Origin of the sequence: Cyanobium sp. Candia 9D4, assembly GCF_024346155.1 — a bacterium.
Lineage (GTDB): Bacteria > Cyanobacteriota > Cyanobacteriia > PCC-6307 > Cyanobiaceae > Cyanobium > Cyanobium minutissimum.
In genome coordinates, this window is sequence record NZ_JAGQCK010000015.1 from 1 (window position 1) to 49942 (window position 49942).

The window sequence follows — 49942 nt, forward strand, 5'->3', positions numbered from 1 at the left end:
CTCGCGGCGCGTCGCCTCCCGGCGACTCAGAAAACTTACAACACCGTCGGCTCGCGCCTCTCGATCCCGTAAGCCTGCTCCCCGCTCGAGCTCTCGCTCTCTGGGGCGCAGTCCAAAATCATATCACGTGCTTCGTGGGCTCCTGGCTCTCCAGGGCCTCCGCCCACGGCATGAACCGTTCCAGCGTCTCCTGCCGGTTGGCCACCAGCACCGGGAAGTCCGTCAGGGCCAGGTCCTGGCCCGGCTGCAGCCCCAGGGGGCTCGCCCCCAGCCAACGCAGGGGACAGCCCAGCTCTTCGAGCACCAGCCAGGCGGCCGCCAGGTCCCAGATCTTCGGGGTGGCCTCCAGGGCGGCCATCGTCTGGCCCATGGCCACCGACACCAGATTGAGGCTGGCGACGCCCAGCAGCCGGATCTTGCCGGGGAACGGGCGGTGGGGCAGCTTCTGGAGCACCCGGATCGAGCGGCTGCAGAGCGACGCGCAACCGGCGTTGTGGAGCTGCAGGGCAGGCGGCGGAATGGGCTTGCCATTGCGCCAGGCCCCTTGCCCCCGGATGGCGACGATCCGCTGACGCAGGGGCGGCACATCGAGGATCGCCAGAACCGGCACACCGGCCTCGAAGCGGGCCATGGAAATCGCCCAGTAGGGGATGCCGGCGGCGAAGTTGGTGGTGCCATCAAGGGGATCCACCACCCAGTAGGCCGGCGTGGCGGGCACCTGCTGGCGGCCCTCCTCACTCAGGACCCCCTCGCCGGGGAACAGCTCGGCCAGTCCCTCCACCAGGGTGGCGTCGCTCCAGCGATCACAGGCCGTGATGAAGGACCCATCCGCCTTCAGATCCGGCTGGCTGTGGCCGAAGTCAGCCCGCTGGCGCTCGGCGACCCGGTCGAGCAGGGATTCCAGACGGGAATCGAGGGGGCGCGGGGTGGGGACCTTCATCCCATTTCCATCTCCAGAACCTGGCTCAGGCTGCGGGAGGTGTCCTCCCGGAACTGGCGCACGTTGACATAGCCGAGGAGCAGCAGGGCCGCCAGGGCCACCAGCAGCTCGACGCCCAGCACCAGGGCGAAGGGTCCGTAGGGCCCATCCCCCAGCGGCAGGGAACGGCCGATGTCGTACAGGCCGCCCCCGAGGAGCTTGCCGATCGCCCGCGAGAGGGCCTGGGCCAGACCCCAGACGCCGACGAAGGTGCCCGCGGCCTGGGGAAGGGTGAGGTCGAGCATCAGGCAGAGGGCGCTGTTGGTGCCGATGCCGGCCGCCAGCCCGAACAGCACCATCACGGCCTGCAGGAAGGGGATCCGGGCCGTCAGGCCCGCCACCAGCAGCAGCAGCAGGGACAGGGCGATCAGCTGGCAGCCGAGGCGGGCGGTGGCCATCTTCCCGAGCCGGGGTACCACCCAGAGTCCTGCAACCAGCAGGCCCACCAGGGTGCCGACCCCCCAGAAGGCGTTGAGCTGGGCGGTGGCGGCGATCGGCATGGCGAACACCTGGGCGCCGTAGCTCTCGAGCACCGGATCCTGCAGGAACAGGGCCAGGGTGAACAAAATCAGGAAAGAGAAGAAGATCAGCACCTGACGGCTGGAGGTGATCAGGGTCCAGGACTGGCGCAGGCCGATGGCATCCTCCCGCGGCACCACCGTCCCGTCGCTGCGTTCCCGCAGGGGGGATTCCATGCCCCAGGTGGCGACCACCGTGAGCAGCATCACCACACCGGCCACGGACGCCATGAAGCGGGAGAGGGTCGCCTCGAGCACCAACGGATCGCTGACCCCGTCCAGGAAGCGCAGGCTCACGCCGATCGCCACGGCGCCGATGACGATGCCGACCGTGAGCATGCACCAGATGATGCTCACCGCCCGGGGCCGCTCCTGTTCGCTGGTGCGGTCGATCACCAGGGCCAGGTAGGGGGTGGTGGCCAGGGAGACCGCCAGGCCGTAAAGGGCGAACAGGCCGCAGAGGGCGGCGATGCCGAGGGCAAGGCCGGGCTGGCTGCCGTCCTGCAGCAGGCGCCCCACCTGGAAGATCAGCGGCACCGACAGCACGGCCAGCAGACAGAAGGCCGCCGTGCCGAGCAGCACGTAGGGGACCCGGTGGCGGGAGGCCAGGGGGTGAGCATCGGAGATCTGGCCGAACAGCACCCGGGAGGGGGCCACGAACTGCTCGAAAGCCAGGGCCCCGCCCACCAGAAGTCCGGGGAAGCCCAGCTCACTGAGCATGATCCGGTTGAGCAGACCCGAAAAGATCACGGCCAGGCAGCCCAGGCAACCCTGGAAAAGACCCAGGCGCACCGTGGCGGGAAGGGTCAGGCCGGGGCGGAGGGGTGATGACAACGGGCGTCAGGACCCCGGCGGCATCGCCTCGGATCCGGTGGGGCTGCCGGCCCGGCAGGCCGGGATCAGGGGCTGGGGCTCCACGGGGATCTCGGAGGTGCCGGCCGCCCTCGGGCTGGTGGCCGGCAGGGCCTGGCGCTGGCAGAGGCCGACCTGGTCGAGGCCGGTGAAGCGCCGCAGCCGGGCCAGGGCCTTGTTGTAGTCGGAGATGGCCGTCGACCAGCGCACCTCGGCCTGGGTGAGGTCGCGCTGGGTGTCGACCACCTCCCGCTGGGTGGTGACGCCGGCCTGGAAGCGCAGGCGGGCCAGCCGCAGGGATTCCCTGGTGGAGATCACCTCGCGGGAGGTGGTGGTGATATTGCGGTTGTTCTTCTCCAGTTCGTAGAAGTTCGTTTCCACCTGCTGGCGGATCGCGTCCCGCTGCTGGGCGAACTGGAAGGAGTTCTCCTGGGCCACCTGCTTCTGGCGGCGGTAGTTGGCCCGGGCGGCACCGCCGTCGAAGAGGGTCCAGCTGAGGTTCAGGCCCACCGTGTTCTCCACCGACCAGCCCTCGTTCCCGAAGTTGACCCCCGGGGTGCTGCGGTTGGCGAACTGCACGCCCCTGGTGCGACCGCCGGTGAGGCTGTAGGCGATGTTCAGGAAGGGCTGGGCCGCGCCCAGGGCCGCATTGGCCTCGCTGTTGGCGATCGAGATGTTGAGCAGGACGTTGTCGAGTTCCTCGCGGAAGGCGTAGGCGGCGATGATGCTCTCCTGCAGCGACGGCAGCCAGGAACCCACCACCCGCGAGGGCTCCTTCGAGGTGGGGGTGACGTCCTGGGGCAGGTCGAGCAGGGCGGCGAGGGCACGGCGGGCGATGGCCTGGTCGGACAGACCCTGGGTGAGCACCTGCTGGTCGCGGGCCAGCTGGGTTTCGGCCTCCAGCACCTCCAGCTTGGTGGCGACGCCGGCCTGGAATCGGGCCTTGGCATCCCGCAGGCTCACCAGGGAGGAGCGCACCGACTCCTGGCCGATGCGGACCGTTTCGTCGGAGACCTGGAGATCGAAGAAGGCTTCGGCCGCCTCCAGGCGCCGCGCCCGCAGGCCGATCAGGTACTGGTTCTTGGCCTGCTCGAAGCGGTCGCGGGCGGCGGCGATCTGCGGCGTGCGGGTGGGGTTGATGAGGGCCCAGCTGGCCTGGAGCACCGCCGACATCCGCCAGATGCTGGTGATCGTGTTGCCGGGCTGCTGGCCGGTGCCGGTGAAGGCGCTGCTGAACTGCTCGCCGCCGGTGTAGGTGGGCAGGCTGTTGGCGTTGAGCTGGATCGTGGGGTACCAGAGGGCGATCTGGGCCCGCAGGGCCGACTGGGCCTGCTCCACCTGGCTGGCGATTGCCTTGAGCTCGGGGTTGTTGACCTCGACCAGGGTTTCCACATCAGCCAGGCCGAGGGGGCGCAGCTCGCGGATGCGCACCTGGGACGGCTTGACCGGCAGGGCCAGCGGGTTGGGGGCCACCAGATCCTGCAGACCCGGGGGCAGTTCCTTGGCGGCCGGCGCCAGCACGGTGGGGTTGGACTTGGGCCTGGGACCCTTGACCTCAGGGGCCAGCGGCAGGGCCGGGGGGGCCGGAAGGCTCGGGGCGGCGGGGGCTGGGGCGGACTCGGCCCGCACCGGCGGCGCCTGGAGGCCGAACGACGGGAGCACCACCAGTGCCGCAAGCAGGAGTGGTTGGCGCCTCACGTTGGACCGTTCGCTTCAGCCAGAGCTTAAGCATCTCCCCGTGGGGTGCCGAGGCAGGCGGCCACCAGATCGTCCGCACCCCCCAGCAAGCGAACCGGCACAGGCAGTTGTCGGCGCAGGTCGGCGAGGGTGGTGTCGTCGAGAAACACCTCCTCCCCCTCCCGCAGCATCACCCGCGGCAGCAGCAGTTCCTGGCCCAGGTCCCGGCCGCGGAGGCCCTCGATCAGGTCGGAACCGGTGAGCAGCCCCGTGACCACCTGCTCCTGGCCCCAGTAGGGGCTGGGCAGGCCATGGAGGATCAGCTCCAGCCCCTCGACGCGGTTGAGGCGCTCCACCACCGGCTGCAGGGCCTCGGCGACGAGGCGACCGACCACCCAGCTGCAGCGGCGCGGGGTGGCGATCCGGGCGGGGAGGTGCCGGGTGGCCCCCTCCAGATCCTCCAGGAAGGCGCGGATGCTGCCGACCCCGTTCTCCTGCTGGGGCAGATCCTCGTAGCTGGCCCGCGGCGGCAGGGGCAGGCCGGCGATCAGGAACCACTCATCGGAGAGCCAGGCGAAGCGGCTGCCGGTGCTGGCCTGGAAGGTGGGCTGGAGGCGCTCAACCCGGGCGATCACCTCGCAGGCCCCCTCCCGGTCGACGGGCCGGAGGGCATCGCCGGCCGGGCGGAAGCGCGTCAGACCCACCGGCACCACGGCGGTGGAAAGAACGGCGGGCCAGGGTCCGGTGGCGAACCGGGCCAGGTCGGTGAGGGTGCGCTCCAGGGCCTCGCCGTCGTTCAGCCCCGGACAGACCACCACCTGGGCGTGGATCTGGAGGCGCCGCTCGGCGAACCAGGCCAGCTGCTCCAGCAGCAGGGCGGCCCGGGGGTTGACCAGCAGACGGCTGCGCAGCTCCGGATCGGTGGCATGGACCGAGACGAACAGGGGCGACAGGCGCTGCTCCTCGATCCGGCTCCAGTCGGCGGCCGTGAGGTTGGTGAGGGTGAGGTAGGAGCCGTAGAGGAAGCTGAGCCGGTAGTCGTCGTCCTTGAGGTAGAGGCTGTCGCGGCGCCCCGGTGGCTGCTGGTCGATGAAGCAGAAGGGGCAGTGGTTGTTGCACTGGCGCAGCCCGTCGAACAGGGCCTCGCTGAAGCCCAGCCCCAGCCCCTCGTCCAGGTCCTTCTCCAGCTCCACCACGTGCAGGGTGCCGTCCGGGTCCTCCACCTCGAGCACCAGCTCCTCCTCCCCCTGCAGCACCTGGACGTCGATCAGGTCCCGCGGGCGGATGCCGTTGATGCTGCGCAGGCGGTCACCCGGCTGGAAGCCCAGCTCCTCGGCGATCGAACCCGGCTCCACCGTGGCCACCACGGCAGGGCGGGGCTGGGTGACGGGCCCGGCGAGGACGGTGGGCCCGGCGAGGGCAGAGGAGGGCTCCTTCCACACGGGAGGTGACGGCGGGGCGAGGGGGACGTTGGCCCCAGTGTGACGGCCCCCGCCCCTTCAGGGGGTGGCCCCCTCCAGCCCCCGGAACCCCAGCAGGATGACCAGGCCGAACAGCAGCCGGTAGGCCACGAAGATCCAGGTGCTGTTCTGCTGCAGGAAGCGCAGCAGCCAGGCGATCGCCAGCCAGGAGACCACCGCCGCGGCGGCGATGCCCACCAGCATCGGGATCATGCCACCGGTCTCGACCGAGCCGAAGGCCGCCCTGAGCTCCACCAGCCCGGCCAGGGTGATGGCGGGGATGCCCAGCAGGAACGAGAAGCGCGCCGCGTCGGCGCGCTGCCAGCCATCGAACAGCGACGCCGTCAGGGTGCTGCCCGAGCGGGAGACGCCGGGGATCAGGGCCAGGGCCTGGGCCAGCCCCACCAGCAGGCCGTCGCGGGGGCTGACGGCCTCCAGCTGCCGGCGGCGGCGACCCACCAGCTCGGCCAGCGCCAGCAGCAGGGCCATCACGATCGAGACGATGGCGATCGACGTCAGGCTGCGCAGCGGGGAGGTCTCGTAGCCGGGCAGCAGCACCTTGATCGCGAGGCCCGCCAGCAGGATCGGCACGGTGCCCAGCACGATCGCCACCCCCAGGCGGGCCGGCGGGTCGTTCCACTGGCCATGGCGGAAGGCCCGGGCCACCCCGGCGCTCACCTCGGCCAGATCCCGGCGGAAGTAGCCGAGCACGGCGGCGATGCTGCCGAGCTGGATCACGGCCGTGAAGGCCACCCCGGGATCGCCCCAGCCCAGCAGGACCGGCACCACCTTGAGATGGGCCGTGCTGCTGATCGGCAGGAACTCCGTCAGCCCCTGGACGACCCCCAGAACGAAGGCGTGCCAGCAGGCCTCGGCCAGGGGCAGGGCGGCGGCCGTGGCGACCAGCGGCATGGGGGAAGCCGTTACTGCGGGTGACCCTATGGCCGGACGGGTCACGGGAGCACCCCTCCACCCCCTTAAGGTTGCACAACTTTCTTCACAACCAGGTGCTCGGGGTTCCGCCCACCCTTACCTCCCGTTCCGAGGTCACGCCGGGCCTGCGGCTCGGTGCCGTCCCGGCCGCCTGGGTCCTGCCCCTGGCGGCTGCCCTGCTGGTCACCGTGCCCGTGTTCCTGCAGGCCCCCTGGGTGCGCGCCGCACCGACGGCCGCGACCCTGTTCACGCTCCCGTTGATGGGCCTCGCCCTGCTGCTGGAGCGCCGGGGCCAGGGGCTGTGGCAGCCGCTGGGGGTGGTCCTGGTGGGCTTCAGCGGCAGCTGGCTGGGGGGCTGCCTGTTCTGGGGCTGGTTCCGGCTCCACCCGGTGATGCATCTGCCGCTCGAGGCCTTCGCCCTGCCCCTGGCGGTGGTGGGCCTCGGTGGCCGCTGGCGCCTGGCGGGTGCGTTCTACCTGGGCTCGCTGCTTGGCACCGCCAGCACCGATGGGGTGATGGCGGCCGCCGGCCTCATGGACCTCTGGCCCCGGGTGCTGCAAGCGCCCCTGAGCGAGGCCCCGGTTCTGCTCCAGGGCGCCGCCCTGCAGGTGCTGCAGCCCTGGCCCCTGTCCCTGGTCGGCCTGGCGGCGGGCCTGCTGGTGCTCCTCTGCCGTCGCCTCTGGTCGCTGGGTGGGCCCTGGCGGGTGGCCGCCGCGGCCGTGGGCACCACCCTCGCCGTCGATGCCCTCTTCCTCGGGGCGGCCCTGCTGGCCCCCCACCTCAGCGGCCTGATCTGAAGAACTGCAAAAGCGGAGCCGCCGGCGCCGGGAGACCTGGGGGCTTTCTGTAACGTTGCACGGGTGGTCTGCGGATCACCGCCCTGGCCCTGCCAGGGTCCCCTGGTTCTATCCCCCTAAGGAGTGTCGTGATGAAGCGGCTGCTTGCCTGGTTGATGAGTGGTGTGGTCCTGGCCGGTCTGCTCGTGACCCTGCTTCTGCCCGGTGCCGCCTTCGCCGCGGAGCGCCGCAACGAGATCGACGACAAGCTCGCCGAGAGCGTCGGCAAGGTGGATCTCAACAACGCTTCGGTGCGCCGGTTCCAGCAGTACCCCGGCATGTACCCGACCCTGGCCGGCAAGATCGTCCTCGGCGGCCCCTACGACAGCGTCGACGACGTGCTGGACCTCGATCTGACCGACCGTCAGCGGGAGCTGTTCAACAAGTACAAGGACAACTTCACCGTGACCCCCCCGGCGATCGCCCTCAACGAAGGTTTCGATCGCATCAACGACGGCGTGTATCGCTGAGCGCCCGGCGGTCCTTTCCCAACCCCTCCGCAACCGCCGTTCCCACGGCGGTTTTTTTGTGGCCGCCGGCCCGCCGCCGTCCGTCCCATAGGCTCGGCTGCAGAAGGCACGGTGCGAAGGGGTGAACCAGCCGCTTGGATGAGCCGGATCCGCCCATGGCACCCCACTGGGACGTGGTGGTGGTCGGCAGTGGCGCCGCGGGCCTGATGACCTGCCTGGAGCTGCCCCCCCAGCTGCGGGTGCTGCTGCTGAGCAAATCCAGCTCCCCCCCCTCCGCCAGCCGCTGGGCCCAGGGTGGCATCGCCGCGGTGACCGGAGCCGACGACAGCTTCGCCAGTCACATCGCCGACACCCTCAAGGCCGGCGCCGGTCTCTGCGATCCGACCGCCGTCGAGGTGCTGGTGCGGGAGGCGCCGGCCTGCGTCGAGCGTCTCGTGCAGCTGGGCATGGACTTCGATCGCACCCCCCAGGGCCTCAGCACCACCCTGGAGGCGGCCCACAGCCACCGCCGCGTGCTGCATGCCCAGGACCGCACCGGCGGCGCGCTGGTGGACGCCCTGGAGCGGGAGGTGCGGCGCCGGCCAGGCCTCGAGCAACGCAAGGGCATCCCCGCCCTGCAGCTGTGGGTGGTGAACGGCCAGTGCCTGGGCCTGCAGGTGCTCGAAGGCCAGCGGCTGCGCTGGCTGCGGGCTGGAGCCGTGGTGCTGGCCAGCGGCGGCGGCGGCCATCTGTTCGCGCACACCACCAACCCGACCCAGGCCAGCGGCGACGGCGTCGCCATGGCCTGGAGCGCCGGTGCCCTGGTGCGGGACCTGGAGTTCGTGCAGTTCCACCCCACGGCGCTGATGCTGCCGGACGCCCCCCACTTCCTGATCAGCGAGGCGGTGCGCGGCGAGGGGGCCCGGCTGTTCGACGACGCCGGCCGCTCCCCGGTGGCCCGGCTGGAGGGGGGCGATCTGGCGCCGCGGGACCAGGTGAGCCGCGCCCTGGCCCGCTGCATGTCGGAGCAGGGGGTCACCCACCTGTGGCTCGACCTCCGGCCGGTGGGACGCGAACGGCTGGAACGCCAGTTCCCCACCATCCTGCGCCGCTGCCGGGAGCTGGGGCTGGCCCCCGGCGAGGCCCCGATTCCGGTGGCCCCGGCCGCCCACTACTGGATGGGCGGCATCGGCACCGACCTGGAGGCCGCCACCAGCCTGAGGGGTCTCTACGCCGTGGGGGAGGTGGCCAGCACCGGGGTGCACGGGGCCAACCGGCTGGCCAGCAACTCGCTGATGGAATGCCTCGTCTTCGCCCGCCGGCTGCGCCATCTGCAGCCCCAGCCCCTTCCCCCAGCTCCCCTTGACGCCCCCCGCGACGCCCCGGCCCTGAGCGAGGCCGAAGCGCGCTCAGGGCCCGATGAGGCCACCCTGATCAGGGCCATCGCCGACCTGCGCCATCTCTGCTGGCAGGTGGCCGGCGTTGAGCGCCGCGGTGTCGACCTCATCACCGCCCTGCGGCGGGTGCGCAGCGAGCGATCGGGCCATGAACGCTCCCCCCTGCTGCGGCGGGTCCACGACCTGCCCCACGACCTGGAACTGGCGCTGACGCCGGAGCAGAGCCGTCGCCTGCTGCTGCTGCAGGACCTGCGCCAGCGGCTGGTGCTGGCGGAGCTGCTGATGGAGGCCGCCGCCTTCCGGGTCGAGAGCCGCGGCGGCCATCACCGCACCGATGCCCCGGCACCCCTTCCGTTCTGGCGGCGCCACACGGTGCAGCAGCGGGGGCACTCCCCCTTCACCACCCCGGTGGGGCAGGCCTGAGGCAGGGGCCAGGAGTGAGGGCGCGGCTCAGTTGGCGATCGAGCCCTTGTAGCCGCTCAGGGCGGCGAGCTGGGCAAGGGTCTTCTGGCCGGAATCCAGCTGGCCCTTGATCTCCCAGGTGGGGAAGCCCTGGATGTTCTTGCTGGCGCAGAGGGCGGCCTGGCTGTTGCGGCCGTCGGGAGCGCACTCGATGATCTTGAGCTTGGCGGCGGCCTCCTTGCCGAAGAGCTGCTTCTGGTCGTGGCAGTGGGGGCACCAGTAGGCCGAATACATGACCGCGCCGGTGGCGGTGAGGTGATCGGCGAGGGCGACCGTGGCGGGCGTGCTGGCGGAGGTGACCGGGATCGGCATCCCCGGGCCCGTGGCCGACTCGGGCCGGTTGAGGGAGGTGGCCCAGCCGAGGCCGATCAGGCCGACGGCCAGCACCGTGAGCACGCCGCGGAAGAGCAGGGCCCCGGTGTCCTCCCATTCCCCGCCGATCAGGCTGAGCACGAACAGCGTCAGGCTGATGGCGGCCGACATCAGGCAGAAGGTGCAGAAGGCCTTGATCTGGAAGGCCATCACCCCCACCAGCACCAGGCTGAAGATCGCCATGCCGGCGCTGAGCAGGAACAGGCCCCACCAGCTGAGCCCGTTCAAGGAGGTGCGGGCCTCCCCCTTGAGCACCAGCGGCAGCACCGCCATCACCAGCACCGCTCCGTAGGCCAGGAAGCCGAACAGGGACAGGGGCTGGCCGAGGACACTCCCCCAGGGGCTGTTGAGGACCTTGTCGCAGCCGTCGGCACCGCCGGGGCAGCTGAGGTCGCCGATCACGCCCCAGCGGTTGAGGGTGATCGAGGCGGTGTCGATCACGCCGATGGTGGCCAGAACGGCCATCACCACCCGCGCCCAGCGGCGACCCGGCTCGGGGCGGCGGCGACTCGTGAGGCGACTGGCGAGGCGAGTGGAAGTCACGGGGACCGGCGGATCTCGGTGCGATTCTCGCAGCCGCGGGGACTTGCATAGGGTGGACATCGGCGTTTGCCCCCCGGCCCGGCCCCAGCGGGCCGCAGGCCCGTCCCCCCTTCCTCCCGCAGCACCATGCCCCCCCAGCCCGGCCGAGAACGGCCCACCGTGGCCTTCACCCATCTGGGTTGCGAGAAGAACCGGGTGGACACCGAGCACATGCTCGGCCTGCTGGCCGAGGCGGGCTACGGGGTCAGCGCCGATGAGAGCGACGCCAAGGTGGTGGTGGTCAACACCTGCAGCTTCATCCAGGACGCCCGCGCCGAATCGGTCCGCACCCTGGTGGAACTGGCGGAACAGGGCAAGGAACTGATCATCGCCGGCTGTCTGGCCCAGCACTTCCAGCAGGAACTGCTCGATTCGCTGCCGGAGGCGCGGGCGATCGTCGGCACCGGCGACTACCAGCACATCGTCGAGGTGCTGGAGCGGGTGGAAGCCGGGGAGCGGGTCAACCGCGTGAGTGCGGTGCCCACCTTCGTGGGCGATGAGCACCTGCCCCGCTACCGCACCACCTCCGAGGCAGTGGCCTACCTGAAGGTGGCCGAGGGCTGCGACTACCGCTGCGCCTTCTGCATCATCCCGAAACTGCGGGGCGACCAGCGCTCCCGCCCGATCGAATCGATCGTGGCGGAGGCCCGCCAGCTGGCCGAGCAAGGGGTGAAAGAGCTGATCCTGATCAGCCAGATCACCACCAACTACGGGCTGGACCTCTACGGCAGACCCCGCCTCGACGACCTGCTGCGGGCCCTGGGGGAGGTGGAGATCCCCTGGATCCGGGTCCACTACGCGTACCCCACCGGCCTCACCGAGCCCGTCCTGGCCGCCTACCGGGACGTCCCCAATGTGCTGCCCTACCTGGATCTCCCCCTGCAGCACAGCCACCCGGAGGTGCTGCGGGCCATGAACCGCCCCTGGCAGACCGGGGTCAACGGCGCCCTGCTGCAGCGCATCCGCGACCAGCTGCCCGACGCGGTGCTGCGCACCACCTTCATCGTCGGCTTCCCAGGGGAAACGGAGGAGCACTTCGAGCATCTGCTGGCGTTCGTGGCCGAGCAGCGCTTCGACCATGTGGGCGTCTTCACCTTCTCCCCCGAGGACGGCACCGCCGCCGCCGACCTGCCGGATCCGGTGCCCGCCGAGGTCGCCAGCGAGCGGCGGGACCGGCTGATGGCTCTGCAGCAGCCCATCGCCGCCGAGCGCAACGGAGCCTGGGTGGGCCGGATCGTGGACGTCTTGATCGAGCAGGACAACCCCACCAGCGGCGCGATGCTGGGCCGCTGTGCCCGCTTCGCCCCCGACGTGGACGGGGAGGTGCACGTGAGCCCCGGCGAGGGCGGCCTGTGCGCCGCTCCCGGCACGATGGTGCCGGTGCGGATCACCGCCGCCGACACCTATGACCTGCGCGGCGAGGTGGTGGGGGCCGGCGCCATGGTGAGCGACGCCCTGGCGGCGACGCGGAGCCGGGCTTGAGCCCCGGCGACGGAGGCAGCTGGCTGCAGCGGCACCAGCGCCCCCTGTTCCTGCTCGCCTCCGGCCTGAGCACCACCGGTTCCTTCGCCGGACTGACGGCCAAGGGCTGGATCCTGATGGCCGGCACCGGCAATCCGCTGCTGCTCGCCCTGCACTTCGCCGCCCTGGCCCTGCCGAGCCTGGTGGTCAGCGGCCGGGCGGGGGTGCTCACGGATCGGCTGGGCTGCGAGCGGGTGCTGATCCGCTCCCAGTGGGGCCTGTTCGCCGGGGCGGCCCTGGGGGCCCTGGCCATTCCCCTGCTCCAGGGGGTGGCCCAGGTGGTGCTGCTGTTGCTGAGCACCCTGGTGGTGGGTGTCTCCAGTTCCTTCGAGCTGACGGCCCGCAGCAAGTACTGCTCGCTGCTGGTGGAACGGCCCGAGCAGGTGGCCCCCTACCTGGCCAGCTTCTCTGTCGTGTTCAACGTCGGCAAGCTGGTGGGCCCTCCCCTGGGGGGCTGGCTGGTGGCGCTCTCCGGGCCCGCCATGGCCCTGGCGATCGATGCGGCCTCCTACCTGCTGCCGATCGCCACCGTGATCTGGCTGCTGCGGCCCCACCGGGAGCTGGAGCAGCGCAGCGCCGGGGGCGCCGGCGCCAGCCTCGGAGCCGCCTGGCGGGGCTGCGGGCCCACCCTGCGCCATGTGCTGCGGTTCACCACCGTGGCCTGTCTGGTCGGCTTCTTCCATCCGGGCCTGGCGCCCCTGATCGCCGCCGAGGTGATCGGGCCATCCCCGCAGGCCCTAGGCCTGTTCACCAGCGTGCTGGCCGCCGGCAGCATCGTCGGCGGGGTGGTACTGCAACGCAACAGTCGCGCCCTGAGCGAACGGCCGGCGCTGCTGCTGGGGGGCTGCGCTGTGGCGGTGGCCCTGGCCCAGCTGGGGATGGCCGCAGCTTCGGGGGGGCCGGCTGCCCTGGCGATGGCGTTGCTGCTGGGCGCCGGCACCGCCGGCCTGCTGGCCGGGTCGAACCTGATCCTGCAGGTGGGGGCGCCGATGGAGCTGCGCGGCCGCATGGCCGGTCTGGGGCAGATCGCCTTTCTCGGCGGCGGCGGCGTGAGCGGGCTGGTGGCCGCCGCCCTGGCGATGACCGTGGGGCTGACGACCACCTTCGCCCTGCTCGGCGGCGTCGGGCTGGTGGTGGGGATGCTGGAGCTGGGGCGGAAAGGAGCCCTGCGGCTCAGATCAGCCTGACGCCCTTGAGCACCACGGTGGCCAGGAAGGCGGCGGTCAGCCCGCCACCCACGAGCGCCAGATAGATCACCACACCCACGGACGCTGCTGCGAGGAACGCCATCATTACAGCAGAGGATCCGCCCCCTTCCGGCCCCAGGCCAGGGGAGAAGGGGGTAAAACCATGGGACATCTACCGAAACCGCCTAGGGTTGCGGCGCAGCGGAACCAGCCCGAGCCCCTGCCGCAGCCGCGCAAACGCCCACGGACGATCCAAACCGGACCATCCACCCCGGACCATCCACCAAGCCCCTGCAGCATGCGCACCCTCTTCATCTATCCCGAGTTCCCGAAGACGTTCTGGAGCTACGAAAAGATCCTCGAGCTGGTCAACCGCAAGGTTCTCCTTCCCCCGCTCGGCATGGTCACCGTGGCGGCCCTGCTGCCCCAGACCTGGGAGATGAAGCTGGTCGACCGCAATGTCCGCGAGGTGACGGAGGCCGAGTGGAACTGGGCGGAACTGGTGGTGATCTCCGGGATGATCGTCCAGAAGGCCGATATGGCGGCCCAGATCGCCAAGGCCAAGCAGCGGGGCCTGCCGGTGGCGGTGGGCGGCCCCTTCGCCAGCTCCACCCCCGACGCCCCTGAGCTGCAGCTGGCCGATTTCAAGGTGCTCGACGAAGGGGAGATCACCCTGCCGATGTTCATCGAGGCGATCGAGCGCGGCGAGCGCCAGGGGCGGTTCAGCGCCGAAGGGGAGAAGCCCGACGTCACCGGCACCCCCATTCCCCGCTTCGACCTGCTTGAGCTGGACGCCTACGACTCGATGTCGGTCCAGTTCTCGCGCGGCTGCCCGTTCCAGTGCGAGTTCTGCGACATCATCGTGCTCTACGGGCGCAAACCGCGCACCAAGACCCCTGACCAGCTGGTGGCGGAGCTCCAGTACCTCTACGACCTCGGTTGGCGCCGCTCGATCTTCCTGGTCGACGACAACTTCATCGGCAACAAGCGCAACGCCAAGTTGCTGCTGCCGGAGATCAAGCGCTGGCAGATCGACCACGGCTACCCCTTCAGCTTCGCCACCGAGGCCTCCGTGGACCTCGCCTCTGATGAGGAGATGATGCTGATGATGGCCGAGGCCCGCTTCGACAGCGTCTTCCTCGGCATCGAGACCCCCGACGAGGCCAGTCTCGAGACGGCCCGCAAGCTGCAGAACACGCGCAGCTCCCTGGAGGAATCGGTCGACCGGATCACCTCCTACGGGATCCGGGTGATGGCGGGCTTCATCATCGGCTTCGACGGCGAGAAGCCCGGGGCCGGCGACCGCATCGTCGAGTTCGTCAGCCGCACCGGCATCCCCGCCGCGATGATGGGGATGCTGCAGGCCCTGCCCAACACCGGGCTCTGGCACCGCCTCGAGAAGGAAGGCCGGCTGGTCCAGGAGAAAACCGACGCCAAGGGCGTCAACCAGACCAACCTGCTCAACTTCGTGCCCACCCGGCCGATCCGGCAGATCGCCAACGAGTACGTCGACGCCTTCTGCCGCCTCTACGAGCCCAACGCCTACATCGACCGGGTCACGCACTACTACCTGAAGATGGGCCAGCCCCGCTGGCAGCAGTACGTGAAGGCTGCGGCCTTCGGCAAGGCCAGCCTGCCCAGCTGGACCGATGTGCGCGCCCTGCTGATCGTGATCTGGCGTCAGGGACTGAAGCGCGACACCCGCGGACGCTTCTGGCGCTCCCTGTTCACCATCGCCCGCCGCAACCCCAACAACCTGGAGCAGTTCCTGGTCACCCTCGCCCACAACGAGCACTTCCAGGAGTACCGGGGCGTGGTGACCCGCGAGATCCAGGATCAGCTGGCCGCCCTGCCTCCGGAACCGCCCGAGGGTTCGCGCGAAACCACCCGGGAGCTCCAGCCCGCGTAGGTAGGGGGCGCCGGGAGTACGGTCCATTCACTGCATCCATGACGCTGTGATGCAGCGGGGCAGCGATGCAGAAGACCGCCGAAGCGAAGGGCCGGTTCACCCGTGCCTCGGTTCTGCCCATCGTCGCCGGATGCGGCCTGCTGGGCCTGGCCCTGAGCCGCTGGGACCCCCTGGGCCCCCAGTCGATGATCTGCCGCCACCGGGACGACCCCACCGGGCAGATCGACTTCCGCGTCGACGTGGGGCGGGGGGAGGACCGGGTGCGCTTCGCCGACGGCCAGATCCTGCCGGTGAAAAGCTCCCGCGACCGGATCACCTTTCTGGAGAAGGAATCCAACAACTTCCACCTCTCCGACAACGACGGCGATGAGGTGGCCCTGGGCCATGCGCCCACCAGCCAGCCGCTTCCGGGACTCGCGGCCCTGAAGCCCCCGATGGTGCTGCATCCGGATCAGCACCACGACGTGGAGCACCACACCACGATCGACCGTCGCAGCCTCACCTTTCAGGAAAACGCCATGCTGAAAGGGGGCGGGCGCGGGGCCTTGATGATGGACGGCCGCTGCCGTCTCGTCGCCGCCGGCTGAATCGGACCCCGGCGGGCCTGGGCTAGTCCTGCACGTAGGGCAGACCCGCCACGAGGCACTGCTCCGCCTTCTGGAGCTCCCGGCCCAGGTAGAGGGCGTGGTCAAGCCGCGAGAGGGGATGGGGACCGTCTCCCTCGGTCAGGGCGATGCCGAGTTCCTTGGCACTGCGGCCCCGGTACACGGCCCGGGGCGCCCGCGGGTCGCCGCCCCGGCAGCTGAGCACCTCACCGGTGTCGGGGTCGGTGGCCAGGCCCCGTTCATCGATGCCGTTGGCAAAGTGCTCGGCCACCAGCTCTCCGGCGGCGGCATCCACCTTGATCAGGAAGTAGCCCGCCGCGTCGAGGTGGATGAAGCGCTGCGAGAGCGCCTCATCCAGGCTCTGGCGGGGGGTCGGGTCGGGGTGCATGGGGGGGATCGTAGGAAGCGGTGAAGGGGAGCTCCGCGTTCATCGCCGTGATCGCCGCGTGCATCTCCCGGTTGGCGCCCGGCAGCCAGTCCCGCAGGATGGCGTCGAAGCGGGGGTCGTACCAGCGGTGCAGGCTGGCCCTGGGCTGGGCCACGAAGCCCCGGCGCCGCTTGTGGCTGCCGCCTGCGCCGGGATCGAAGCTCTCCAGGCCCCGCTCGATCGCCCAGTCGATCGGGGCGTAGTAGCAGACCTCGAAGTGCAGGTTGTCGAGCTCGATGTCGCTGCCCCAGTAGCGGCCCCAGAGGCCGGTGGCATCGTGCACGCAGAGCGACATGGCCAGGGGCTGCATCGGATCGCCCCGGTGGGCGCTGAACAGCACCAGGTGCTGGCGCAGGTCGGTGGCGGCCGCCTGGAAGAAGGATTCGGTGAGGTACTTGCTGCCCCAGGGCCCCCAGCGGCTGCAATGCTGCTCGTAGAAACTGTGCATGCGCTCCAGCAGGCGCGGCGGGATCGCCTCCCCCGCCAGGGGCGTGACGGTCAGGCCCGCTTCGGCCACGGAACGGCGTTCGCGGCGGATGTTGCGGCGCTGGTTGGCATTGAAGCTGGCCAGATAGGCCTCGAAGTCGGCATGGCCCGGGTTGCGCCATTCGCTCTGCTGGTTGATCCACAACGCGCAGCCGGCGGCCTCCGCCAGGGGCTGCCAGGCCGGATCCACATAGAGGAAGTTGCAGCTGAGGATCCCCTGGCGCCGGCAGAAGCCGTCGATCTCGGCCAGCATCCGCTGGGTGAGGGCCGCCCCATCCTCGCCGGGGGCCACATGGAACCGGTAGCCCTGCACCGGGCTCACCGGGCTCATGCCGACGAGCTTGGGGTAGTAGCGCAGCCCGAGCTGGCCGGCGAGCTGGGCGAAGGACTGGTCGAAGACGAATTCTCCGTAGCTGTGGCCCTTCAGGTACAGGGGCGCCAGGGCCACCAGCCGCTCGCCGCGCCAGAGGCCCAGATGGCAGGCCTGCCAGCCCTGGCGGGGCACGATGCTGCCGCTGGCCTCCAGATGGTGCAGCCAGCGCCAGCCGTAGAAGGGACGGTCGATCGCCGTGGTCGTGGCCTCGGCCGTGGCCTCCCCGGCACCACCCACCAGGGCCTGCCACTGGTCTTCCGGGATCTCGCGCGTTGCCTGGTGCCAGCGGACTTGCAGCTCGGCCATGGCCGCTGGCAACGCAGGGGGGACGGGGCAGGCGCAAAACTAACGGTTGATTCCCTGCGACCGAGCGTCCTTCCCCCGCCATGGCCAAGTCCCTGCGGATCCTGATGCTCCTGACGGCCGCCGCGGCGCTGGTGGTGCCTCCGGCCCCCGCCCGGGCCGGACTGCTGCGGCCAGTGCTGATGCTGCTGCGTCCCCAGCTGGAGAACCAGCTGACCAGGGTCTGCGTGGAGACGGTCTCGGCTGGCCGGGCCGACCTGGAGAAGAGCCTGCAGGATCCCTGCCGCAAGCTGGCGGTGCCCACCAGCAAGTGCCTGATCGAGGAGACCGACAACAGTGGCCGCAGCCTGGGGGTGCTCACCGAGATGGTGAGCGGCCGCTTCGGCGATGACAGCGAAGAGGTGGTCAAGCGCTGCCTGGCCAGAATGTTCGGCCTGCCCACCGACAGCCTGCGGGACATGCCGCTGCGGGAGCTGGGCCGGCGTTTCGGCAGCTACGGCCTTCAGGAGGTCACGCCCTGAGCCCCGGGCCGCCGCCAGCGCAGCAGCAGCTCCTCCCCCGGCAGCGCCCGGTGTTCCACCAGCTGCCAGCCCGTGCGGATCCCCGGAGCCACGCAGGCGTCGGCCGGCAGCCAGCCATGGGGCCCGCCCAGCAGGCGGGGGCAGATGGTGAGCTGGAGCTCATCGAGCAGGTCCTCGGCCGCCAGGGCCGCCGCCAGCTGGGCCCCGCCGAGCACGGCAATGCGCCGCTGACCCAGGGCCGCCAGGGCCGCCAGGGCCCGGGGCCAGCCGTCCAGGAGCAGGTGACGCTCGAAGCCCTCGCCGGGGGCGTCGGGGGGCAGCGGGGCGGCCTGCAGCAGCCAGCGCTCCAGGGGCTGGCGAAAGAAGGGCAAAGCGGCAGGCAGCCGGCCGCTGCGGCTCACCGCGATGGCGATCGGCTGGGCACTGCGGCCCTCTGAGCGGCGGGCCGCAAGCAGCCCTGGGCTGTGGATCAGGCAGGTGCTGCCGTGGCGCCGCAGGGTCTCGGCGCCCACCAGGACCGCATCAGCCCAGGCCAGGGCCTGCTCCAGCACCTGCCGGTCGGCGGCACCCCCCAGCTGGGCCGCCCCCCCTTCGGCGGGTGCCAGGCGGCCGTCGAGGCTCACCGCCAGAACAAGCCGCAGCTCCGGCGTTGCCGCCGGACTCAAACGGCCGCGAGGGCTTCGAGGGCGGCGGGGACCATCTCCAGCTGGGGGGTCTCGGCGAAGACCTCGGCGGCGTTGTTGGGGCTCTCCTGCAGGCGCACCTTGTGCAGGCGGGCGCCGGTGGCGGCGATGGGGGCGCTGAGCAGGTCGGCGATGTGGAGGGCGATGTTCTCGGCGGTGGGAACGCAGCCGGCGAAGTGCTCCACGTCCTTGTTCAGGAAGGTGTGGTCGAAGGGCTCCACCACCAGGTCGTCCACCAGGCGCTGCAGCTCGGCCAGGTCGCAGACCATGCCGGTGCGGGCATCGATCGGACCCCGCACGGTGACGTCGAGCAGGTAGTTGTGGCCGTGGCCGTGGGGGCGAGCGCACTTGCCGTAGATCGCCTCGTTCTCGCTCTGGCTGAGCTCGGGGCGGGCCAGGCGATGGGCCGCGGCGAAGTGGGTGCGGATCGAGAGGAAGGCTTCCATGGGATCGATGGTGGGACCGCAGAGCACGTCGGCCCAGAGGTTGGGGTGTTCGTGGAGGCGCAGGGCCACCAGGGGCAGATGGGGGGCCAGGCGCTGGCGGATCGCCTGCAGCAGGGCCTCGGTGGTGGGCAGCCGGCCCTCGGGGCGGGAGAGGTCGAACTCGGGCCAGACCTCGTTGAGGAAACGGAAGTCGAGCGGCTCGGTCACCTCCCGCCGGATGGCGTGCTTGACGTCGGAGAGGTTGAGCACCATGCCGTCGGCGTCGAGCGGGCCGCCCATCGCCACGGTGAGTTCATAGTTGTGGCCGTGGCCCGGAGCGAGGCTGCAGCGGCCGAAGCGGCGGGTGTTCTCGGCGTCGTCGAGTTCCGGCAGCCGGTAGAGGTGGCTGGCGCTGAAGGTCGCCCGGCGGGTGATCACGCAGGGGCGGCCACGCCCGTGGGCGGCGGTGGTGGGGGAGGGTGCCGCCGGAGGGGCGGTCAACCGGGTTGCGGTCATCGCCGAGGCCCAGGGGACGCCCATCCTAGAAACGGGGTCCGGACCGCCGCCGACCGCACACCCATGGCCCCAGACGATGACGCCCTGCCCCGCCCCTCGCACCGGGACCTGGCCCGCCGTCTCGATGGCCTCAACATCTACCTGGTGGGGATGATGGGGGCCGGCAAGAGCGCCGTGGGACGCCCCCTGGCCGAGGCCCTCGGCTATCGCTTCATCGATGCCGACACCGCCCTGACGGAGGTGGCCGGCCGGCCGATCGCCGAGATCTTCGCCAGCGAAGGGGAGGACGCCTTCCGCGCCCTGGAGACCGCCGTGCTCAACGGCATCGCCAGCTGGCATTCCCTGGTGGTGGCCACCGGCGGCGGGGCGGTGACCCGGCCCGAGAACTGGGGTCACATGCGCCAGGGTCTGGTGGTGTGGCTCGACGCCCCGGCGGAGGAGCTGCTTCGCCGTCTGGCGGCCGACCCCACGCCCAGGCCCCTGCTGGACGCTGCCGATCCCGCCGCCCGGCTGGAGGCACTGCTGCACGACCGCCGGCCCCTCTACGCCCAGGCCGACCTGACGGTGGCCCAGCAGGGGGGTCTCCCGGCTGCGGTGGCCCTGCAGGTGCTGGAGGCCCTGCCCTCGGTGCTGCGCGACCCCACCCCGGCTCCCGCCGAGCCCGTCCGGCTGCAGGACGCCGACGGGCAGGCCCGCCCCTCGCTCAACTGAGCGGCAGGCAGGCGCTCAGGCCGGCGGTTCCAGCCGCACGGCGAACCACTGGATCGCGCAGCCCGGCGCCAGCTCCAGTTCGCAGGCGGTGTCCAGCAGCCGGCCGGCCCGGGCCCCAGGATCGGCCAGGTCGGCCAGATCGGCCGGGGGCTCGGCCAGGGCCGCCAGGTGGCCGGCCAGCCAGTCCAGGGTCTCGGCGGCGCTGAGGATGCTTTCGCCCTTACCGGGCTCCAGCACCACGTAATGGTCGAGCTCCCGCAGCAGCGGATCGGACACGGCCAGAACAACGGCGGCCCCCATCCTGGCGGGTGGTGGTCCGACTCCAGCGGGGATCCTCAGCCCCGACCCACGGCGGCATGCACCCGGTCGCGCCAGGCGAACAGGGGCTCCAGCACGGGGTTGTCGGCGATGCCCTCCACCCCGCGACCCGCCAGGGGGGCGCCGGCGCAGGCCGGGAACTTCAGCAGATAGAGCTGGGCCGCCACGGCGATGTCGGCCAGGGTGAGGCCATCCCCCTCCAGAAAGGGGCGCTCGCTGACCAGCAGGGCGAGCTGCTCGAGGCTGCGGTGCAACTGCCGCACCTCACAGGGCCCGAGCAGGTCGCGCATCGCCTCGGTGGCGGAGCCGATCAGGCCGCCGGGCAGGGCCCCCACCAGATCCCGCAGGGGCGCCGGGGTGGCCTCGGGAAGCAGGGCGGCGCGCAGCACCGGATCGGTGGCGGCGGCCTGGAGCAGGGCCAGACGGGCGCCGCGGGCCAGGGCGGTGTCGGCCCAGTCCTCCAGCAGCAGCACCCGGGCGCGGGCGACCGGATCGGCCGGCAGCAAGGGCGGCTCCGGATGGCTGGCCTCCAGATGCAGGGCGATGGCCGTGGAATCGGCGATCACCTCGCCCCCATCCACCAGCACCGGCACCTGCCGCTGCCCGGAGAGACGGAACAGCTCCAGCTGCCCCAGGCCGGGGGTCACCTCGATGATGGTGGCCTCGAGTCCCTTGCGGGCCAGGAGCAACCGCACCTTCTCGCAGAAGGCGGAATGTCTGAACTGATGCAGCTCCATGGACCCTCCGGGCCGGCTGGGCGTGGCCCCGGGCGGCAGAGTAGCCAGCATCCGTCCAGGACCGTCGCCGAGGCCATGAAGGACTTCTTCGTCAATGTGACGCGCTATCCGCGCTATCTGATCGCCTTCAGCCTGGGGGTGTTCAACTCGGTGTTCGAGCCCCTGGCCCGGCGCCGCAGCAACCCGGTCACGGCGGTGGCGCTGGTGGGCGCCCTGATCAGCGGACTGGTCAGCCTCACCCTGGTGCTGCGTGCCATGGTGCAGTCGGCACCGCTGTCGTAGTCATGGCCCAGAGCCGACGGGTGGAACGGGTGGCGGCCCTGATCCGCCGCGAGGTGAGCGAGCTGCTGATGAGCGGCATCAAGGACGAGCGGGTCCACCACGGCATGGTCAGCGTCACCAACGTGGAGGTGGCCGGCGACCTGCAGCACTGCCGGATCTTCGTGAGCATCTTCGGCAGCGCCGAGGATCGCGAGGTGGCCATGGCGGGGCTGCAGGCGGCCTCCGCCTACGTGAAGGGGGAGCTGGGCCGGCGCCTCAAGATGCGCCGCACCCCGGAGGTGGTGTTCGTCCTCGACCGGGGTCTGGAGAAGGGCAACACGGTGCTCGGACTGCTGCAGCGCCTGGAGACGGAGCGGCGCGGGCGGGAGGAGCCGCTGGCGGAGGCGGGCGAGGCGGATCCGGCGCCTGACACCGGCAGCGACGCCGACAGCTGATCCCGCCCATGGCTGACCTCCCCGATCCACCCCAGGCCCCCCTCCCGCCCCAAGCCCTGGATCGGCTGGCCGCCGAGCTGCTGGTGGTGCGCTGCAGCGGCCATCCCGCCGATGGCCAGCGGCGCTACCCCCGCTGGGAGCTGGACAACGCCGACCTGCGACGCCTGCTGGAGCGGGGCGTGGGCGGGGTGATCCTGCTGGGGGGCAGCGCCGCCGAACTGCGGCTGCGCACCCGCCAGCTGGAGGCCTGGGCCGGCGCACCGCTGCTGCTCTGCGCCGATGTGGAGGAGGGGGTGGGCCAGCGTTTCGAGGGGGCCAGCTGGCTGGTGCCGCCCCTGGCCCTGGCCCGGATCCATGCCGAAGATCCTTCCCAGGCAGTCGATCTGGCCCGGCGCTACGGCGCCTGCACGGGCCGGGAGGCCCGCCAGCTAGGGCTCAACTGGGTGCTGGCCCCGGTCTGCGATGTCAACAACAACCCGGCCAACCCGGTGATCAACGTGCGGGCCTGGGGCGAGGACCCGGCCACCGCCGGGGCCCTGGCGGCCGCCTTCTGCCGCGGGGTCCAGGCCGAAGGCGTGCTGGCCTGCGCCAAGCACTTCCCCGGCCACGGCGACACCGCCAGCGACTCCCACCTGGAGCTGCCCCTGATCCCCCATGGCCGCGGGCGCCTGGAGGCGGTGGAGCTGCCGCCCTTCCGGCAGGCCATCGCGGCGGAGGTGGCCGCGGTGATGACCGGCCACCTGCTGCTGCCGGCCTTCGACCCCGACCATCCGGCCACCCTGTCGCGGGCGGTGCTCACCGGGCTGCTGCGCCAGGAGCTCGGTTTCGAGGGGCTGGTCGTCACCGACGCCCTGGTGATGGAGGCGATCGCCGGCCGCTACGGCGCCTCGGAGGCCGCGGTGCTGGCCCTGGAAGCGGGGGCCGACCTGGTGCTGATGCCGGGGGACGCCGACGGGGCGATCGACGCCATCGTGGCGGCGGTGGCCGGCGGCCGGCTGAGCCTGGAGCAACTGCAGGCCAGCCAGCGGCGGCGCCGCCGGGCCCTGGGGCGCTGCCTCGCCGAGCCCGACGCCGACCCCTTGGCCCCCCTGGGCGGCCTCAGCAACGGCCCCGCCCCCGCCGACCGGGCGCTGGCCCTGGAGCTGGTGCGGCGCAGCCTGGTGTCGCGGGGGCGGGGCCCGGTGCCCGGCGGCCCCGGGGTGAACCTGATCCGCCTCGACAACAGCCTGGCCTGCCCCTTCCTGACGGCGGGCGCCCCGGCCCTGGCCCTGCCGGCGGCCGCCGGATGGCGAACCTGCCTGATCGACGGCCAGGGCCCCTCCCCCTGGAGCGGGGACGGGGAGGCGCCCCTGGCCCTGGAGCGGCTGGGCGAGGGGCCGGTGCTGCTGCAACTGTTCGTGCGCGGCAACCCGTTCCGCGGCCGGGCCGACGGCCCGGATCCCTGGCCGGCGGTGATCCGACAGCTCCAGGCCGCCGGCCGGCTGGCGGGCCTGGCCGTCTACGGCAGCCCCTATGCCTGGGAGTCCCTGGCCTCCCTTCTGGATCCGGCGGTGCCGGCCGCCTGGTCGCCGGGGCAGATGGCCCTGGCCCAGGGCGAACTGCTGGACCGCCTCGGCTTCGGACCCCAGGGGGGGATCGCCGCCGCCCCTGCCCCCGGGGCCGCCGCTGCGGTGGACTTCACCGACTGAGCCCCCACCGACACCTAGCCTCCTGGCACGACCGTCCTGCCCCGCAGCGTCCGATGCTGAGCCTGTCGATGATCGTGCGCAACGAGGCCGAGCGACTGGAGCGCTGCCTGGCTTCGGTGGCGGGCTTCGTCGACGAGATGGTGGTGGTGGACACCGGCTCAGACGACGGCACCCCTGAAATCGCCGCCGCCTGCGGCGCCAGCGTCCACCACCTGGACTGGCCGGGGGACTTCGCGCCCGCCCGCAACCACGCCCTGGATCTGGTGACGGGCGACTGGGTGCTGGTGCTGGATGCGGATGAATGGCTGCGGCCCGATGCCCGCTCACCCCTGCGCGACCTGATGGGGCAGCCCAGGGTGCTGGTGGTCAACCTGCTGCGCCAGGAGCTGGGGGCCGCCCAGTCGCCCTATTCCAGCGTCAGCCGCCTGTTCCGCCGCCATCCGGCGATCCGCTGGAGCCGCCGCTACCACGCCATGGTCGACGACAGCGTGGAAATGCTGCTGGGGCAGGAGCCCGACTGGCAGGTGGTGACCTGCCTGGAGCCGGCCCTGGTGCACGAGGGGTACCGCCCCGAGCTGGTGGCCCAGCGCGACAAGGCCGCCCGCCTGCGCGCAGCCATGGAGGCGGAGCTGGCCGCCCGGCCGGGGGATCCCTACGCCTGCGCCAAGCTGGGGGCCCTGGAGGTGAGCCAGGGCCAGCGCCGCCGGGGCCTTGCCCTGCTGGAGGAGGGCCTGGCCCGTGTCGGAGCCGACGACCACGCCGAGCGCTACGAACTGCTGCTCCACCTCGCCATCGCCCGCGGCCCGGACGAACCGGCCGCCGCCGCCGCCCTCTACCGTCAGGCCCTGGCCCTGCCCCTGGATGGACGGCTCAGCGTGGGAGCCCGGCTCAACCTCGGGGCCCTGCTGCTGCGCCAGGGGGAGCTGGAGGAGGCGGCAGCCCTGACGGCAACGGTCACCGACCTCTGCCCGGAGCTGCCCCTGGCCTGGTTCAACCTGGGGCTGATCGAACGCCAGCGGGGCCGTCTGGTGGAGGCCATCGAGGCCTACCGCCGGGCCCTGGGCCTGGCCCCGGAGCACGCCGATGCCCAGCGCAACCTGGCGGCGGCCCTGCTGCTGGCCGGCGACATTCCCGGCGCCCGGGACGGCTTCCGCCGGGCAATCGCCCTGCTGGAGGCCCAGGGGGAACCGCAGCAGGCCCGGGAGCTGGCCCACCGGGCCGGCGCCCTTGTGCGCCTGGACGCCTGATGGACAAGACGTTGCCGCTGGCGGGCCGCACGGTCGCCGTGACCCGGGCCGAAACCCAGCTGGGTGCCGCCCGCCAGCTGTTCGAGCAGGCCGGGGCGAGCGTCATCGACCTGCCGGCCCTGGTGATCGGCCCCCCCGATCTCTGGGGGCCCCTCGACGATGCCCTGGCGGAACTGGATCAGTTCCACTGGATCCTCTTCTCGAGCGCCAACGGGGTGGACGCCGTGGAGCAGCGGCTGGTCCGCCGGGGGAGCAGCCTGGCCGGACGGCCCCGGGGGGTGCGGCTGGCGGCGGTGGGACGCAAGACCGCCGAGGCCCTGGAGGCCCTGGGGGCCCCCGCCGATTTCGTGCCCCCGGCCTTCGTGGCCGACAGCCTGATCGAGCACTTTCCGGTATCGGGCTGGGGGCAGCGGCTGCTGCTGCCGCGGGTGCAGAGCGGCGGTCGCACGGTGCTCGCGGAGGCCTTTGCCGCGGCCGGCGCCCGGGTGGTGGAGGTGGCCGCCTACGAGACCCGCTGTCCGGACGGACTCCCCAGTGGGGCCCTGCAGGCCCTGGAGCGGCGCGGGCTGGATGCCATCACCTTCAGCAGCGGCAAGACGGTGGACCACACCGCCCGGCTGCTGGCCGGCAGCTTCGGCGAGACCTGGCTCGAGCGGCTGGGGGGGGTGCAGGTGGTCTCCATCGGCCCGCAGACCAGCCGCCGCTGCCGGGAGCGGCTCGGCCGGGTGGACGAGGAGGCGGACCCCCACGACTTGGAGGGCCTGTTGGAGGCCTGCAGCCGGGCCCTCAGAGCTCGACCTTGACCCGGCGACTGCCGCTCTGCAGCACCACGCGTCCGTTGGGTACATCCACGGAGGCCACACTCCAGCCGGAGGGCAGCAGGTCGGTGTTGCGGCCACCCCGGTCGCCGGGGCGCAGGCTGCCGCTGAGCTGCTTGTAGGTCACCACCGCTTCGCTCTGGCCGCCGCTGTCGATCACGCCGGTGACGCGAAAATCCTTCAGGAAGGCCGGTGGGGTGGCGGCAGCTGCCGCACTGACAGCGGTCGCCGCCCCGGGAACCAGCTCCGGCACCAGCGATCCGAAGGGATCCTGCCGACCCATGCGGAAGGCATTCACCACCTGCTGGGAGGTGGGCAGGGGGGTGAGGCCCTCGGGGATGGCGCCGGAGGACGCCGTGGGGGCGGCCGGGCGGGGGGGCGCCGGCGCCGGCGGCGCTTCCGCCGTTGGGGACGCACCGCATCCGGTCAGCATCAGCCCGGTGAGGGCACCGAGCGCGAGGCGCCCGTTGAGCGGTCCGTCAGCCCTTCTCCACCAGGTCGCGAAATCGATCAAGGTTGGCCTGCAGTTCTTTGGTGACAATGCCTCCCATGATGGTGGGTTCCATCAGGGGTGCAAGCGCACCGGGCAGTTCATAGCTGACGGTGAGCTTCACCGCCGTGAGGTCGGGCCCGAGGGGATAGAAGCGGACGGCGCCCCTGGTGGGCAGGCCACCCACCGATTCCCAGTGCAGCCTCTGGCAGTCGACCCGTTCGGTGATCCGGGCCTTCCAGTGGAAACGGAACCCCTGGGCCGCCAGGGTCCAGTCCGTCAGATCCGGATCGTCGAGGGTGACGACCGACTCGATCCAGCGCATCCAGCGGGGCATGGCCTCCAGATCGCTCCACACCTCCCAGACCCGGGCCACCGGGGCCTGGATCTCGGTGGTGACACTGTGCTCGAGCCATTTCCCCATGGTTGTGCTCCTAGGCCACCGCGGCGCAGGTGGCCAGCGCCACCGGCTGATCCAGGATGGCGGCAGCCGCCAGCCGTCCGCTCATGGTGGCCCCCTCCATCGAGTCGATGTAGTCCTGGCGGGTGTAGCTCCCGGCCAGGAAGAAGTTGGCCACGGGGGTGCGCTGGGAGGGGCGGAACGGCTCCATCCCGGGCGCTTCCCGGTAAAGGGACTGGGCCAGTTTCACCACGTTGCTCCAGACGAGCTGCAGGCCGGCGGCGGAGGGGAACAGCTCGCGCACCTGGCGGTCGGTGTGGGCGACGATCTCCTCCGTCTTCTTGGGGATCCAGGGATCACCGGGGGTGAGCACGCACTGCAGCAGGGAACCCAGGCCCTCGCGCCGGTAGTCGGCCGGGCTGGTCAGGGCCAGGTCGGCGAAACAGCTGAAGTCGGCATCGGCCGTGTACAGAAGGTTGTCGAGGCCCGCCGGGCGACCCAGGTCGGCCCGGCGGGCCTCGGGGACGGCGCCGTCACCGAGTTCGGTCACCCAGCCGTCGTAGCGCAGCTGGACGGTGGCCACCGGCACCGTCTCGAGCCGGTCGATGGCGGCGAACTCGGGGAACCGGCGCCAGGCCTGGGGCAACAGCCGCTGGGCTCCCGGCACATCGCAGGCGGCCAGGTAGGCATCGGCCTCCACCCGCTTCTCGCCGTCGGGAGTGCCCAGCACCAGGGAGGTGACGACGGTCTGGCCGTTGCGCTCCTCATGGCGCACCTCACTGACCCGGTGGCGCAGGTGCAGGCGGCCGCCACGGGCCTGGATGTAGTCGAGGATCGGGCCGGTCAGCCAGCGGTGGGGGGATCCCTTGAGCAGGTTGAGCTTGGAGGCCTCCGTCCTGGAGGCGAACATCATGAAAATGGTGAGCATGCAGCGGGCCGAGATGGCCTCGCAGTCGATGAAGCCGAGCGCGTAGGCGATCGGATTCCACATCCTCTGAATGCTGCGGGGGCTGCCGCCATGGCTGAGGAACCACTGCTGGAAGCTGATGGCATCGAGGGAGCGGATCACCTTCATCGCCCCCTCGTAATCCACCAGCCCCCGGACGATCGGGCTCGTCCCCAGGGCGAGGGCATTGCGCAGCTTGTCGATCCAGTCGAGCTGGGGGGTGGTGAAGAAGGCCTTGAGGCCGTTGAAGGGGGCCCCGACGGGAAAACGGAAGTCCAGGGCCCGCAGGTCGCCGCCGCGGTTGACGAACAGGTGCCAGTGCTCCTTGGGCAGGAGATTGTCGATGGCCCCCACCTTGCGCATCAGGGCGAAGAGGTTGGCGTAGTTGAAGAAGAAGACGTGCAGCCCCATCTCGATGTGGTTGCCGTCCGGGTCCTCCCAGCTGCCCACCTTGCCTCCCATGAAGGGGCGGGATTCATACAGATCGACCGTATGACCGGCGTCGACCAGATCGACGGCCGCGCTCAGACCGGCCAGACCCGCACCCACGATGGCGACCCGCACCCTTGGATTCCCGTGAAGGTCCTGACTCTATGGACCGGAGCCTACCCACGGGGGAGGGATCTCCATAGAGTGGTCGTTCACCGCGTCGTCCGGCGGCCCGATTCCCCCCATCCGACCCCCCCAACGCACGATGAGCAGCTCCACCCAGACCCCCGCCTCCAGCCCGGCAGCCACCGCGACCGCCACCATGGCAGCCGAAGCGGCCGTCACCCACACCGGTGTCGATGGCAAGGGCATCCTGATCACCGAGCCGGCCATGCGTCAGCTGGGCACCCTGATGGCGTCCCAGGGGGGCGAGAAGGTGCTGCGAGTGGGTGTGCGCTCCGGCGGCTGCAGCGGCATGAGCTACACGATGGATTTCATCGACGGAGCGGAGATCCTTCCCGACGACGAGACCTACACCTACGAACCCGCCGGCGCCCCCAGCTTCCGGGTGGTGTGCGACCCCAAGAGCCTGCTGTACATCTACGGCATGCAGCTGGATTTCTCCTCGGCCCTGATCGGCGGCGGTTTCAACTTCACCAACCCCAACGCCTCCCAGACCTGCGGCTGCGGCAGCTCCTTCGCCGTCTGAGCCCTGGCCGGTCATGGCGGGCCGGTCCCGTGGCATGGGAGTCTGACGATCCCCATCCCACCCCCCCCCGCCGCCATGACGGCCCCGCAGGAGTCCCGCTTCGACCAGGCCATCGCCCGCTACCAGCAGGGGGCCGCGCCCGAGGAGCTGATCGACGAGTTCCTGCAGATCACGGCCCAGGAGCCGCGCCAGTCGGCGGGCTGGACCTGTCTGGCCTGGCTGCAGCTGCTGCTCGACCAGCCCCAGGCGGCCCTGCCCTCAGCCCGCAACGCGGTGAAGCTCAACCCCCAGGATCCCCAGGCGCGCATCAACCTGAGCGTGGCGATGCTGGAAACCGGCGCCAAGGGGGTGCGGGAGCACATCGAGATGGTCAAGCGGGTGATGCTGATGGCCCCGGAACTGGCCGAGGAACTGCAGGGCTCGATCGCCGACGGCCTGCAGCGGCGCCCGGGCTGGCAGGCCCTGGAGAAGGTGAAGGCCTGGCTCAGCTGAGTTCCGGCCGCCCCTGGGTCAGGGCCGCGATCACGGTCTCGGCGATGCGCCGGGAGCCCCCCGGCGGGCCCACCCGCTCCAGGGCGGCCTGGGCGCAGCGCCGGGGCAGGTCGGGGTCGGCCAGCAGGCGCTGGATCAGGCCGGCGGCCTCCCGCAGATCGCCGGTGTCGGCCGGTCGCCGCCCCACGGTGTGGACCGTGGGACCCAGCAGCCGCATCTGGGATTCGGCGAAGGCATAGCTGAACTGGGGGCCCCGGCCCACCAGCTGCACCACCGGCAGGCCGAAGCCCACCGCCTGCTCCACGGCGGTGCCGGCCATGCCCACCACCAGGTCACTGGCGGCCAGGATCGAGGGCAGGGCCCCCGGCAGCAGCCGCACCTCGAGGTCACCGCCGGCGGAGCGGAGCACGCCGCCGTCCATTTGCCAGCCGACCGCCGCCGCCAGGGGTCCCAGGTTCCGCCAGTGGGGGCTCTCCACCACCGCCACCAGGAAGCGCCAGGGACCCTCCCCGGCCCGTTCGCCCAGCTGGCCGCAGAGCCGCAGCATCAGCACCAGGTTGTGGAGGGCCTCCGGGAAGCGGCTGCCGGGGACCAGCGCCAGGGTGCGGGTGCCCGGCAGCCGGGCCACCTGGCCGGGGTCCGGTGGCGGCAGATCCATGATCGGGTAGCCGCGGAACAGGGCCTTGGCCTGGCCCTGGGCCTGGAGGTCGGTGGCGGTGAAGGCATCGCGCGTGAGCACCACCCGTACCCGCCGCCGCCGGCAGCACCAGCGGGTGAGGGCGGACAGCCGCAGCCGGCCCTCGTAGTAGCTGGAGGTGGAGACCAGGAACACCACCGTCGGCCGTCCGGTGAGCAGGGCGAAGATCAGCGGCACGTGGTCGCCGATGCTGACCACCAGGTCGAAGCGGCGGCCCTGGCGCCAGGCGGTCCAGAGCTGGGCCAGGCTCTGCTGCAGCCAGCCCGCCGCCAGGTCCTTCCAGAGGTTCAGGCCCTGGTACACCATGCCCCCGGACGGCAGGGTGCGGCCCGCGTAGAGGAGGGGAATGCCGCGGCGCCCGTAGGCCGTTCCGGCACCCACGATCGGCAGGGCCGCCAGTTCCAGTCCCGGATCGCACTGGCGCAGGCCATCGGCGATCAATCCCCCATTGAGATCCTCCCCATGGCCGTTGCTGATCAGCAGGATCCTGGGAGCAGGGGAAAGGGGCACACGGAACACCAAGCACGGTCGAGTTTAGGTTTGGGCTCACCGGGGATTTCCCCCTCCCGGCTCACCCCTCCGGCATGAGCACTCCCCCCACCGGCCCCGTCGCGCAGGTGCGCCGCGTTCTCGATGTCGTGCTGGTGGCCGACGTCTTCCTGGTGCTGGCCGGGGCCCTGTTCTTCGCCGTGGCGGTGGTGCTGCACGGCCAGCGGCTGGATGGGCCCCTGGAGCTCTTCCAGCGGCTGTGGCAGCCCCTGTTCACGCCGGCCATCGGCCTGTTGATGGCGGCGGCCCTGCTCAGCGGCGGGTTGGGCTGGTGGCAGCGGCGAGGGCAGAGCTGAGGTCCGGGTACTGGAAGTGGAAGCCCTGGGCCAGCAGCCGCTCGGGGCGGACCTGCTGGCCTTCGAGCACCACGGCGGCACCATCGCCGAGCAGCAGTTGCAGCAGGGGGCCGGGCACCGGCAGCAGGCTGGGCCGGCCGAGGGCACGGCCGAGGCCGGAGGCGAAGATCCCCATGCGGGTGGGCTCCGGGGCCACGGCGTTGTAGGGGCCGGCGTAGGCGTCGTCCTCCAGGGCGGTGACGATCAGCCGGCAGAGGTCGTGGCGGTGGATCCAGCTCATCCACTGCTGGCCGCTGCCTACCGGCCCGCCGAAACCGGCCCGGAACACGGGCAGCATCTTGCCGAGGGCGCCCCCGTCGGGGCCGAGCACGATGCCCACACGCAGCACCACGAGGCGGCAGGCCTCGGGGGCGACCTGGGTGGCGGCTTCCCAGCGGGCACAGAGGCGGGCCAGGAAATCGTCGCCGGGGGGGCTGGCCTCCGTGAAGGCGGCCTCGAGGCTGGTGCCGTAGTACCCCACAGCCGAGCCGTTCACCAGCACCCGGGGCGGTGTGGCCAGGGCCGTCATCGCCCGCACCAGCTGGGTGGTGGTGCCGATGCGGCTGTCGAGCAGGCGCTGGCGGTGGGCCGGGGTCCAGCGCTGATCGGCGATCGGCTCCCCCGCCAGGTTGACGACCCCATCGGCCGCTTCCAGGGCCTCCAGCAGCGCCGGCTGGTTCCAGCTGGCCGGGTCGGACGGATCGAAGCAGAGGGTGATGAGCCGGGGGTCGGCCGCCTCGCTGTCGGGCCGGGGACGACGGCTGACCAGGGTGAGCTGGTGGCCGAGGTTGAGCAGGAACGGCACCAGCTCCCGGCCGACGAAACCGGTGCATCCGAGCAGAAGCAGTCGCATGCCCACCGTTCCAGCGAAAACCAGTGCCGAGGTTAGGTTCCGGCGGCCCTAACCTGGGCTGATCCCACCTCCCGACGATGGCTGAGTCCGCGCCTGCCGCTCCCCCGAGCCTGAAAAAGGGTGCCCTGGTCAGGGTGAACCGAATCGCCTACACCAACAGCCTGGAGGCCGGCGCGAGCGACCCGGTGCCCCCCGGCTACCTGTTCGAGGGGCCCGGAGAGATCCTGGCGATCCAGGGGGAGCACGCCCAGCTGCGCTGGCGCCTGCCGGTCCCCGACGTGTGGCTGCGGCTCGACCAGCTCGAGGCCATGCCCGCCGGTTAGGGCTCCCTCGCCGCCTAGAGCTCCACCCGGCGCCGTTCCTCCTTCAGCCGGCTGCGGCGCAGCCTGGCCTCCCGCAGCATCTCCTTGCCGTCATGGAGGTAGCTGTCGACATAGCCAATCGTGTAGCGCTCCAGCTCCACCAGGGCATCCTGCACCTGGCTGAGGCAGTGGTAGAGGCTGAGGCCGAAACCCTTGGCCGCCGCTGGGCAGGCCCGGGAGCGGTAGAGGGCCTCCACCTTCTCCATGCGCTGCCGGCTCTGGTCGAGGAAGGCGCAGAACGCCTCCATCAGCGCGTCGTCGTAGGGGTCGGCGGCCAGGGAGCGCAGCTGGGCCGGGAAGGGATTGATCACCTGCCCGATCAGCCGGTCGATCGGCACGTACACCTGCTGGAGCCAGCCCAGCAGCTCCTCGTCACTGGCGGCCCCGACGCCGCGATGGCGAGCCGCCGCTGGCCCCCTGGCCGTCGCGGCACCGCCAGCGGCGGTGTGCGCCGGCACGCCGACGCCGGCGCCATGGTCGTAATGGCGGCGCCGGTCCCCGTCGCCCAGCACCTCCCAGGCCGCATTCAGGGCCAGGATCGTGCGCGGGTCACCGCCGGCGTCCGGGTGATGGCGTTTGACGAGGGCCCGGTAGGCCGCCTTGATTTCGGCGGTGGTGGCCCCAGGCGTGACCCCGAGGATGGCGTAATGGTCGGCGGAGGTCCTGGCCATGCGCTGACGGCGCCATCTGGATCCAGCATCGCCGATGGGAACGCCCGGACGGGACCCGCCGGCACCCAGCCATGAAAAAGCCCCCCTGGAGAGGGGGGCGCGGAGTTGTGAGGAACGGTGAGGAGAAAGGAGCGCCGATCTGGAGGGACCGATGGGGACCCCGGCGAATCAGAACCGGAACTGGGTCTGGACCAGGCCGCCGAGCACGCTGCTCGACTGGCCCGCGGTGGTGAACTGGCCGTTGGGGCGGCTCAGGTAGAAGAGCGCAGGGGTCACGCTGATGTTGTCGGTGACCTGGAACCGGTACCACCATTCCCAGACGAAGTTGCCGTCCTGGGGCGTCTGGCCGTTGCGCAGGGAGGTGGCGAACACCGGCTGACCCACGGCCATGCCGAGGGCATTGCCCTTGACGAACGCATCGGCCCATTGCAGGCCGACACTCCAGGACTGGCTGGCGCCCCGGTTGGCCGACTGGTTGAAGGTCGGCACCGTGTCGAAGGTCGGCACCCGCACCGACGTGGCCCCGACGCGCAGCAGGGCGGTCTGGGGGTTCAGCTGGGGCTGGGTGAGGGCGTTGTAGCCCCAGCCCAGGTTGATCGAGGGGATCCAGCCGCTCTTCTTGGGCTGCCACGCGAAGGTGGTGGCGAAGTTGTTGGAGTAGGAGGCGTTGGTGCCGAAGTTCTCCGAACCCAGGAAGTTGTTGTTGATGTTGGGGCAGTCAACCGCCGGCTGGGCGAAGGAGGTGCCGCGGCGGAAGTTCTGGCCGCACTGGACGTAGCTCCAGGCGAAGGCGAAGCGCCAGTTCTTGCCGGCGAAACCAGCCTGGGTCGTCCAGGTGCCGCGGCTGCGCTCGTTCAGCAGGCCCCCCTGGTTGGGGTTGCCGTTGTCGCCGTTGGGGGCGACGTAGGCCGTGGAGATCGCGAAGAAGGGCTTGCCCTTCTTGACGTTCTGCTTCCACATCAGGCCGAAGGTGGAACCGGTGGCCTTGTTGTAGGCGCCGGGAGCCCCGTGCAGCGTGAAGACATCAAGGATGCCACCGTTGTAGAACCAGGGTGTGATCGCCAGGAACTCGGTGTTCCGGGCCCGGGCGCCGACCAGGGCGGTGAAGTCGCGGCCAATCGGGAAGCGGTAGTAGAGACGGTCGATGTTGACGACGTCAGCTCCACCGACCGGGGAGAAGGCGCGATCCAGCGCCATCAGGTTGTACGGCTGGCCGCCGAAGGGACTGTTGTTGAAGTTGCCGCTGCGCAGACGGGTGTACAGCAGGTCCTTGCCGGTGAAGCTGGTGAGGAAGTTGAGGCGGATGTCGTAGTTGAACACCGTGGCGCCCCAGTTGCGCCGGTTGTTGGCGGGGAAGGCGTTGGCCGCAGCGGCCGGTACACCGACGGCGGGGTTCGGCAGGCCCTGGTTGCCACCGAAGCTGTTGGAGCCGATCACGAAGACCGCATCACCCTGGAGCTTGGTGGTGGTGGAGAACTGGGTGGCCTCCAGCTCGCCCACCTTGGCCTCCAGCCCATCCACCCGGCCGCGCAGCACGGCGAGTTCCTTCTCGAACTCCTCCATCAGACGCTTCAGCTCGTCGGTCACCTCGGTGATCCGGTCGAGGCAGGCGTTCAGCAGGGCCGCCGCTTCATAGCGGGTCATGGCCTGACCGCCCTTGTAGGTGCCGTTCGGGTAGCCGGCGACGCAGCCGTAGCGCTCGATCAGGTTCGAGAGCGCCTGGTAGGCCCAGTCGGTGGGCTTGACGTCGGAGAACTGGTTGATGCTGGTGACCTGGTTCTGGGCTTCCCAGGCCTTGAAGCTGTCAATGTTCTGCTGCTCCATATAGGTGGAGATCTCCGCCCGCTGGGACGGGGAGATCTCGCCGGCCGAAGCGGCAAGTGGCGACAGCAGCCCAAGGGCCACCGGCGCCAGCAGGAATTGCTGGAAGGGTTTCATTGGTCCTCACACCAAAAAGAGGAATCCCCCGGAGGGGACGGCGCAAAGGTATAGGAATCCGCCTGCCCGGAAGAAAGGCCGGATTACACCGGCTGGTATTGCAGCTGACATGGAAACCCCGATGATCCTTGCTGTCAGAAGAAGGAAAGGACCGGGCAAGGTCCTGACAGGGCGGCCGTGGTGAGCAACCGGGAGAGGGAAAGCCCCCCGTGGAGGGGGGCCGGAGCGCTGTGAGGAGGGAAGTCGAAGGATCAGAACCGGAACTGGGTCTGGACCAGGCCGCCGAGCACGCTGCTCGACTGGCCGGCGGTGGTGAACTGGCCGTTGGGGCGGCTCAGATAGAACAGGGCCGGGGTCACGCTGATGTTGTCGGTGACCTGGAACTTGTACCACCACTCCCAGACGAAGTTGCCGTCCTGGGGGGTCTCGCCGTTACGCAGCGAGGTGGTGAACACCGGCTGGCCCACCGCCATGCCGGCCTCGTTGCCCTTGGCGAACACGTCGGTCCACTGCAGGCCCACACTCCAGGACTGGCTGGCGCCCCGGTTGGCCGACTGGTTGGAGGTCGGCACGGTGTCGCGCACCGGCACATTGATGCCGTTGATCCGGGCCAGGACAGGGTTCAGCGCCGGCTGGGTGAGGGCGTTATAGCCCCAGCCCAGGCTGATCGAGGGGATCCAGCCGCTCTTCCTGGGCTGCCACGCGAAGGTGGTGGCGAAGTTGTTGGCGTAGGCGGCGCTGTTGCCGTAGGCCTCCGAACCCAGGAAGTTGTTGTTGATGCTGGGGCAGCCGACCGCCGGCTGGGCAAAAGAGGTGCCGCGGCGGAAGTTCTGGCCGCACTGGACGTAGCTCCAGGCGACGGCGAAACGCCATTGCTTGCCGGCGATGCCGGCCTGGGTCGTCCAGGTGCCGCGGCTGCGTTCGTTCAGCAGGCCCCCCTGGCTGGGGTTGCCGTTGTCAGCCACGGGGGCGACGTAGGCCGTGGAGATCGCGACGTAAGGCTTGCCCTTGGGAACGTTCTGCTTCCACATCAGGCCGAAGGTGGAGCCGGTGGCCTTGTTGTAGGCGCCGGGAGCCCCGTGGAGCGTGAAGACGTCGAGGATCTCGGACTTGTAGAACCAGGGGGAGATCGCCAGGAACTCGGTGGCGCGGGCCTTCGGGCCGATCATGGCGGTGAAGTCGCGGCCGATCGGGAAGCGGTAGTACAGGCGGTCGATGAAGACGGTGTCGGCCCCGGCCGTGGGCGCCGTGAGCTTGTCCAGCGCCATCAGGTTGTACGGCTGGCCGTTGAAGGGGCTGTTGTTGGCGTTGCCGCTGCGCAGACGGGTGTACAGCAGGTCCTTGCCGGTGAAGCTGGTGAGGAAGTTGAGGCGGATGTCGTAGTTGAACACCGTGGCGCCCCAGTTGCGCCGGTTGTTGGCGGGGAAGGCGTTGGCCGCAGCGGCCGGCACACCGACGGCGGGATTCGGCAGGCTCTGGTTGCCGCCGAAGCTGTTGGCGCCGATCACGAACGTGGCTTCACCCTGCAATTTGGTGGTGGTGGAGAACTGGGTGGCCTCCAGCTCGCCCACCTTGGCCTCCAGGCCATCCACCCGGCCGCGCAGCACGGCGAGTTCCTTCTCGAACTCCTCCATCAGGCGCTTCAGCTCGTCGGTCACCTCGGTGATCCGGTCGAGGCAGGCGTTCAGCAGGGCCGCCGCTTCATAGCGGGTCATGGCCTGGCCGCCCTTGTAGGTGCCGTTCGGGTAGCCGGCGACGCAGCCGTAGCGCTCGATCAGGTTCGAGAGCGCCTGGTAGGCCCAGTCGGTGGGCTTGACGTCGGAAAACTGGTTGATGCTGGTGACCTGGTTCTGGGCTTCCCAGGCCTTGAAGCTGTCAATGTTCTGCTGCTCCATATAGGTGGAGATCTCCGCCCGCTGGGACGGGGAGATCTCGCCGGCCGAAGCGGCAAGCGGCGACAGCAGCCCAAGGGCCACCGGCGCCAGCAGGAATTGCTGGAAGGGTTTCATTGGTCCTCACACCAAAAAGAGGAATCCCCGACAGGGGAGACCAGAACTTATCCGTCGGGGATGGATGGGAACGGGGAGTGGTCACGGGTGGAGGTAACGATGGGAACATCGCCTGGTAACCCCATCCGGGATCGGCAAAGAAAAAGCCCGGCTGCAGAGCAGCCGGGCAAGGGAACGAGGAGGGTGTGAGGAAAGGGCTCTGACGAATCAGAACTTGAAGGTGGTCTTGATGAAGCCGCCGAAGTTGTTGAAATCGGATCCCACAGGACCAATCGCACCGACGTTCTTGGAGACCTGACCCAGGGGAGCGCTCAGGTAGTAGAGCGCCGGGGTCACGCTGATGTTGTCGGTGACCTGGAACTTGTACCACCACTCCCAGGCGTAGTTGCCATCGACGATGGCGGTGGCGGCCGCGGGACCACCGAAGACGGCGGGACCGGCGCTGACGGACGTCAGGAAGGTGGGCTGACCCACGGCCATGCCGAAGGAGTTGCCCTTGATGAACACGTCATCCCACTGCAGACCGACGTACCAGGACTGGCTGGTGGCGTTGGTGATGCCGGTGGTGGAGACGAGGTTCGCGGCGCCGTTGAGGTTGGTGGTGCCGTTGTAGTTGCTGCGGTTGATGCCCCAGCCGGCGCTGATCGAGGGGATCCAGCCGGAGTTGGTGGGCTGCCAGTAGGCGCTGATGCCCACCGAGTTGGTGGCGGCGGCGTTGGTCTGGAAGATGGTGGCCAGCGGCGTGCCGTTGCCGGTGTAGAGGCCGGCACCACCCGAGGAGTAGGTGTAGGCCGCCGCGATGCCCCAGTTGGAGCCGGTGTAAGCGATCTGGCCGGTACCGGTCTGGGCGGAGCAGGCGTTACCGATGCCGCCGCAGTTGGGGGTGCCGGCGATCGGGTTGCCCACGTCACCGTTGGCGGAGACGTAGTTGGCGCTGATGCTGAAGCCGCCGCTCTTCCACCACAGACCACCACCAGCACCGAGGTTCAGGCTGTAGGTGCCGGGAGCACCGGCGTAGGTGAAGATGTCGAGGACGGTGTCAGCCGGGTAGGCGGACGGCCAGACGGCCAGCATGTCGTCCTGACGGACGCGACCACCGATGGTGGCGGTGAAGTTGCTGCCGAGGGGGAACTGGTAGAAGAGGCGGTTGATGGCGACCACGTCACCGCAGTCGACACCCAGGCCGCAGTTCTCCTCAAAACCGGCTTCGGTGGCGTTCAGGCCGACGACCGGCTGGCCGAAGGGACCCTGGGCGAAGTTACCGGCCCGCAGGCGGGTGCGGAGCAGGTCCTTGCCGGTGAAGCTGGTGTCGAAGTTGAGCTGGATGTCGTAGTTGAACGCCGTGGCGCCCTGGGTCTGGCGGGCCTGGTTCGCCCAGGTGTTGGGCACGTAGCCGAAGCCGGCGGGGTTCGCCCCGAAGGCCCCGGGCACGAAGGAAGGAATCACGGCACCGGCCCCGACCAGGCTGGCGGGCAGCAGGACGGAGGCCGGATCGTTGGGAACGGCCGGCAGGAAGACCCCAGGCACCGGAACGATCTGGGCGTTACCGCCGTAGCTGTTGGCCCCCATGATGAAGGTGGCCTTACCGGTCAGCTTGGTGGTGGTGGAGAACTGGGTGGCCTCCAGCTCGCCCACCTTGGCCTCCAGGCCATCCACCCGGCCGCGCAGCACGGCGAGTTCCTTCTCGAACTCGGCCATCAGGCGCTTCAGCTCGTCGGTCACCTCGGTGATCCGGTCGAGGCAGGCGTTCAGCAGGGCCGCCGCTTCATAGCGGGTCATGGCCTGGCCGCCCTTGTAGGTGCCGTTCGGGTAGCCGGCGACGCAGCCGTAGCGCTCGATCAGGTTCGAAAGCGCCTGGTAGGCCCAGTCGGTGGGCTTGACGTCGGAAAACTGGTTGATGCTGGTGACCTGCTCCTCGGAGGCGTACTTATTGACGCCGTCGATGTTGAGCTCGGCCGCCTGGACCGCCACGGGGGCGAGCAGGCCGAGAGCGGCAGGAGCAACCAGCAGCTGCTGGAAGGGCTTCATGGATTCCTCACACAATAAGGAGTGCTGTTCCATGCCGGAACACCGCGAAGTATAGGTCCTGTTTCTTGCCCTGCAAGCAGCAAGTCAGGCTCAGGTAACGATCGATCAAGCACCCAAGTCAGCAGGTTCGACAACACACAAAAAAGCCCGACTGCATTGCAGCCGGGCGAGTTTGAGGAAATTGTGAGAGAAGTGAATCCCGAAGGATCAGAACTTGAAGGTGGTCTTGATGAAGCCGCCGAAGTTGTTGAAATCGGTACCGGTGGTTCCGATCGCGCCAACGTTCTTGGAGACCTGGCCCAGGGGAGCGCTCAGGTAGTAGAGCGCCGGGGTCACGCTGATGTTGTCGGTGACCTGGAACTTGTACCACCACTCCCAGGCGTAGTTGCCATCGACGATGGCGGTCGCGGCGGCGGGGCCACCGAAGACGGGGTTGCCACCGCTGACGGCGGTCAGGAAGGTGGGCTGACCGACGGCCATACCGGCGGAGTTGCCCTTGATGAACACGTCATCCCACTGCAGACCGACGTACCAGGACTGGCTGGTGGCGTTGGTGATGCCGGTGGTGGAGACGAGGCCGCCATCCACGAAGCTGGTGCCGTTGAACTGGTTGCGGTTGATGCCCCAGCCGGTGCTGATGGAGGGGATCCAGCCGGAGTTGCTGGGCTGCCAGTAGGCGCTGATGCCCACCGAGTTGGTGGCCGCCGAGTTCAGGAACAGGGTGTTGGCCAGAGGCGTGGCGTTGCCGCCGTAGGTGCCGGCACCACCCGAGGAGTAGGTGTAGGCCGCCGCGATGCCCCAATTGGAGCCGGTGTAAGCCACCTGGGCCGTACCGGTCTGGGAGGAGCAGGCGTTGCCGATGCCACCGCAGTTCGCCGTGCCGGCGATCGGGTTGCCCACGTCACCGTTGGCGGAGACGTAGTTGGCGCTGATGCTGAAGCCGCCGCTCTTCCACCACAGACCACCACCAGCACCGAGGTTCAGGCTGTAGGTGCCGGGAGCACCGGCGTAGGTGAAGATGTCGAGGACGGTGTCAGCCGGGTAGGCGGACGGCCAGACGGCCAGCATGTCGTCCTGACGGACGCGACCACCGATGGTGGCAGTGAAGTTGCTGCCGAGGGGGAACTGGTAGAAGAGGCGGTTGATGGCGACCACGTCACCGCAGTCGACACCCAGGCCGCAGAATTCTTCGAAGCCGGCTTCCGTGGCGTTCAGGCCGACGGTGGGGCCGCCGAAGGGCGACTGGGCGAAGTTACCGGCCCGCAGACGGGTGCGGAGCAGGTCCTTGCCGGTGAAGCTGGTGTCGAAGTTGAGCTGGATGTCGTAGTTGAACGCCGTGGCGCCCTGGGTCTGACGGGCCTGGTTCTGCCAGGTGTTGGGGACGACCGGGCCGAGGGGACCGAAGGGACCGGTCACGAAGGCGGGCACGCCGGTGAGCAGGGAAGCGGCGGGGCTCACCTGGGCGTTACCGCCGTAGCTGTTGGCCCCCATGATGAAGGTGGCCTTACCGGTCAGCTTGGTGGTGGTGGAGAACTGGGTGGCTTCGAGCTCGCCCACCTTGGCCTCCAGGCCATCCACCCGGCCGCGCAGCACGGCGAGTTCCTTCTCGAACTCGGCCATCAGGCGCTTGAGCTCGTCGGTCACCTCGGTGATCCGGTCGAGGCAGGCGTTCAGCAGGGCCGCCGCTTCGTAGCGGGTCATGGCCTGGCCGCCCTTGTAGGTGCCGTTCGGGTAGCCGGCGACGCAGCCGTAGCGCTCGATCAGGTTCGAGAGCGCCTGGTAGGCCCAGTCGGTGGGCTTGACGTCGGAGAACTGGTTGATGCTGGTGACTTGCTCCTCGGAGGCGTACTTGTTGACGCCGTCGATGTTGAGCTCAGCCGCCTGGACCGCCACGGGGGCGAGCAGGCCGAGAGCTGCAGGAGCAACCAGCAGTTGCTGGAAGAGTTTCATGGGTTCCTCACACGGAAGCGGCGCAATGCGCCAAACGAAGGATCCCGCACGGGACCAGGACCATCCAGTCACCATGTGCCAGAAAGCACAACGTCCGGTACCCGGGGGTGCTGCCAGAGTGCCGCCCATGAAGGCCCTGTGGGCGTCGCTGCCCTTTCTGCCCCTGTTGCTGACGGCGGCGCCGCGCAGCTTCCTGGCCCACGACGAGGGCTACTACGCCCTGCAGGCCCGCTGGATCGCCCAGAGCGGCCAGTGGCTGGGCCCTCCCTGGTGGGACCAGGTGGTGTTCGATCGCAGCATCGGCCTGCCCTGGCTGATCGCCGCGGCCGGCCGGCTGCCGGGGGTGGGGTCCTGGTCGGCCCATCTGCCGTCCCTGGTCGCCGCCGTGGCCTGCCTGCTGCTCACGGCCGACCTGGCCCGACGGCTGCTGGACGGGGACGGCGCCGGCTGGCTGGCCGCGGCCGTGCTGGCCCTCACCCCCCTCTGGCTCGACTACGCCCATCTGGCCAGCCAGGACATGCCGCTGCTGGCCCTGGAACTGCTGGGCATCGTGGCCCTGCTGCGGGCCGGCGAAGCGCCGCAGAAGCCCTGGTCCTTCCTGACCGGTGCCTGGATCGGCCCGGCCTTCCTGATCAAGGGCTTCATGGTGGCCCTGCCCGTGCTGGCCCTGCTGCCCTTCCTGCTGCTGGAGCGCCGGGCCCTGCTGCGGCGGCCGGCCTTCTGGCTCGGCCTCGTCCTGGGATGGCTGCCGGTGGCGCTGTGGCTGGGCCTGAGCCTCCGGGTGCTGGGCCTGCCGGTGGTGGCGGGCCTGTGGCAGAAGCTGCTCTACCTCTCCGAAAGCGACGTCTACAGCGCCGGCCCCCTCTATTACCTCTGGAACCTGCCGGCCAACACCTTCCCCTGGATCCTGCTGGCCCTGGCGGGCTGGTGGGGCTGGCTGGCCGGGCCCCTGGAGCGGCCCCGGCGCCTGCTCCTGCTGCTCTACCCGCTGCTCATGCTGCTGCTGCTCAGCGCCTTCCGCACCAAGACCCCCTACTACGGCCTCCAGCTCACCCCGTTCATCGCCCTGGCGGCCACGGCCGGCCTGCGCTCCTGGGGCGCCGGCGCCGGTCGCTGGGCCCGGGGGGCGACCCTCGGCTTCGGGGGGGTGGGACTGGTGCTGGTCCTGGCGTCGCTGGCGGTGCTCTGGCCCGGAACCCCGGCCGGCCGCCTGGTGGCCAACGCGGTGGCAGACCTGCACCCGTCTCCCCAGCGATTCGCCGTGGCGGCGGGGTGCCTTGGCCTGGCCTGGGCCCTGGTGCCCTGGTGCCGCCCTGGCTCCCGCCGGCTGGGAGCCCTGCTGATCGGCCCCTGGCTGGCCCTGGCCCTGCTGGTGCAGGCCGGCCTGTTCACCGATCGCAGCCCCCGGCAACGGCAGGCCCTGGAGCGCCCTGAGGCCAGGGCGGCCCTGGCGGCCGGGCCGATCGCGGCGGTGGCCGGTGTCCCCCTCAGCGGCGAGGAGCATGCCGGGCTGATCCTGGTGGCCCTGGCCAGCCCCCGGCTCACAGCCCGCATCGGTCCGGCGGAGCGGGTGCTCCCCGGGGAGCGGGTGTGGATCCGACGCCGGGAGCTGCCGTCGGGATGGCCCGTGCGGCTGCAGGCCCCGGAGCTGGAGCCCTGGGTGCTGGCCCAGGCTCCGGGGGCGGCCCGATGAGACGGGCAAGGGGCCGGGACGGGTGGATCCTGCTGGGGCTGTGGCTGGCGGGGGTGGTGCTGGATGTGCTCTGGCTGCAGCGCCACGCCCAGCCGCCGGCCTGGGACCAGGGGGAACACCTGAGCCGGGCCCTGGGGGTCTGGCAGGTGCTCGGGGAGGCGGCGCCCTTCGATCCGCTCTGGTGGCAACGGCTCTGGGCCGAGACCCCCACCTACCGGGGGCCGTTCACCTATCTGGTGACGGCACCGGTCTTCAGCCTGCTGGGGCCGGGGTATGGCAGCGCCATCCTCTCCAACAGCCTCTTCCAGGCCCTGCTCCTGGGCAGCCTTTACGGCCTGGGCCGCCTGGCCCACGGTCGGGCCGCCGGCCTCTGGGCCGCCTTCCTGTGCGCCGTCGCACCGGCCCTGCTGAACCAGCGCAGCGATTACCTGATCGATTTCAGCCTCACGGCCGTGCTCACGGCCACCTGGTGGCTGCTGACGGTGCGGGTGCTGGGCCGCCCGCGGCAGCCCTGGCTCTGGAGCCTGGGGGGCGGGCTGGGGCTCGGGGCGGTCTTTCTGACCCGCCCCACCGGCCTGGTGATGCTCTGGCTGCCCCTGCTGGGCCTGGCCTGGCGGGCCATCGCGCCCCTGCTGCGGCGGGGCCGGCCGGGCCCCCGGGCCCGTTTCGGGCGGCTGGCCGAGGCACTGCTGGCGGCGGCGGCGGCGACGGCCGTGGCCTGGCCCTGGTGGAGCCAGAACTGGCTGACGATCCTCTCCACGGTCAACAAGGCCCGCCAGTGGGGCGTCCTGTATCAGGACGGTCTGGAGGCGAACACCCTGGCGGGCTGGCTGTTCTACCCCCGCCTGCTGCCCACCATGGCCGGGGCCGGCCTGGTGGCGGTGGTGGTGGCGGGCGGGGCGCTCCGCCGCTGGCAGCGACGCGGCACCCCTGCGGCCGTCCTGCCCTGGCAGCGACTCGCCTGGTGGCTGAGCTTTCCGCTCGGTGCCCTGCTGCTGGCCACCCTGATGAGCACCAAGGACTTCCGCTTCGTCCTGCCCCTGGTTCCCCAGCTGTGCCTTGGCCTGGGGACCGTGCTGGCCTCGGCCGCCGGCCGCTGGACGCCCGTCTGGAGGCTGGCGGTGGTGGGAATCGGGATCTGGGGGGCGCTGGCCAGCCAGTTCGCCCTGGCGGCCAATCCGACCGCCTTTCCGCCGCGGCCGCCCGTCGCCGGCCCCCCCTGGCCCCTGGAGGCGATCGTGGCCACGATCCGCCAGCGCAGTCCCCACCAGCTCTCCACCCTGGCGGTGCTGCCCGACAGCCAGGGGCTGAACGCCTTCAACCTGGACGCCGAAGGGCGCCGCCAGACGTTCCGCGTCGCCGCCCGCCAGACCGTGGCCCCCGTCGACCAGCTGGACGGCGACCTGGCCGGCTTCGACTGGTTCCTGCTCAAGGGGGGCGACCAGGGGGTGATGAGCGACGAGCGCCAGGCCGCCCTCGACGGCCTGGTGCGGCGATCACCCGCCTTCAAGGCCGTCGGGAGCTGGCCCCTGCCGGATGGCAGCAGGGCCGAGCTCTTCGGGCGCCGGGACCTGGGCCTGGAGGTGGTCCCGGTGGCGTGCGGGCCGAGGGGGGACCTGGCCCTGAGCCTGGCCGTCGAACCGCCGCCCCCCCTGCGGCCGGGCAGCAGGGCGGTGCTGGTGAGCCGGCTGCGGGGGCCGGCAGCCGAGCTGCGGGACGGCCTGCTGCTGCTCGACTGGCTGCCCCAGCCGTCGGCCGCCTCCGGCCCGCTTGCCACCGGGACGGGCCCCGCCTGGCGCCATGACCGCGGCATCGGCCAGGGCATGGTGCGCGCCGCCCCCGGGGGATGCCTGGAGGTGCGCGAACGGCTGGCCCTGGTGGTGCCGGGCGGGTTGCCCGACGGGTCCTACCGGCTGCGGGCCCGGGCCCTCGACCGCCAGGGGCGGCCGCTGGCCCTGCGCAGCGCCCCCCTGACCCTGACGGTGGCCGGCGGGGGCGCCTCCCAGCCCATGGACGTTGGGGCGCCCCCCAACCGGATCGACCAGCTGGTCGCACTCGGCCGGCTGCTGCGGGCCGGCGATCTGGACCGGCTGTTCCGGCAGGTGGGGCAGATCAACCAGAGGGACCCCCAGCAGGTCTATCTCTCCCAGGGGGAGCGGCTGCTGCGGGCCAGGCTGCAGGAGACTGACGCCGACCCCGGGGAAGCCGGTCTGGAGGACCTCTATGGTCTGGCCCTGGCCCAGGCGCTGCAGCGGCACGCCGATGGGGCCGTCGACACGCTGCAGCGCATCGTGTCCCTCGAACCCACCAATCCCCATGCCCTGATGGCCCTCGGCTTCGTGCAGCTCTACCGCTTCCACCCAGGCCAGGCCCAGGTGGCCCTCGATGCCGCCGCCCGCCTCGACCCCGGCAACCGCACCCTGCGGACGCTGCGGGCCGTGGCCCGCGGCCTGCGGCTCGATGTGGCGGGCACCCTGGCCCTGCTGCGATGAACGGCACGCTCCAGCCGGAGGGACTGCAGCGGTTCCACCGCCGCAACCGCGCCTATTACGAGGACCTGAACCGGCTGCACCAGCTGCTGGTCGCCCCGGGGCTGCGGGTGCTCGAGATCGGCTGCGGCCTGGGCGATCTGCTGGCGGCCACCCACCCGGGCCACGGGGTGGGCATCGAGCGCGACCCCGCCATCGCCGCCGCCGCCCGGGCGGCCCACCCCAACCTGCGGATCGTCTGCGCCGAAGCGGCGACCATCGACCCGGAGGCGATCGGGGAGAGCGCCCCCTTCGATGTGATCCTGCTGGCCAACACCCTCAACACCCTCGAGGACGTGCAGGGGGTGCTGGAGCGGCTGGCGGCGTTCTGCCATGACCGCACCCGGCTGGTGGTGAGTTTCCACAACTGGCTGTGGCAGCCCCTGCTCAAGGCGGCGGAAGGGCTGCGCCTGCGTCAGCCCCAGCCCCCCGAGAGCTGGCTCACCCCCCGCGACGTCCAGAATCTGCTCGACCTGGCCGGCTGGGAGGTGCTCAAGCAGGGGCACCGCTGCCTGCTGCCCCGCCGGATCCCCCTGCTCGCCCCTCTGGCCAACCGCTGGCTGAGCCAGCTGCCCGTGCTGGAGCAGTTCGGGCTGACCCACTGGCTGGTGGCCCGGCCCGCCACCCCGGCCCAGCGCCGCCCCAGCGTCAGCGTGGTGATCCCGGCCCGCAACGAAGCCGGCAACATCGCCGCCGCCATCGAGCGCATGCCCCTGCTGGGGTCAGCCACCGAGGTGCTGTTCGTGGAAGGCCACTCCTCCGATGCCACCTGGGCGGAGATCGAGCGGGTCTGCGGCTCCTACAGCGGGCCGCTGCAGCTGCGGGCCCTGCGCCAGAGCGGCCGCGGCAAGGCTGACGCCGTCTGGCTGGGTTTCGACCAGGCCGAGGGGGAGGTGCTGATGATCCTCGACGCCGACCTCACCGTGCGTCCCGAGGATCTGCCCCGGTTCTACAAGGCCCTCGCCGAGGGCCGGGGGGAGTTCGTCAACGGCTGCCGGCTGGTGTACCCCCGCAGCAGCGCCGCCATGCCGCCGCTGAACACCGCCGCCAACCGCTTCTTCGCGGCCGCCTTCTCCTGGCTGCTGCGCCAGCGGCTCAAGGACACCCTCTGCGGCACCAAGGTGATCTGGAAGGCCGACTACGAGCGCCTCAAGGCCGGGCGGGCCTACTTCGGCGACTTCGACCCCTTCGGCGACTTCGATCTGCTCTTCGGCGCGGCCAAGCTGAACCTCAAGATCGTCGAGGTGCCGGTGCGCTATCAGGAGCGCAGCTACGGCAGCTCCAACATCGCCCATGTGAAGGAGGGACTGATCCTGGCAAGGATGTGTCTGTATGCGGCCCAGAAGCTGCGCTTCACCCCGTGAGCCTGTGGCTGTCCGTCCCGGTTCCGCCCCGCCGGCGGCGACGCCGCCGATGAGGAAGCGCTGGTTCCTGGGGTTGGTGGTGACCCTGGCGCTCTACCTGGGGCTCAGCATCTGGTTCGGTTTCGCCGATGTGGTGCGCTCCCTGGGGGCGCTGCCCTGGTGGTGCTGGCTGCTGGTGCCGGCCCTGGTGGCCACGGGCTATCTGCTGCTGTTCCAGCGCTGGCAGTTCTACCTCCGCCAGCTGGGACACCCCCTGGCCTGGCGGCCCAGCAGCCGGATCTACGTCGCCGGCCTGGCCCTGGTCGCCGCCCCCGGCCGCAGCGGCGAGGCCCTGCGGGGGCTGTGGCTGCAGCGCCGCCACGGCATCCCGATGCAGGTCGGCGTGGGGGTGACCCTGGCGGAGCGGGTGGCCGACCTGGCCGGAGCCCTGCTGGTGCTGGCCTGGGGGCTCGGGGGGCGGATCCTGCCGGCCCTGGCGGCGGGCGGGGCGACCCTGGGCCTCGGCGCCTGGCTGCTCACCCATCCGGCCGCCCTGCGGCGCCTGGAGGCCTTCCTCGACCGGCTGCCGGCCCACCGGCGCTGGCACGGACTGACCCGGCTGCTGCGGGAGGCCCTCGGGGCGATGGGCCGGCTGCGGCGGTTGCTGCGCCCCTGGCCCCTGCTGGTGGGCACCGCCCTGGCGGCCCTGGTGTGGCTGATCGAGGCGTCGGCGCTGATGGGCCTGCTGCAGTTGCAGGGGGATCCCCTGGCCCTCACCCAGGCCGCCGTGATCCGCACCGCCATGGCCCTGGGCGGGGTCCTCTCCTTCCTGCCGGCGGGGGTCGGCACCGCGGAGGCCACGGCCATCGGCCTGGCGGTGGCCTTCGGCGTCGACCGGCCGACGGCGCTGGCGGTCACCCTGGTGCTGCGGGTGTGCACCGTGCTGCTGCCCACTGCGGTGGGTCTGGTGGTGCTGGGCCGCCATCGGGACGGTGGCGAGGCGATGGCGGCGTGAGCGACACCCCCCTCTCCCCCGGGGCCGGCTACCGGGCCGAGATCGACGGCCTGCGGGCCCTGGCCGTGGTGGCCGTGATCCTCAACCACATCGACGACCGGCTGCTGCCCAGCGGCTACCTGGGGGTGGACATCTTCTTCGTGATCTCCGGCTTCGTGATCACCGCCTCCCTGACCCGCCGTCCGGCCCGTTCCCTGGGGGATCTGCTGCTCGGCTTCTACAGCCGGCGCCTGAAGCGGCTGGTGCCGGCCCTGCTGGTCTTCGTGGTGGTGGTGGGGATCCTCTCCTGCCTGGTGATCCCCCGCCCCCACACGGCCCTGCGCACGGGGATCAGTGCCCTGTTCGGCTTCTCCAACATCTACCTGCACGGGCAGGCCACCGACTACTTCGGCACCGCCACCAAACTCAACCCCTTCACCCACACCTGGTCGCTGGGGGTGGAGGAGCAGGTCTACCTGCTGCTGCCGCTGGTGGCCTGGCTGACGGGCTTCGCCCGCCCGGGAGCCGGAGGCCACAGGGCCCTCTTCGGCGTGATGGGCGTGGCCTCGCTGGCGTCCCTGATCGCCTTCGTCCAGCTCTATCCCACCCAGCAGGCCGCCGCCTATTTCCTGATGCCGCCGCGCCTGTGGGAGATGGGGGCAGGCTGCCTGCTGTTCTGCCTCGGCGACGTCTGGCCGGCCGCCGCCAGGGGCCTGGGCCGCCTGCCACCGCTGCCGGCCGTCCTGGGCCTGGTGGGGGTGATGCTGCTGCCGCTGGCCTGGGCGGTTCCGGCCACGGTGGCCGCCGTGCTCCTGACCACGCTGCTGATCGCCAGCCTGCGGCAGGGGACCGCCGCGTACCGGCTGTTCAGCCTGCCGGCCCTGGTGCAGGTGGGGCTGATCTCCTACTCCCTCTACCTCTGGCACTGGGGGGTGCTCTCCCTGAGCCGCTGGACGATCGGCCTGCACTGGTGGTCGCTGCCGTTCCAGATCGGCCTGATGGTGCTCCTGTCGCTGGTCTCCTACCGCTGGGTGGAAAGGCCCCTGAGACAGGCCAGCTGGGCGCCGCGGCGGGACCGGACGATCGCCATCGGGGTGGGCGGCCTGGCCGCCGGGGCGGGGCTGCTGATCGGTGCCGACAACCTGCCCCCGTTCAGCCTCTACGCCGGCCGCAACCCGATCCCTGCCGGCATGGGGGTGGAATCGCTTGTGGATCCCTATCGGGTGGCGGGTGCCTCCGGCACCTGGCAGGGATCCCCCTGCGTCCTGGCCAACGACGGCGAAGCGGACAAGACCATCACCATCGAGGACTGCACCCTCGGGGACTTCGCCACGGCCCGCCACCGGGTGCTGGTGGTGGGCAATTCCTTCTCGGCCTCCTTCGCCGGCGCCTTCGACGAGCTGGTGGCCCGGGACGGGTACGCGGTGACGATCACCTCGGCCTGGGCCGCCTCCCCGGTGGGCAACTTCGCCGCCCTCGGCGGGGGCGGCCCGTTCGCCGCCACCAACCGCGCCTACTGGAACCGGGTGGTGCCGGGGCTGGTGGCGCAGCTGCGCCCCGGCGACTGGGTGTTCCTGGTCAACGACATGGTGATGTTCTCGCCCCCCAGCCAGGGGCCGGGCAGCCGGCTGATCCTGCAGACCCTGAGGGTGGGCCTCAGCGACTTCTCCGCCAGCCTGGCGCGGCGCGGCGTGCGCCTGGCGGTGCTCAACGGCCTGCCCTTCGCCCGGGAGGCCAACTGCCACCCCGCCAGTGCCGTGCCCCAGTGGTTCTCCCCCTTCGGCGGCCCCTGCCTGATGCCGGACCGGGTGGAATCCCTGCGGCGACGCCAACCGCTCGACGAGGTGCTGGGGGATCTGCAGGCCCAGGGCAAGCTGCAGGTGGTGGACCTGTTCGATCTGTTCTGCCCCGAGGGGGACTGCACCTATCGGGCCCGGGGTGGCGAGATCCTGTACCGGGACGAGCATTCCCATCCCTCGACGCAGGCCGTCCAGCTCGCCGCGCCGCTGATCCGGAACGTGCTCATGACTCCGGGGACAGGGGCGGAGGGGAGCTGAGGCCCGGGTCAACATGAACGATGCCCCCGAGTCCGTGGGGTACCAGGACGACCTGGGCCACGGGCTCGGGGGCTCTCGCCGGGTCCGCTCTGGCGCGGAACCGATGGATCAGGAGTCAGCGGCCGTGATCAGCCGGCATTCTCCGCGATCAGCAGACCCTGGATGGGACAACTTGGGGTCATGGACACCTCCTCCTGTGGGTTGGATGCCAGCCGGCGACGCCTGCGGCAAGGACGGAAGACGGCCGAGGTCGGACAGGCACCGGCATGGCCAAGGCTCCGGGGGACCACTGGCCGCCGCCGTGGCGGCGGCGACCGGTGGGACCGGGCCAGACATTGCGGCGCTCTCCGATCAGGCGTTTCCGTCGATCACCACGTCACTGCTGACGGAACGACGCCATCGTAGCCAGCTTTTGCAGCCTCAGGCGGGCGGCGATCACCGGGGGGCCATGAAAAAAGCCCCCATGGAGGGGGCTCGAGATCCATGGAAAAGGAATCAGAGAGCGTTGCCGCGGGGCAGAACCTCTTCAGGGAAGATGAAGTTTTCGTGCGGTTGGTCGGCAGGCGCCATCCAGGCACGCAGACCTTCGTTGAGCAGGATGTTCTTGGTGTAGAACGTCTCGAATTCAGGATCTTCCGCTGCGCGGATCTCCTGGCTCACGAAGTCGTAGGCCCGCAGGTTGAGGGCCAGGCCGATGATGCCGATGCTGCTGGTCCACAGACCCATCACCGGCACGAACAGCATGAAGAAGTGCAGCCAGC

At 70.9% G+C, this 49942-nt stretch carries 46 protein-coding genes and 1 pseudogene; 23 read left to right on the forward strand and 24 right to left on the reverse strand.

What is annotated here, in order from left to right:
- Positions 1-118: 118 nt before the first annotated feature.
- The 5 genes from KBZ08_RS15860 to KBZ08_RS15880 are packed head-to-tail and all read right to left on the reverse strand — an operon-like array spanning position 119 to position 6398.
- Positions 119-940 carry an inositol monophosphatase family protein gene (locus KBZ08_RS15860; RefSeq protein ID WP_254974185.1) on the reverse strand — a complete coding sequence of 274 codons (822 nt, stop codon included), beginning with the start codon at positions 938-940 and terminating at the stop codon, positions 119-121.
- Positions 937-2331, reverse strand: a complete 1395-nt coding sequence (locus KBZ08_RS15865) for a BCD family MFS transporter (RefSeq protein ID WP_254974187.1) — start codon at positions 2329-2331, stop codon at positions 937-939. The genes KBZ08_RS15860 and KBZ08_RS15865 overlap by 4 nt, the downstream gene beginning before the upstream one ends.
- A gap of 6 nt (positions 2332-2337) precedes the next feature.
- Entirely contained in the window at positions 2338-4014 is a 1677-nt protein-coding gene (locus tag KBZ08_RS15870) for a TolC family protein (RefSeq protein WP_254974188.1), read from the reverse strand.
- Between the two features lie 59 nt (positions 4015-4073).
- Positions 4074-5468, reverse strand: a complete 1395-nt coding sequence (locus KBZ08_RS15875; protein WP_254974189.1) for a TIGR03279 family radical SAM protein — start codon at positions 5466-5468, stop codon at positions 4074-4076.
- Positions 5469-5525: 57 nt separating this feature from the next.
- Positions 5526-6398 carry an undecaprenyl-diphosphate phosphatase gene (locus KBZ08_RS15880; protein WP_254974191.1) on the reverse strand — a complete coding sequence of 291 codons (873 nt, stop codon included), beginning with the start codon at positions 6396-6398 and terminating at the stop codon, positions 5526-5528.
- A 71-nt stretch (positions 6399-6469) separates the two neighbouring features.
- On the opposite strand from KBZ08_RS15880, the gene KBZ08_RS15885 reads away from it, so the two are divergent.
- The 3 genes from KBZ08_RS15885 to nadB all read left to right on the forward strand — a co-directional run bounded on the left by KBZ08_RS15885 (position 6470) and on the right by nadB (position 9524).
- Entirely contained in the window at positions 6470-7216 is a 747-nt protein-coding gene (locus KBZ08_RS15885; protein WP_254974193.1) for a DUF3120 domain-containing protein, read from the forward strand.
- Between the two features lie 131 nt (positions 7217-7347).
- Positions 7348-7725 carry a photosystem II complex extrinsic protein PsbU gene (gene psbU, locus KBZ08_RS15890; RefSeq protein ID WP_106222998.1) on the forward strand — a complete coding sequence of 126 codons (378 nt, stop codon included), beginning with the start codon at positions 7348-7350 and terminating at the stop codon, positions 7723-7725.
- Between the two features lie 155 nt (positions 7726-7880).
- Complete coding sequence (gene nadB, locus KBZ08_RS15895; protein ID WP_254974195.1) at positions 7881-9524, forward strand: L-aspartate oxidase; 1644 nt, start codon at positions 7881-7883, stop codon at positions 9522-9524.
- Between the two features lie 27 nt (positions 9525-9551).
- Here the strand turns inward: nadB and KBZ08_RS15900 are convergent, their stop codons facing one another.
- Complete coding sequence (locus KBZ08_RS15900; RefSeq protein ID WP_254974197.1) at positions 9552-10478, reverse strand: vitamin K epoxide reductase family protein; 927 nt, start codon at positions 10476-10478, stop codon at positions 9552-9554.
- Positions 10479-10604: 126 nt separating this feature from the next.
- Between KBZ08_RS15900 and rimO the strand changes: the two genes are divergently transcribed.
- Together rimO and KBZ08_RS15910 are read left to right on the forward strand one after the other, a co-directional pair.
- The gene (rimO, locus tag KBZ08_RS15905) at positions 10605-11999 is read left to right on the forward strand and encodes a 30S ribosomal protein S12 methylthiotransferase RimO (protein ID WP_254974199.1); all 1395 of its coding nucleotides are present in this window, start codon (positions 10605-10607) and stop codon (positions 11997-11999) included.
- Complete coding sequence (locus KBZ08_RS15910; RefSeq protein ID WP_254974200.1) at positions 11996-13225, forward strand: MFS transporter; 1230 nt, start codon at positions 11996-11998, stop codon at positions 13223-13225. The genes rimO and KBZ08_RS15910 overlap by 4 nt, the downstream gene beginning before the upstream one ends.
- Here KBZ08_RS15910 and KBZ08_RS15915 read toward each other — a convergent pair.
- Complete coding sequence (locus tag KBZ08_RS15915) at positions 13212-13328, reverse strand: cytochrome b6-f complex subunit 6 (protein ID WP_201295751.1); 117 nt, start codon at positions 13326-13328, stop codon at positions 13212-13214. The two genes, KBZ08_RS15910 and KBZ08_RS15915, sit on opposite strands and share 14 nt — an antisense overlap.
- A gap of 195 nt (positions 13329-13523) precedes the next feature.
- Here KBZ08_RS15915 and KBZ08_RS15920 point away from each other — a divergent pair, with 195 nt between their 5' ends.
- Both KBZ08_RS15920 and KBZ08_RS15925 read left to right on the forward strand, forming a co-directional pair.
- Entirely contained in the window at positions 13524-15134 is a 1611-nt protein-coding gene (locus KBZ08_RS15920) for a B12-binding domain-containing radical SAM protein (protein ID WP_106223003.1), read from the forward strand.
- 65 nt (positions 15135-15199) lie between these two features.
- Positions 15200-15721, forward strand: a complete 522-nt coding sequence (locus tag KBZ08_RS15925; RefSeq protein ID WP_254974205.1) for a hypothetical protein — start codon at positions 15200-15202, stop codon at positions 15719-15721.
- A 22-nt stretch (positions 15722-15743) separates the two neighbouring features.
- Here KBZ08_RS15925 and KBZ08_RS15930 read toward each other — a convergent pair whose 3' ends face one another.
- On the reverse strand, positions 15744-16127 hold the full coding sequence (locus KBZ08_RS15930) for a DUF4346 domain-containing protein (RefSeq protein WP_106223005.1): 384 nt from the start codon (positions 16125-16127) through the stop codon (positions 15744-15746).
- Positions 16090-17331 carry a GNAT family N-acetyltransferase gene (locus KBZ08_RS15935; protein ID WP_254974208.1) on the reverse strand — a complete coding sequence of 414 codons (1242 nt, stop codon included), beginning with the start codon at positions 17329-17331 and terminating at the stop codon, positions 16090-16092. The genes KBZ08_RS15930 and KBZ08_RS15935 overlap by 38 nt, the downstream gene beginning before the upstream one ends.
- An 80-nt stretch (positions 17332-17411) precedes the next feature.
- Here KBZ08_RS15935 and KBZ08_RS15940 point away from each other — a divergent pair, with 80 nt between their 5' ends.
- Entirely contained in the window at positions 17412-17849 is a 438-nt protein-coding gene (locus KBZ08_RS15940) for a hypothetical protein (RefSeq protein WP_106223007.1), read from the forward strand.
- Here KBZ08_RS15940 and KBZ08_RS15945 read toward each other — a convergent pair.
- Together KBZ08_RS15945 and KBZ08_RS15950 are read right to left on the reverse strand one after the other, a co-directional pair.
- Entirely contained in the window at positions 17831-18514 is a 684-nt protein-coding gene (locus tag KBZ08_RS15945) for a dihydrofolate reductase family protein (RefSeq protein ID WP_254974211.1), read from the reverse strand. The genes KBZ08_RS15940 and KBZ08_RS15945 overlap by 19 nt on opposite strands.
- The gene (locus tag KBZ08_RS15950) at positions 18511-19473 is read right to left on the reverse strand and encodes a 6-carboxytetrahydropterin synthase (RefSeq protein WP_254974213.1); all 963 of its coding nucleotides are present in this window, start codon (positions 19471-19473) and stop codon (positions 18511-18513) included. Before KBZ08_RS15950 ends, KBZ08_RS15945 begins: the two co-directional genes overlap by 4 nt.
- Positions 19474-19536: 63 nt before the next feature.
- On the opposite strand from KBZ08_RS15950, the gene KBZ08_RS15955 reads away from it, so the two are divergent.
- Positions 19537-20184 carry a shikimate kinase gene (locus tag KBZ08_RS15955; protein ID WP_106223010.1) on the forward strand — a complete coding sequence of 216 codons (648 nt, stop codon included), beginning with the start codon at positions 19537-19539 and terminating at the stop codon, positions 20182-20184.
- 15 nt (positions 20185-20199) lie between these two features.
- Here KBZ08_RS15955 and KBZ08_RS15960 read toward each other — a convergent pair whose 3' ends face one another.
- Both KBZ08_RS15960 and KBZ08_RS15965 read right to left on the reverse strand, forming a co-directional pair.
- Complete coding sequence (locus tag KBZ08_RS15960; RefSeq protein WP_106223026.1) at positions 20200-20460, reverse strand: chlororespiratory reduction protein 7; 261 nt, start codon at positions 20458-20460, stop codon at positions 20200-20202.
- A gap of 59 nt (positions 20461-20519) precedes the next feature.
- The gene (locus tag KBZ08_RS15965; RefSeq protein ID WP_106223011.1) at positions 20520-21239 is read right to left on the reverse strand and encodes a glutathione S-transferase family protein; all 720 of its coding nucleotides are present in this window, start codon (positions 21237-21239) and stop codon (positions 20520-20522) included.
- Positions 21240-21314: 75 nt separating this feature from the next.
- On the opposite strand from KBZ08_RS15965, the gene KBZ08_RS15970 reads away from it, so the two are divergent.
- The 5 genes from KBZ08_RS15970 to KBZ08_RS15990 are packed head-to-tail and all read left to right on the forward strand — an operon-like array spanning position 21315 to position 25693.
- Positions 21315-21521: a DUF751 family protein gene (locus KBZ08_RS15970; protein ID WP_094587370.1), complete on the forward strand. Its 207-nt coding sequence runs from the start codon at positions 21315-21317 to the stop codon at positions 21519-21521.
- A gap of 2 nt (positions 21522-21523) precedes the next feature.
- On the forward strand, positions 21524-21955 hold the full coding sequence (gene rbfA, locus KBZ08_RS15975; RefSeq protein WP_106223012.1) for a 30S ribosome-binding factor RbfA: 432 nt from the start codon (positions 21524-21526) through the stop codon (positions 21953-21955).
- A gap of 8 nt (positions 21956-21963) precedes the next feature.
- Positions 21964-23643, forward strand: coding sequence for a glycoside hydrolase family 3 N-terminal domain-containing protein (locus tag KBZ08_RS15980; RefSeq protein WP_254974219.1), 1680 nt, complete (start codon positions 21964-21966; stop codon positions 23641-23643).
- A 53-nt stretch (positions 23644-23696) separates the two neighbouring features.
- A complete protein-coding gene (locus tag KBZ08_RS15985; protein WP_254974220.1) occupies positions 23697-24890 on the forward strand; it encodes a glycosyltransferase in 1194 nt (397 codons plus the stop codon).
- A complete protein-coding gene (locus KBZ08_RS15990) occupies positions 24890-25693 on the forward strand; it encodes a uroporphyrinogen-III synthase (RefSeq protein ID WP_254974221.1) in 804 nt (267 codons plus the stop codon). Before KBZ08_RS15985 ends, KBZ08_RS15990 begins: the two co-directional genes overlap by 1 nt.
- Here the strand turns inward: KBZ08_RS15990 and KBZ08_RS15995 are convergent.
- The 3 genes from KBZ08_RS15995 to zds are packed head-to-tail and all read right to left on the reverse strand — an operon-like array spanning position 25677 to position 28108.
- Positions 25677-26141, reverse strand: a complete 465-nt coding sequence (locus KBZ08_RS15995) for a hypothetical protein (protein WP_254974223.1) — start codon at positions 26139-26141, stop codon at positions 25677-25679. The genes KBZ08_RS15990 and KBZ08_RS15995 overlap by 17 nt on opposite strands.
- Positions 26142-26187: 46 nt before the next feature.
- A complete protein-coding gene (locus KBZ08_RS16000) occupies positions 26188-26622 on the reverse strand; it encodes an SRPBCC family protein (protein WP_106223017.1) in 435 nt (144 codons plus the stop codon).
- A 10-nt stretch (positions 26623-26632) separates the two neighbouring features.
- A complete protein-coding gene (gene zds, locus KBZ08_RS16005) occupies positions 26633-28108 on the reverse strand; it encodes a 9,9'-di-cis-zeta-carotene desaturase (RefSeq protein ID WP_254974225.1) in 1476 nt (491 codons plus the stop codon).
- 130 nt (positions 28109-28238) lie between these two features.
- Here zds and KBZ08_RS16010 point away from each other — a divergent pair, with 130 nt between their 5' ends.
- Together KBZ08_RS16010 and KBZ08_RS16015 are read left to right on the forward strand one after the other, a co-directional pair.
- Positions 28239-28682 carry an iron-sulfur cluster assembly accessory protein gene (locus KBZ08_RS16010; RefSeq protein ID WP_396103682.1) on the forward strand — a complete coding sequence of 148 codons (444 nt, stop codon included), beginning with the start codon at positions 28239-28241 and terminating at the stop codon, positions 28680-28682.
- A gap of 75 nt (positions 28683-28757) precedes the next feature.
- Positions 28758-29174: a hypothetical protein gene (locus KBZ08_RS16015; RefSeq protein ID WP_015110465.1), complete on the forward strand. Its 417-nt coding sequence runs from the start codon at positions 28758-28760 to the stop codon at positions 29172-29174.
- Here KBZ08_RS16015 and KBZ08_RS16020 read toward each other — a convergent pair.
- The gene (locus KBZ08_RS16020) at positions 29167-30381 is read right to left on the reverse strand and encodes a lipid-A-disaccharide synthase-related protein (RefSeq protein WP_254974228.1); all 1215 of its coding nucleotides are present in this window, start codon (positions 30379-30381) and stop codon (positions 29167-29169) included. The two genes, KBZ08_RS16015 and KBZ08_RS16020, sit on opposite strands and share 8 nt — an antisense overlap.
- Before the next feature lie 74 nt (positions 30382-30455).
- On the opposite strand from KBZ08_RS16020, the gene KBZ08_RS16025 reads away from it, so the two are divergent.
- Positions 30456-30716: a hypothetical protein gene (locus KBZ08_RS16025; protein WP_106223019.1), complete on the forward strand. Its 261-nt coding sequence runs from the start codon at positions 30456-30458 to the stop codon at positions 30714-30716.
- Here the strand turns inward: KBZ08_RS16025 and KBZ08_RS16030 are convergent.
- Positions 30673-31608 carry a TIGR01777 family oxidoreductase gene (locus KBZ08_RS16030; protein WP_254974230.1) on the reverse strand — a complete coding sequence of 312 codons (936 nt, stop codon included), beginning with the start codon at positions 31606-31608 and terminating at the stop codon, positions 30673-30675. The genes KBZ08_RS16025 and KBZ08_RS16030 overlap by 44 nt on opposite strands.
- Before the next feature lie 77 nt (positions 31609-31685).
- Here KBZ08_RS16030 and KBZ08_RS16035 point away from each other — a divergent pair, with 77 nt between their 5' ends.
- On the forward strand, positions 31686-31931 hold the full coding sequence (locus KBZ08_RS16035; protein ID WP_106223021.1) for an NAD(P)H-quinone oxidoreductase subunit O: 246 nt from the start codon (positions 31686-31688) through the stop codon (positions 31929-31931).
- Between the two features lie 14 nt (positions 31932-31945).
- On the opposite strand, the gene KBZ08_RS16040 is transcribed toward KBZ08_RS16035, so the two are convergent.
- The 5 genes from KBZ08_RS16040 to KBZ08_RS16060 all read right to left on the reverse strand — a co-directional run bounded on the left by KBZ08_RS16040 (position 31946) and on the right by KBZ08_RS16060 (position 40566).
- Positions 31946-32641, reverse strand: a complete 696-nt coding sequence (locus KBZ08_RS16040) for a J domain-containing protein (protein WP_254974232.1) — start codon at positions 32639-32641, stop codon at positions 31946-31948.
- A gap of 168 nt (positions 32642-32809) precedes the next feature.
- Positions 32810-34579 carry an iron uptake porin gene (locus KBZ08_RS16045; RefSeq protein WP_106223023.1) on the reverse strand — a complete coding sequence of 590 codons (1770 nt, stop codon included), beginning with the start codon at positions 34577-34579 and terminating at the stop codon, positions 32810-32812.
- A 251-nt stretch (positions 34580-34830) separates the two neighbouring features.
- A complete protein-coding gene (locus tag KBZ08_RS16050) occupies positions 34831-36588 on the reverse strand; it encodes an iron uptake porin (RefSeq protein ID WP_254974235.1) in 1758 nt (585 codons plus the stop codon).
- 207 nt (positions 36589-36795) lie between these two features.
- On the reverse strand, positions 36796-38616 hold the full coding sequence (locus KBZ08_RS16055) for an iron uptake porin (RefSeq protein WP_254974237.1): 1821 nt from the start codon (positions 38614-38616) through the stop codon (positions 36796-36798).
- 207 nt (positions 38617-38823) lie between these two features.
- Positions 38824-40566: an iron uptake porin gene (locus KBZ08_RS16060; RefSeq protein ID WP_254974240.1), complete on the reverse strand. Its 1743-nt coding sequence runs from the start codon at positions 40564-40566 to the stop codon at positions 38824-38826.
- A 127-nt stretch (positions 40567-40693) separates the two neighbouring features.
- On the opposite strand from KBZ08_RS16060, the gene KBZ08_RS16065 reads away from it, so the two are divergent.
- From KBZ08_RS16065 to KBZ08_RS16565, 5 genes are read left to right on the forward strand one after another with little or no spacing between them, the layout of a single operon-like run.
- Complete coding sequence (locus tag KBZ08_RS16065) at positions 40694-42259, forward strand: glycosyltransferase family 39 protein (protein WP_254974243.1); 1566 nt, start codon at positions 40694-40696, stop codon at positions 42257-42259.
- A complete protein-coding gene (locus tag KBZ08_RS16070; RefSeq protein WP_254974245.1) occupies positions 42256-44751 on the forward strand; it encodes a glycosyltransferase family 39 protein in 2496 nt (831 codons plus the stop codon). The genes KBZ08_RS16065 and KBZ08_RS16070 overlap by 4 nt, the downstream gene beginning before the upstream one ends.
- The gene (locus KBZ08_RS16075) at positions 44748-46151 is read left to right on the forward strand and encodes a glycosyltransferase (protein WP_254974247.1); all 1404 of its coding nucleotides are present in this window, start codon (positions 44748-44750) and stop codon (positions 46149-46151) included. Before KBZ08_RS16070 ends, KBZ08_RS16075 begins: the two co-directional genes overlap by 4 nt.
- Positions 46152-46155: 4 nt before the next feature.
- Positions 46156-47145, forward strand: a complete 990-nt coding sequence (locus KBZ08_RS16080) for a lysylphosphatidylglycerol synthase transmembrane domain-containing protein (protein WP_254974248.1) — start codon at positions 46156-46158, stop codon at positions 47143-47145.
- Complete coding sequence (locus KBZ08_RS16565; RefSeq protein WP_254974250.1) at positions 47142-49181, forward strand: acyltransferase family protein; 2040 nt, start codon at positions 47142-47144, stop codon at positions 49179-49181. The genes KBZ08_RS16080 and KBZ08_RS16565 overlap by 4 nt, the downstream gene beginning before the upstream one ends.
- A gap of 495 nt (positions 49182-49676) precedes the next feature.
- Here KBZ08_RS16565 and KBZ08_RS16090 read toward each other — a convergent pair.
- Positions 49677-49942 (reverse strand): annotated as a pseudogene (locus KBZ08_RS16090) (photosystem II D2 protein (photosystem q(a) protein)); the annotation flags it as partial.

Excerpts from the sequence above, each read along its gene's own strand:
- KBZ08_RS15860 (WP_254974185.1), bottom strand. The coding sequence starts at position 940 with ATGAAGGTCCCCACCCCGCGCCCCCTCGATTCCCGTCTGGAATCCCTG.
- KBZ08_RS15880 (WP_254974191.1), bottom strand. The coding sequence starts at position 6,398 with ATGCCGCTGGTCGCCACGGCCGCCGCCCTGCCCCTGGCCGAGGCCTGC.
- psbU (WP_106222998.1), top strand. The coding sequence starts at position 7,348 with ATGAAGCGGCTGCTTGCCTGGTTGATGAGTGGTGTGGTCCTGGCCGGT.
- nadB (WP_254974195.1), top strand. The coding sequence starts at position 7,881 with ATGGCACCCCACTGGGACGTGGTGGTGGTCGGCAGTGGCGCCGCGGGC.
- rimO (WP_254974199.1), top strand. The coding sequence starts at position 10,605 with ATGCCCCCCCAGCCCGGCCGAGAACGGCCCACCGTGGCCTTCACCCAT.
- KBZ08_RS15915 (WP_201295751.1), bottom strand. The coding sequence starts at position 13,328 with ATGGCGTTCCTCGCAGCAGCGTCCGTGGGTGTGGTGATCTATCTGGCG.
- KBZ08_RS15920 (WP_106223003.1), top strand. The coding sequence starts at position 13,524 with ATGCGCACCCTCTTCATCTATCCCGAGTTCCCGAAGACGTTCTGGAGC.
- KBZ08_RS15925 (WP_254974205.1), top strand. The coding sequence starts at position 15,200 with ATGCAGAAGACCGCCGAAGCGAAGGGCCGGTTCACCCGTGCCTCGGTT.
- KBZ08_RS15930 (WP_106223005.1), bottom strand. The coding sequence starts at position 16,127 with ATGCACCCCGACCCGACCCCCCGCCAGAGCCTGGATGAGGCGCTCTCG.
- KBZ08_RS15935 (WP_254974208.1), bottom strand. The coding sequence starts at position 17,331 with ATGGCCGAGCTGCAAGTCCGCTGGCACCAGGCAACGCGCGAGATCCCG.
- KBZ08_RS15940 (WP_106223007.1), top strand. The coding sequence starts at position 17,412 with ATGGCCAAGTCCCTGCGGATCCTGATGCTCCTGACGGCCGCCGCGGCG.
- KBZ08_RS15950 (WP_254974213.1), bottom strand. The coding sequence starts at position 19,473 with ATGACCGCAACCCGGTTGACCGCCCCTCCGGCGGCACCCTCCCCCACC.
- KBZ08_RS15955 (WP_106223010.1), top strand. The coding sequence starts at position 19,537 with ATGGCCCCAGACGATGACGCCCTGCCCCGCCCCTCGCACCGGGACCTG.
- KBZ08_RS15965 (WP_106223011.1), bottom strand. The coding sequence starts at position 21,239 with ATGGAGCTGCATCAGTTCAGACATTCCGCCTTCTGCGAGAAGGTGCGG.
- KBZ08_RS15970 (WP_094587370.1), top strand. The coding sequence starts at position 21,315 with ATGAAGGACTTCTTCGTCAATGTGACGCGCTATCCGCGCTATCTGATC.
- rbfA (WP_106223012.1), top strand. The coding sequence starts at position 21,524 with ATGGCCCAGAGCCGACGGGTGGAACGGGTGGCGGCCCTGATCCGCCGC.
- KBZ08_RS15980 (WP_254974219.1), top strand. The coding sequence starts at position 21,964 with ATGGCTGACCTCCCCGATCCACCCCAGGCCCCCCTCCCGCCCCAAGCC.
- KBZ08_RS15985 (WP_254974220.1), top strand. The coding sequence starts at position 23,697 with ATGCTGAGCCTGTCGATGATCGTGCGCAACGAGGCCGAGCGACTGGAG.
- KBZ08_RS15990 (WP_254974221.1), top strand. The coding sequence starts at position 24,890 with ATGGACAAGACGTTGCCGCTGGCGGGCCGCACGGTCGCCGTGACCCGG.
- KBZ08_RS15995 (WP_254974223.1), bottom strand. The coding sequence starts at position 26,141 with ATGCTGACCGGATGCGGTGCGTCCCCAACGGCGGAAGCGCCGCCGGCG.
- KBZ08_RS16000 (WP_106223017.1), bottom strand. The coding sequence starts at position 26,622 with ATGGGGAAATGGCTCGAGCACAGTGTCACCACCGAGATCCAGGCCCCG.
- KBZ08_RS16010 (WP_396103682.1), top strand. The coding sequence starts at position 28,239 with ATGAGCAGCTCCACCCAGACCCCCGCCTCCAGCCCGGCAGCCACCGCG.
- KBZ08_RS16015 (WP_015110465.1), top strand. The coding sequence starts at position 28,758 with ATGACGGCCCCGCAGGAGTCCCGCTTCGACCAGGCCATCGCCCGCTAC.
- KBZ08_RS16025 (WP_106223019.1), top strand. The coding sequence starts at position 30,456 with ATGAGCACTCCCCCCACCGGCCCCGTCGCGCAGGTGCGCCGCGTTCTC.
- KBZ08_RS16030 (WP_254974230.1), bottom strand. The coding sequence starts at position 31,608 with ATGCGACTGCTTCTGCTCGGATGCACCGGTTTCGTCGGCCGGGAGCTG.
- KBZ08_RS16035 (WP_106223021.1), top strand. The coding sequence starts at position 31,686 with ATGGCTGAGTCCGCGCCTGCCGCTCCCCCGAGCCTGAAAAAGGGTGCC.
- KBZ08_RS16040 (WP_254974232.1), bottom strand. The coding sequence starts at position 32,641 with ATGGCCAGGACCTCCGCCGACCATTACGCCATCCTCGGGGTCACGCCT.
- KBZ08_RS16045 (WP_106223023.1), bottom strand. The coding sequence starts at position 34,579 with ATGAAACCCTTCCAGCAATTCCTGCTGGCGCCGGTGGCCCTTGGGCTG.
- KBZ08_RS16050 (WP_254974235.1), bottom strand. The coding sequence starts at position 36,588 with ATGAAACCCTTCCAGCAATTCCTGCTGGCGCCGGTGGCCCTTGGGCTG.
- KBZ08_RS16055 (WP_254974237.1), bottom strand. The coding sequence starts at position 38,616 with ATGAAGCCCTTCCAGCAGCTGCTGGTTGCTCCTGCCGCTCTCGGCCTG.
- KBZ08_RS16060 (WP_254974240.1), bottom strand. The coding sequence starts at position 40,566 with ATGAAACTCTTCCAGCAACTGCTGGTTGCTCCTGCAGCTCTCGGCCTG.
- KBZ08_RS16065 (WP_254974243.1), top strand. The coding sequence starts at position 40,694 with ATGAAGGCCCTGTGGGCGTCGCTGCCCTTTCTGCCCCTGTTGCTGACG.
- KBZ08_RS16070 (WP_254974245.1), top strand. The coding sequence starts at position 42,256 with ATGAGACGGGCAAGGGGCCGGGACGGGTGGATCCTGCTGGGGCTGTGG.
- KBZ08_RS16075 (WP_254974247.1), top strand. The coding sequence starts at position 44,748 with ATGAACGGCACGCTCCAGCCGGAGGGACTGCAGCGGTTCCACCGCCGC.